General features: G+C 33.8%; 38 protein-coding genes and 1 pseudogene. 24 read left to right on the forward strand and 15 right to left on the reverse strand.

All coding sequences use genetic code 11. From position 1 onward, the window contains the following. The 4 genes from VI621_RS10030 to VI621_RS14830 all read right to left on the reverse strand — a co-directional run. A partial coding sequence (locus VI621_RS10030; protein ID WP_324218249.1) for a glycoside hydrolase family 2 TIM barrel-domain containing protein occupies window positions 1–1,190 on the reverse strand: 1,190 nt, incomplete at its 3' end. 302 nt (window positions 1,191–1,492) lie between these two features. Then, window positions 1,493–4,309, reverse strand: coding sequence for a helix-turn-helix and ligand-binding sensor domain-containing protein (locus VI621_RS10035; RefSeq protein ID WP_324218250.1), 2,817 nt, complete (start codon window positions 4,307–4,309; stop codon window positions 1,493–1,495). A 134-nt stretch (window positions 4,310–4,443) separates the two neighbouring features. Then, window positions 4,444–5,991, reverse strand: coding sequence for a T9SS type A sorting domain-containing protein (locus tag VI621_RS10040; RefSeq protein ID WP_324218251.1), 1,548 nt, complete (start codon window positions 5,989–5,991; stop codon window positions 4,444–4,446). Between the two features lie 2,074 nt (window positions 5,992–8,065). Continuing rightward, window positions 8,066–8,191: an SDR family oxidoreductase gene (locus tag VI621_RS14830; protein WP_414655493.1), complete on the reverse strand. Its 126-nt coding sequence runs from the start codon at window positions 8,189–8,191 to the stop codon at window positions 8,066–8,068. Window positions 8,192–8,560: 369 nt separating this feature from the next. Here VI621_RS14830 and VI621_RS10045 point away from each other — a divergent pair, with 369 nt between their 5' ends. The 3 genes from VI621_RS10045 (at window position 8,561) to VI621_RS10055 (ending at window position 11,984) form a co-directional block, all read left to right on the forward strand. After that, window positions 8,561–8,788 carry a hypothetical protein gene (locus VI621_RS10045; protein ID WP_324218252.1) on the forward strand — a complete coding sequence of 76 codons (228 nt, stop codon included), beginning with the start codon at window positions 8,561–8,563 and terminating at the stop codon, window positions 8,786–8,788. A gap of 8 nt (window positions 8,789–8,796) precedes the next feature. Next, entirely contained in the window at window positions 8,797–9,072 is a 276-nt protein-coding gene (locus tag VI621_RS10050; RefSeq protein ID WP_324218253.1) for a hypothetical protein, read from the forward strand. 542 nt (window positions 9,073–9,614) lie between these two features. Then, window positions 9,615–11,984: a GAF domain-containing protein gene (locus VI621_RS10055; RefSeq protein WP_324218254.1), complete on the forward strand. Its 2,370-nt coding sequence runs from the start codon at window positions 9,615–9,617 to the stop codon at window positions 11,982–11,984. Window positions 11,985–12,145: 161 nt separating this feature from the next. On the opposite strand, the gene VI621_RS10060 is transcribed toward VI621_RS10055, so the two are convergent. From VI621_RS10060 to VI621_RS10070, 3 genes are all read right to left on the reverse strand, one after another. Continuing rightward, window positions 12,146–13,027 (reverse strand): T9SS type A sorting domain-containing protein, encoded by an 882-nt coding sequence (locus VI621_RS10060; protein ID WP_324218255.1) that lies wholly within the window; start codon window positions 13,025–13,027, stop codon window positions 12,146–12,148. A gap of 572 nt (window positions 13,028–13,599) precedes the next feature. Next, window positions 13,600–15,120 carry a tetratricopeptide repeat protein gene (locus tag VI621_RS10065; protein WP_324218256.1) on the reverse strand — a complete coding sequence of 507 codons (1,521 nt, stop codon included), beginning with the start codon at window positions 15,118–15,120 and terminating at the stop codon, window positions 13,600–13,602. A 658-nt stretch (window positions 15,121–15,778) separates the two neighbouring features. Further along, the gene (locus VI621_RS10070; RefSeq protein ID WP_324218257.1) at window positions 15,779–16,963 is read right to left on the reverse strand and encodes a Pycsar system effector family protein; all 1,185 of its coding nucleotides are present in this window, start codon (window positions 16,961–16,963) and stop codon (window positions 15,779–15,781) included. A 25-nt stretch (window positions 16,964–16,988) separates the two neighbouring features. Here VI621_RS10070 and VI621_RS10075 point away from each other — a divergent pair, with 25 nt between their 5' ends. Further along, complete coding sequence (locus tag VI621_RS10075; RefSeq protein ID WP_324218258.1) at window positions 16,989–20,723, forward strand: metallophosphoesterase; 3,735 nt, start codon at window positions 16,989–16,991, stop codon at window positions 20,721–20,723. Here VI621_RS10075 and VI621_RS10080 read toward each other — a convergent pair. Continuing rightward, complete coding sequence (locus tag VI621_RS10080; protein ID WP_324218259.1) at window positions 20,706–21,587, reverse strand: SdiA-regulated domain-containing protein; 882 nt, start codon at window positions 21,585–21,587, stop codon at window positions 20,706–20,708. The genes VI621_RS10075 and VI621_RS10080 overlap by 18 nt on opposite strands. 423 nt (window positions 21,588–22,010) lie before the next feature. On the opposite strand from VI621_RS10080, the gene VI621_RS10085 reads away from it, so the two are divergent. Then, a complete protein-coding gene (locus VI621_RS10085; RefSeq protein WP_324218260.1) occupies window positions 22,011–22,847 on the forward strand; it encodes an SDR family oxidoreductase in 837 nt (278 codons plus the stop codon). A gap of 79 nt (window positions 22,848–22,926) precedes the next feature. After that, entirely contained in the window at window positions 22,927–23,715 is a 789-nt protein-coding gene (locus VI621_RS10090) for a helix-turn-helix domain-containing protein (RefSeq protein WP_414655491.1), read from the forward strand. A 176-nt stretch (window positions 23,716–23,891) separates the two neighbouring features. Here the strand turns inward: VI621_RS10090 and VI621_RS10095 are convergent, their stop codons facing one another. Further along, window positions 23,892–24,704, reverse strand: a complete 813-nt coding sequence (locus tag VI621_RS10095) for an AraC family transcriptional regulator (protein ID WP_324218262.1) — start codon at window positions 24,702–24,704, stop codon at window positions 23,892–23,894. A gap of 30 nt (window positions 24,705–24,734) precedes the next feature. Between VI621_RS10095 and VI621_RS14835 the strand changes: the two are divergent. Further along, a pseudogene (locus tag VI621_RS14835) lies at window positions 24,735–24,869 on the forward strand (hypothetical protein); the annotation flags it as partial. On the opposite strand, the gene VI621_RS10100 reads toward VI621_RS14835, so the two are convergent. Further along, window positions 24,814–25,722 (reverse strand): oxidoreductase, encoded by a 909-nt coding sequence (locus VI621_RS10100; RefSeq protein ID WP_324218263.1) that lies wholly within the window; start codon window positions 25,720–25,722, stop codon window positions 24,814–24,816. The pseudogene VI621_RS14835 and the gene VI621_RS10100 overlap by 56 nt on opposite strands. A 192-nt stretch (window positions 25,723–25,914) precedes the next feature. Continuing rightward, window positions 25,915–26,502 carry a TetR/AcrR family transcriptional regulator gene (locus VI621_RS10105; protein WP_324218264.1) on the reverse strand — a complete coding sequence of 196 codons (588 nt, stop codon included), beginning with the start codon at window positions 26,500–26,502 and terminating at the stop codon, window positions 25,915–25,917. A 494-nt stretch (window positions 26,503–26,996) separates the two neighbouring features. Here VI621_RS10105 and VI621_RS10110 point away from each other — a divergent pair, with 494 nt between their 5' ends. Further along, complete coding sequence (locus tag VI621_RS10110) at window positions 26,997–27,815, forward strand: SDR family NAD(P)-dependent oxidoreductase (RefSeq protein ID WP_324218265.1); 819 nt, start codon at window positions 26,997–26,999, stop codon at window positions 27,813–27,815. A gap of 118 nt (window positions 27,816–27,933) precedes the next feature. Continuing rightward, window positions 27,934–28,113, forward strand: a complete 180-nt coding sequence (locus tag VI621_RS10115) for a DUF2798 domain-containing protein (RefSeq protein WP_324218285.1) — start codon at window positions 27,934–27,936, stop codon at window positions 28,111–28,113. Window positions 28,114–28,158: 45 nt separating this feature from the next. Here the strand turns inward: VI621_RS10115 and VI621_RS10120 are convergent, their stop codons facing one another. Then, on the reverse strand, window positions 28,159–28,620 hold the full coding sequence (locus VI621_RS10120) for a DoxX family protein (RefSeq protein WP_324218266.1): 462 nt from the start codon (window positions 28,618–28,620) through the stop codon (window positions 28,159–28,161). Window positions 28,621–28,982: 362 nt separating this feature from the next. Between VI621_RS10120 and VI621_RS10125 the strand changes: the two genes are divergently transcribed. The 13 genes from VI621_RS10125 (at window position 28,983) to VI621_RS10185 (ending at window position 41,044) form a co-directional block, all read left to right on the forward strand. Further along, a complete protein-coding gene (locus VI621_RS10125; protein WP_324218267.1) occupies window positions 28,983–29,786 on the forward strand; it encodes an SDR family oxidoreductase in 804 nt (267 codons plus the stop codon). 131 nt (window positions 29,787–29,917) lie between these two features. Further along, window positions 29,918–31,123, forward strand: coding sequence for a low temperature requirement protein A (locus tag VI621_RS10130; RefSeq protein ID WP_324218268.1), 1,206 nt, complete (start codon window positions 29,918–29,920; stop codon window positions 31,121–31,123). A 156-nt stretch (window positions 31,124–31,279) separates the two neighbouring features. Then, complete coding sequence (locus VI621_RS10135) at window positions 31,280–32,206, forward strand: AraC family transcriptional regulator (protein ID WP_324218269.1); 927 nt, start codon at window positions 31,280–31,282, stop codon at window positions 32,204–32,206. A 493-nt stretch (window positions 32,207–32,699) separates the two neighbouring features. Beyond that, a complete protein-coding gene (locus VI621_RS10140) occupies window positions 32,700–33,092 on the forward strand; it encodes a heme-binding protein (RefSeq protein ID WP_324218270.1) in 393 nt (130 codons plus the stop codon). A 53-nt stretch (window positions 33,093–33,145) separates the two neighbouring features. Next, window positions 33,146–33,958, forward strand: a complete 813-nt coding sequence (locus tag VI621_RS10145; RefSeq protein ID WP_324218271.1) for an SDR family oxidoreductase — start codon at window positions 33,146–33,148, stop codon at window positions 33,956–33,958. A gap of 223 nt (window positions 33,959–34,181) precedes the next feature. Then, window positions 34,182–34,988: an SDR family NAD(P)-dependent oxidoreductase gene (locus tag VI621_RS10150; protein ID WP_414655492.1), complete on the forward strand. Its 807-nt coding sequence runs from the start codon at window positions 34,182–34,184 to the stop codon at window positions 34,986–34,988. Window positions 34,989–35,254: 266 nt separating this feature from the next. After that, window positions 35,255–35,833, forward strand: coding sequence for a Crp/Fnr family transcriptional regulator (locus tag VI621_RS10155; RefSeq protein ID WP_324218273.1), 579 nt, complete (start codon window positions 35,255–35,257; stop codon window positions 35,831–35,833). Window positions 35,834–35,941: 108 nt separating this feature from the next. After that, a complete protein-coding gene (locus tag VI621_RS10160; protein WP_324218274.1) occupies window positions 35,942–36,799 on the forward strand; it encodes an SDR family oxidoreductase in 858 nt (285 codons plus the stop codon). A gap of 152 nt (window positions 36,800–36,951) precedes the next feature. After that, window positions 36,952–37,422: a VOC family protein gene (locus VI621_RS10165; RefSeq protein WP_324218275.1), complete on the forward strand. Its 471-nt coding sequence runs from the start codon at window positions 36,952–36,954 to the stop codon at window positions 37,420–37,422. Window positions 37,423–37,504: 82 nt separating this feature from the next. Beyond that, the gene (locus tag VI621_RS10170; protein WP_324218276.1) at window positions 37,505–37,783 is read left to right on the forward strand and encodes a helix-turn-helix domain-containing protein; all 279 of its coding nucleotides are present in this window, start codon (window positions 37,505–37,507) and stop codon (window positions 37,781–37,783) included. Window positions 37,784–38,648: 865 nt separating this feature from the next. Beyond that, the gene (locus tag VI621_RS10175) at window positions 38,649–40,061 is read left to right on the forward strand and encodes an aldehyde dehydrogenase family protein (RefSeq protein ID WP_324218277.1); all 1,413 of its coding nucleotides are present in this window, start codon (window positions 38,649–38,651) and stop codon (window positions 40,059–40,061) included. 294 nt (window positions 40,062–40,355) lie between these two features. Continuing rightward, window positions 40,356–40,796, forward strand: a complete 441-nt coding sequence (locus VI621_RS10180; RefSeq protein WP_414655494.1) for a hypothetical protein — start codon at window positions 40,356–40,358, stop codon at window positions 40,794–40,796. A gap of 80 nt (window positions 40,797–40,876) precedes the next feature. Then, complete coding sequence (locus VI621_RS10185) at window positions 40,877–41,044, forward strand: helix-turn-helix domain-containing protein (RefSeq protein ID WP_324218279.1); 168 nt, start codon at window positions 40,877–40,879, stop codon at window positions 41,042–41,044. A gap of 218 nt (window positions 41,045–41,262) precedes the next feature. On the opposite strand, the gene VI621_RS10190 is transcribed toward VI621_RS10185, so the two are convergent. Both VI621_RS10190 and VI621_RS10195 read right to left on the reverse strand, forming a co-directional pair. Then, window positions 41,263–41,682, reverse strand: a complete 420-nt coding sequence (locus VI621_RS10190; protein WP_324218280.1) for an OsmC family protein — start codon at window positions 41,680–41,682, stop codon at window positions 41,263–41,265. Window positions 41,683–41,707: 25 nt separating this feature from the next. Then, entirely contained in the window at window positions 41,708–42,733 is a 1,026-nt protein-coding gene (locus VI621_RS10195; protein WP_324218281.1) for an alpha/beta hydrolase, read from the reverse strand. A gap of 110 nt (window positions 42,734–42,843) precedes the next feature. Here VI621_RS10195 and VI621_RS10200 point away from each other — a divergent pair, with 110 nt between their 5' ends. Further along, window positions 42,844–43,809, forward strand: a complete 966-nt coding sequence (locus VI621_RS10200) for a hydrogen peroxide-inducible genes activator (RefSeq protein ID WP_324218282.1) — start codon at window positions 42,844–42,846, stop codon at window positions 43,807–43,809. A gap of 674 nt (window positions 43,810–44,483) precedes the next feature. On the opposite strand, the gene VI621_RS10205 is transcribed toward VI621_RS10200, so the two are convergent. After that, window positions 44,484–44,729, reverse strand: coding sequence for a hypothetical protein (locus VI621_RS10205; protein ID WP_324218283.1), 246 nt, complete (start codon window positions 44,727–44,729; stop codon window positions 44,484–44,486). A 1,280-nt stretch (window positions 44,730–46,009) separates the two neighbouring features. Here VI621_RS10205 and VI621_RS10210 point away from each other — a divergent pair. Next, window positions 46,010–46,741 (forward strand): hypothetical protein (locus VI621_RS10210; RefSeq protein WP_324218284.1); only part of this gene is annotated, 732 nt, incomplete at its 3' end.

Below are 46,741 nucleotides of genomic sequence, written 5' to 3' on the forward strand. Positions count from 1 at the left end.
GCATAAGGATTTATTTGATGTACTTCTTTTAATACATAATAAGCAGAACGGGGATACAATTCATAGATTCCATTCTCATTGGCTGGCCCTTTGGCACATATCCCAAACCACTCCTCATTCATGTTGTTCTCCCCTTTTTCAAAGTCTTTTGTATATCCGCCGTTAGCCCATGAAGCATTGGTATCATGAATGTCTAAATTAGTGGTCTGACCTGCTTTCCACCAGCCATCGCTGAATTGAAACGTAAATCCTCCAAGCGCGTTCTGGGCTTTTCCTAATCCGGCTGCATTTTGATAGATTTCCTTCCAATTGTTTTGCAGGTAGTAAGCCTGCGACTTTTGGTCTTCCTCGTTAGTAATTGCATTAAAGGCGTCTGCTCCGAATTCTGTAAATAAAACAGGTTTTCCATATTCCTTTTTTACACGCTCGAAAAAGTCACCAAACGATGCGCCTCTGTACACATTAGACCCGAGAATATCGAAGTCCTGACATTCTTTAGATATGATATCCAAAAACAGCAGATCACCGTTACAAATTGCAATTGGGTGAACAGCATCTATTTTTTTCATTGCAACCGCGGCTTCATTAAACAACTTATACATCGAAGAAGCGCGTTTCGTAGATTTTCGATCTTCAATAGGAATGTTCTCTGTCTCAGCTCCGTCCCAAAACAAGCCATAAGCATTTTCGTTACCTAGTAAAAACAACAACAAGCCTTTGGTATCTTTATATTGCGCTGCCATTTGATTAACCTCTTGAAGCAGCAAATCGTGAACTCTGGGGTCAGAGTATTCCGTATTTGGAAACCAAGCACCGTTTAATGTCAAACCATATCTGCCGAAACTGTGGTTTAACATTGTATGTATGCCATAATTTACATAAATGTATTCGATCCATCTTTTTGGAATTCCCGTATATACTCGTATCGTATTTACACCCATGTTTTTGAGCAAAGGCATTTCATTATCCAATGCTTCTTTGATTATGTCATCAGATTGACTCCATAAACTATAAGAGTAATTTTTCCCAATCGGATAATAATCCCAGTTCATCCCGTTTACAACAAAATCTTTTCCATTGACAACAAGTTTTGTCCCTTCATTATTCTTTTCAATTGATACTTTATCGGCCTGCGCATAAATACCCGAAGAAAAGCAACAAAAGATTAGTACTAAAATATTTTTTTTCATACAAACTACTTGATTTAATTGATTGCTAAAATTTTAAAGAGATCGATAGATTAGACTGGCCCTAATTTCTCTGTGAAAAGGTAAATATATCTGATTGAACCATTAAAAGTCCAAAAAGAACCACAACAAAAAATATACAATGCGAAAAAATCGTATAAAATTATAATTATTTGAAAATCAATGTGTTGAAATCGGATTCAGAAAAAAAAGCATTGACCAAAAAACAATTTGTGAAATATAGAACCTTAATGTTGTGGTGTTGTATAGGTATTTCTAAGACAATGGATTCCAGCTTATTGCATTTAAACCGACAAAATATACTCAACCAGGCCTTGTTCATGGGGTAAATCCATTTTCTTACGCAAACGATATCGTTTTATTTCTACACTTCGCACAGAAATATTGAGCAATGGAGCAATTTCCTTCGAGGAAAGGTTCAGTCTCAGGTAGGCGCACAACCGCAAATCATTCGGCGTTAATAATGGATGTGCCTGTTTTATTTTTTTTAAAAAATCTTTATCCGCACTGTCAAATGCTTCCTGGAAAACATTCCAGGTATCGTCTTTTGAAATGTTTTTATTGATTGTGGAGATAACAGATTTAATTCCCCCGCTATCGCTTTCTGAAGTTTTCTTCAGATCTTCTTTGATGAAAGCAAGCAGTTCATTTTTGCTGTTCAAACTCATTGCAGAAGCCACTAACTCTTTGTTAATAAAATCCACATCCTGAGAAAGCTGCTCGTTTTTAATCCGCATCAGTTGTTTTTCATTTTCCAGTTCCTGTATTTCTAATAATAGATTGTTCTCTTCAATCAACTTATTGCTTAGATTCTTATAATATCTTTTATATTTTTTGTGAATGAACCGCGCCAGGATAAACGATAAAATAAAATAGATAATAATAGCCAGGTTGGTTCCATACCAGGGCTTTAAAATTGTAAAGGAATAAGCGGCTGTGTTTTCAGGATTTGAATTGGCAGACTTGGCTCTAACCTTAAATACATAATCTCCGGAAGCTAAGTTTTTGAAATTTATTGATGATTTTGTACTCCAGTCGCTCCATTTGTCCTCAAAACCTTCGAGCATATATTGATATTCCGCATTGAAATATTTATTGTATTCTGGAATGGTAAAACTAAAAGTAATATTGTTCTCTTTAAATTTATAGCTTCCTTTTTCCTGAATCGGATTATTTCTTACTGTCGCATTTAATGCATTTGAAGCGATATTTGTAATCGAAACTTTATAATTCCTTGAGGTTAAATCATTAATATTTATAGTATAATAGCCATCAGTAGTCCCAAAAATATAATTGGAATTAGTCAATTGTGCTATATTTTCGTACCCCAGCATCGAATTGGTCAAGGAAACCGGAATCGGTATCGTATTTTGTTCGAGATGACCGCTTAGTTTACTATGGGAATAATAACTGATATGATTTTTTGAAAACAACCAGATCTTGTTGGTATTGTCTACAATCATTTTGCCCGAGGTATATTCATCTTTCTCAAAAACCGAACTCAATAATCTGTCTTTATTGAATTGTTTTGTCCTATCGTCTAATTTATAAACACCCTCCTTATAGGCGTAGTAAATTGAATTGTTATACCGTACCAGGCAGGAATTTTTCCCTTTTGAAGGCTTGACATAAGTGGTAAAAGAATTTATTTTCAGCAATTTAGCATCAGTCTCTAATCTGAGAACACCTTTATATTCATGGCTTACATAAATTTCAAAGTTATGTGTGATTTCGAAATACTTTGATGAATAATCAAATCCTGAAATCTTGTTTCTGAAGTGCCACTGATTGTTGGTTTTTTCTAAAACTGAAATACCATAATAATTTCCCTGCAGCAATAGATTCTTTTGCCCGGGTACTGTCCCGAATTTCCACGTTCCTGATTTTGAAAAAATGTGTCGAGATTTCCCGTTTTCAATTACAAAAGTGCCCCTGTCATGGCCGCAAAACAAGCTCCCGTCATATCCATACAAAGACCAGACTTGCCCTTTAGTGCCATCTATGAATTGGAACTCCTCATTGCTTTTATAATTTTTAAAAAACAATCCCTGATTTGTTCCGATGTATAATTTCCCCAAATGAAGTATTGAACAATAAACAGTACCCAAAACACCCGAATTATCAACAAAATTTTTAATTGGGGATTGCAAATTGATACAGTTGATACCGTTGTCCAAACCTGCCCAAAGATTTTTATCATGATCCTCGAACAACGACAGTACAGTATTATTGCCCAAACCTTTACTTTGTGAGATATGGTATTTTTTCTTTCCTTCTTTGGTTAATATAAAAATTCCCTCCGAAACGGTGCCGATTGCAAAACTCCCGTCAGAAAGCAATTCACTACTGTAAACGCTGCTCACAGACAATTCAGCATCGGCTTCAGTTGAAAATTTTGACAGTTCTGTTACGATTAATTTATAAAAACCATTGGACTGCGTCGAGATAATCAGTTCGTCTTCTGCTGAAAAAATATTGACAATTCTATTATTTCTCAGATCTGGACTATTGGAAATCAAGCGACTTTTCCCGGCTTCAATTTCGAATAGTCCTCCGCTTCCGGTTTGGTAATAAATAGAATTATTGGTCCTGAAAGACTTAATGATACCATCTTTAGGCGCTATTATTTTAAACGTACCTGATTTCGAATCAAAAATATAGATCCTGTCCAGTGACTGGAAGATAACCCATTGATCATAATTCAGAATATTCCAGAATTGCTCATCCGCAAGGATGCTCTTTTTTATGGACCCGCTCAGGGAATAGTATTGAAGCATCCCGTCCGCTTTTCTTGTCCAATATCCAAATTCCATATAAGAACCAGTATAAATACGGTCATCGATTACTTTTACAGAGCGAAGGATGGTTTCATTTGGTGAAGGATATAAAGTCCAGGCACTGCCGTTGAACTCCAGAAGACCATCATTATTGGCCGAGAATATAAAATGGTTTTTATCCTGAGATAGCATCCAGTTCTGATTTCCCGCAGCATAAACTAAAGGTGAATATTTTACTATCGGCGGTAACTCTTGGGAGAAACTCAATAAAAAATTAAGTAGCAGCGCACAAGTAAAATAACCTTTGAATTTATTTTTCAACATTGAAATGGAGTAAAAAGAAAAATTTTAATAAAAATATTAATAATTTTTGGATTAAATCAAATATTATGTCATAAAAAAGCACGTTTCTTTCAAAACGTGCTTTTCATAAAACAATCTAATTTACATTATAACAACTATTTTTTCAAAACCTTAGTAGTTTCAGTTTTACCTTCACTTGTAGTTTGTACAATATAAAATCCTTTCTGAAGATTCGAAATATCTAAAGTGGCAATATTTGACTCAGGATTTTTGGTGATTACTTCTTGTCCTAATACATTGTAAACCGAAATTTTTTCTATGGTACTGTTAGCTTGAATAGTTAACTCGCTTGCAGCCGGATTTGGATATACCTTCACCTCTGACTTGTTAAAGGTCGTCGTTGCTAAAGGAAGTCCTTTGTACAAATAAATATTGTCAACGTAAACAATACCTAAATTTGATGTGATGATAAATTGAGCCAAATCATTTCTCAAACCAGCAGTCCAGCTCGTCAATGGCATGTCTAATGAAATCCAAGTTCCAGGATTTGGATTAGGTAACGCTGGATTGCTTGCATTGGTTGTAGAGAATTCTATAGCCGAAACTTCTCCTGCGCCACCGCCCCATTGAGAAAATTTCATATTGAAACTTTTATCCAATGTTGGCGTAGCAGTCCAGATATCAATATGGAAACGTTGCATTAAAGTTGCGTCAAGATGGTGACCCGCACCGCTGAAATCTACTCCGATAAAGTTATTAAAAGTAATTTTCTTTGTGGCGTTACCTGCTACTATCACATCCTCTATATCCGAATCATCCCAAGGAGCAGACCAGGAATCAATAGGAATATTGGTGTAAGCATTGCTGAAAAGAGAAAAGACATCTGCAGCATTTCTGTTCGGTGGAGTCGGCGCAGCCTCTAATGGGATAGCTGTTACTACTAAAGTACCTGTTACGCTGCCTGCCAAATAAGGAGGTGATGCAGCCTGATTTGCCGTGATGGTTGAAGTTCCTGCTCCAACTATAGTTACTGTATGACCGGATATTGTAGCTACTGCCAGGTTGCTGCTGGTATATGAAAAGGCACCTGGACTGTCACTTGTAGGGTCTGTTAAATCAAAAGGAAGATCTCCAACATATTTTGCCGGTACTGTAAGTGGACCAATTACAGGTGTACCTGCAGGAGCAGCTGTTTTCCAGAAGTATAAATTATCAAGATAAATTGTTCCTCCGTTTCCGCCGTCAAATTTAAATTGGATTGTGTTGGTTAAGTTACCGGTAATACCTGCTACCGGAATATCCAATGATTGCCATGAACCTGCTACGCTTGCAATAGCATGTGGCACTTCAGGCCCCGAACTTATTACAAATACATTCGGACTTTGATTATTGGTCCAGACATCAACGTGCAAATATTCCATATTGGATATATTTTGTGGTGTTCCAGCCCAGTCTGTTCCTTGATAGTTAAAATTAGCATACTGAAGCACATTGTTTCCGCTAATCGATATTTCGCTTACGACGGTACTCTGGCCCCAGTTCGGGTTGGTATTTACCCCCGGGATATTTGCATAAGATGACCCATAAATAGAGATGACATCTGATGCAACCCGTGCAGGTGGCGTTGGTGCTGCGCTGCCCGGCACCTGGGCAATTCCTAATGACGATATCATCAGAGCAATTAAAAAAGTAATTTTTTTCATGATGGGTTAGTTAGATATTTGAAATCCAAATATACCTCTTTTGTTTGTAAATTGATTTTAAGATATATATACAAAAACTATACAAAATAAATTATACGCAAACGTTTGAAACAAGGCCTGTCAACAGTATTCCTAGTATAAACGACCATATTCCAAAATCTACTGTAATTAATATTTGTTGTGGTAATGTATAGGTAATCTTATCCTTATTAAATTGCTTCAAAATCAAATTATTATTTGCACATAATAATAAATGGTAATCAGAATTAAATAATAGTAATTATTCACAATTCCTTATTCCGGATTCAAACGTTGATACTTCTACGAATATGGAATTATGATTTAGGGCTAATATGAGCAATTTTTGGGCCCTTATAAAAATGGCTGTAATAAGTCGAACCTAAATATTTTTTACATAAACCATGACAGAAGCGGACCACAAATAATGAATTAGCAGATATTCTCTTTTTCGTAAGAAAATAATTAAAGGAATGATAATTAAAAGACTTGACCTAGAATGTAGGGTCATATAATACAAAAGCCGAGCTAATTTTTTAAATAGCCTTTTTGGTGGCATTTGGAATTGGAAACAAATTGTTATTTTTGATGGTATGAGATTATTTTTCACTTCGACTATTTGTTTTTATTATTTTCTAAACAATTAAAGGAATCAATAAAATATTGTAAATCATATAAATATACGGGATCAAATGAGTCTTCAGGCATTTGAGCGAGTTGAACAAAATTTATGTTCTTGTGAGGCGAAATTCCTCAAAGTAGATTTTGCAGTATTATGAAAATTGCTTGTCTTAAGGTCTTTGTATCGCAATACAAGTTGTAATTTTTTAGATAGATTATGATATCAAACTTTTGGATTTCTACATCATGCCCTAATGACAAAAATTTGAGTTCACTTGCTTTTAAACCTATTTTTCCTGATGACCTAAGGCTCCTCTAGATTATTCATTAGTTCTTCAATTTCCTCAGAAGGTTTGATGAAAGCACTGAATTTCCAAGTTCGTAGTTTTGGTGCATTATCAACTAAATCAATGACTTTTCTGAAATTATCAGGATTACCATTAGCCGTTATGATAAATTCGGTATTTTCGGTGGGATTGTTAGGCAGGACAAGTATGAAGCCAATTTTTTTGCTATATTATTTTAAGTTTTTATCTAACCAAAACTGGATTTGATTTTGTTTTTCAGGGGGTTCTTTGCTGCAATTTTTTATCGTTTGTTAATTCGTAAACGTTTTTAGGAGGAGGTTCCTCCTTGTCGGGATGACAAAATTGAGGTATAATGATTTTTGAATTCCCCCGAATTGTATCCCTTTAAAATGAGAAACTATGAATAATTTGATATCCCGCAAATGAAAAAACCCCACTAAATAATTAAATTTAGTGGGGTTTGCTTCGTTTTGTATTTCTACTGGCGGAGAAAGAGGCTCCGCTGACCTTATATTGACATCAGTGTTTTCAAGGCTTCCCAACGTTTACAAATCCGTAGGGTAACTCATAGGGTAACTGTTTTTTGAAGCTTTCAAAGTACTGTTGTAAATGTATTAAAAAAAGGATGGAATAATGAAAAAAAAAGCGGTTGTTTATCCTCCCTGAAATAAGATATTGTATTTTTCTTTATATACATCTGAAAGGGAATAAATTATGCGTCGTTCTAAAATAGGTTAACTAAAAAAATTTACAACTACTTTTTTTGTGAAATAAATAAGAAAATCGTACAAGAGAACCAGCCAAATGAACTTTTTTTACACACAAGAGAGGAAATGCAATTGCTGAACTTAGAATATATTTGTGTTTTTGAATCAATTATAAGTTTAAGTAATTCAGTTGCTATTTACTTGCCAAATAAGGATATTTAAATCGCCATTCCAATGAATCTGACCAATTATTTTCCTTGAAATAGAAACTCTTTACCTCCCATTCTGTGAATATCAACTGTTGCTTCATTCCCCAAATTACTTCATTATTAATTTAAAAATCAGTATTTTGACATTGGCATCCATAAGTTTGAATTTTAAATAATTGATAAAAAACGAATATAAATATTTCATTTTGTTTTATAAGGACATACCACCTGACGCTTCAATTCGTTGACCTGTTATCCATTTTGCATCATCGGTACACAAGAATGCGATTATACCTCCTATATCATCTGCCTGACCAACCAGTGGAATTGCAGTAATTGATTTAAGACATGCCTGTACTTATGGATTATCTCTCGTGTGACCGCCACCAAAATAAGATGCAATTACACCAGTTACAACAATATTGACTCTAATATTGGAGAATTCAGTAACCTAACGCAACAAATGATAAATTTTATCTTTGTTGAATTATGGAAAAGAAGTTCAAGCGAAACAGATCTACGATTACCAAAGAAGTAAAACTTTGAATATTAAAACCTACTGATATCTACAAGGCTGATTTAGTATATTGGTATGCTTTAGAAATCAATAAAAGCAAACGAGTTCAGGACAAAATAAACTCACATCCTAAACTTAAACTTTTAGTATCCAGAAGTTTAAGTTTAGAAACAAGTCCTGAATTAATGGATGGACAAATCAAGGTATTATATCCAAATATCCCCTATAATTTCCATTTCTTACGAATCCATTTATAATTCAAGGCAATCCTATTTAGGTAAAAAACTAATCAAGCTTCTGCCCTATCATCATCACAAAAGACAAGACAAAAGACAAGACAAAAAAACAAGAACCAGAATCAACAACCAAAGTGCATTGACCTCAGAGAAGCAATTGGACATCGGGAAGGAGATTTAATGATTGATATGGGACAAAAAAGTGCCGTCGCAAAAGTGGTAGAACGAAAAACGAGATATACTTTCATTATAAAAATTGACAATCGAATACATAAGAAAAACAATGACTTACGTATTACGGAATGGAAATGGCAAATCATAAATGCCCTCAGAGTATATAGGAATAGACATCTTTTCGCTCATCCTTATTCTTCTTGGGAACGAGGAACTACCGAAAATACCAACGGACTTATCAGACGTTTTTTTCCTAAAGGAACTGATATTTATAACTTAACAAATCAATAATTGAAACAATTATAGAACAACTTAAACAACAGCCCAAAAAAAGGTTTTTTCTTCGTATAATGTAATGTATTGATAACTGTAAGTGTCGTTTTACTCAATAGTATTAGAATATATTACTCTAGAAAAAAAACCAAATAAAATTAAACAACTAACTACTAACTAATAGACTTACAAATTAAAACGTGATAATCCGTATTCATTAGCATTAATAATCTTTGAATATACATGAATTTAGGATTATATATTTTTAAAATTTATACTTAACGTCTATTGTTTTGTATAAATTCCACTATTATTTTGGCTTTTTGGATTTATTGTTCTTCTATTAGTCATTTGAAATGATCTTGCCGAATAGATTTTTTTTCTCGGCTGTTCATTTTATAACTTTAATAGTACATAAATAAAAATTCATCAGATAATAATTGAGAAATAAACATATCAGAATATGCTATATATAGTATCAAAAAATAAATTAAAAGGCGCTTTGCTCAATATTAATTTTGATTTATTCGTAAATTTGTTTATTTAAAAAACAAAAAAGGATGACTCATAATTTTTTTAAAGATAGCCCGTTCAAGACGCTTATTTCATTTCATATACTAATTGAAGCTTTAGAGGAAATTGCTGTTAGTGATGTGGACTATCGATCTAATTATGCCAAAGCTTTACTGAAAGAAATTGAGCCTTTTCCTGAATTTAGAACCGGTATTGAGGACTTAAATTTAATTTTGGAAAATGAAACCTTAGTTAAACATTTGCTCGCCGATTTATTCCCGACAGCTTTAACAAAGAATGAGATTAAAGCGGTTACAATTCCATTTCAGAATTTTTCCTTTAATTATTCTGAAAGATTTAAAAAAATAGTTAATGAAGCTGGTGTATTATTTGACATGGCAATCCGTGATTTTGATTACCATCAATTCTACATTATGAGTTGTACGTTGATTTTGAATGAATTCTATGGTCAAAAAATCGACTTCAATAAGCCTTTATTTTATGACATACCAAACGCAAATGGTATAATGAATCAATATCGCATTTTATACAATGCTGACTTTATTGAAATTATACCAACAGATAGCGCTCCAGAATTAACTCCGGATGATATCGACTTATTGATAGACAATTACGATAATATTGATTTATGGCAAGAGAAATTTCCCGTTGAAAGTTGGATATTAAAAGGTTTTGGTATCGCAATTCTTTTTGATGCCACAACAGAAAGTTCCATTTCTAAATTAAAAAGTAATCTTTTGAAACCTGAAAAGGAACAAGTGATATTACATGAAAATTTTGAAGCTATTTTTCGCTCTATATTTAAAATTGCCGATTTAAAAGTTGGTTTGATTATCTATGATCCTGAAGAAGATAAATTTACAAAAACTACTTTCAACGATAATAGCCTTAGTAGTTATATTCTTTCCATTGAACAAGAAGTTGATTGCAAAAATGCCCTTTTGGGTTGTTCATTTGAAGATTTATTGGAAAACAAAAAGACAATAGCCATTTCCAATGTTGAAAAATTTTCTTTATCATCCGGAAATGAAATACTTGGTAATCATTTATTAAAACAAAACATCCACAGTTGTATTTTTGCTCCGATTGTAAAAAACGATAATCTTTTAGGAGTTGTAGAGCTTGTTTCGGCCAGTCCCAGAGTACTTAACAGCATAAATGCCTGTAAATTAGATTTAATTTTACCTTATTTAATAGATACAACAGAACGTTATACAGCTGATAAAAAAAATCAGTTGGAAGCTATTATCCAAAGAGAATATACAGCCATTCATCCCAGTGTATATTGGAAATTTAGAAAGGAAGCCCTAAAATACTTTGAAACTTTTAGTCAAAACAAAGACTATATCTTTAAGGAAATTGTGTTTAAGGAAGTGTACCCTTTGTACGGGCAAATAGATATTAAAGGTTCATCTGCGCACAGAAATGAAACCGTAAAGGATGATTTAAAAAATCAATTAGAAACTTTAATCCAAATTTTTGAAAATCAAAAATCAAATACCAATCTGGTTTTATTGGAACAAAGAAAATTTGAATTGCAATCCTTGCATAAACAACTTGAATTTCCATTAAAAGCAGATACGGAACAGCAAATTCAACTTTATATTGAAAATGAAATCCATCCAATTTTAAGAAATACAAAAACGGATTCAACCGGAGAAGTATTGGAACAAAAATACTTTGAAAGTCTGGATGAAAAAACCGGGCTTTTTTATCAGGCGAGAAAAAAATTCGATAATGCAATGTCCATTGTAAATAAAAAATTAGCTTCTGTCTTAGACAAAAAACAAGCAGAAGCACAAAATATTTTTCCACACTATTATGAGCGTTTCAAAAGTGATGGAGTAGAACACAATCTTTATATAGGTGCTTCAATTGCGCCAAACAAAGATTTTGACATTATGTATCTTCATAATTTAAGATTATGGCAATTACAAACGTTGTGCGAAATGGAATTAGAACACCATTTACTCAAGTCTTCATTGCCTTATGAGCTCGATGTGACTTCATTGATTTTAGTATTTAGTTCCCAAATTTCTATTCGATTTAGAATGGATGAAAAACGTTTTGATGTAGATGGAACTTACAATGCCCGTTACGAAGTAGTCAAAAAACGTATCGACAAATCCAACATCAAAGGCACCAAAGAAAGAATAACCGAAAAAGAGAAAATTACCATCGTATATTCTCATAATAACGAGGAAACCGAATATTTAAACTACATAAAATTTTTACAATTCAAAAACATATTAGAACCCACTATCGAGCAATTTGAAGTTGAGGAATTGCAAGGCGTTTCGGGTCTGAGAGCCATTAGAGTGAAAGTAATTAATAAAAATATAGAACTTGATTCTAAAAATTATTCCTATCAGGATTTATTGGATGAATTGCATTAAGCCTAACTATTTAAAAGTAATCACAAAACCAAATTTGAGCATAAAATCGATAAGAACCACCAACATTATCGATAAACATGATTTACTTTTCATTGAATAAGGACTAACAAAAAAAATCGGGAGCAGGTCCCGATTTTTTTTTATATTTTCCTTTAGAGTATTTAGTTTTTGATAAACCTTTTAGTGGTATTTACGCTATCCCCTTTTAATTTCAATATATAAAATCCGTTTGATAGAGTACTGACATTGATTTGCTCTGTATTTTGGCCGGAAATCAAATCTTTTTGTGCCAATACTTTTCCTGAAGCGTCTAGAATGCTATAGCCATTATATGCTTTATTGCCAGACAAATCCACTGTAAGGATATCACTTGTAGGATTTGGATAAATAGTGATAGCCTTTTTGCCGGATGTAGGATTTTCTATACCTAAATTACAATTCGTAGTACTGTTTACCACAAGCGGCAGGCTTTCATTGTTGCTGGTGCTATTCGGACAGAAATCAGGTGCAGCAAATACATGATAAGTTCCAGGGCCTGTAACTAAATAATTTGTTGCATTGGCGCCCGGGATAGCAATGCCATCTTTAAACCATTGGATACTGGCATTGTATGGGCTGTTGACCATAATATTGAAACTACCTCCTGAACACAATAAGTAACTTTCATCCATTGGGTCAAATGTCACATCCGCGTTAAGATCATACGTTAGTGTCATGCCAATCCAGGCATAGCTGTCTATCTGAATTTCATTGGATTCATAAGTCACGCCGTTGAGCGTCGCTACTACCTTAAAAAGGGATTGGTCATAATTGTACCAATCATAAGTAAAAGAGGACTGATTAGCCCCACTTATAGCTACATAGGGATCACTAAGAAACCAAAATTTAGAGTACCATTGATAAGTGTCATAAGTCTGGTTAACTACTGAAGCCGTTCCGTTTGTCCATGGACAAAGCATAAGATCACCTTGAATTTGTGGGGTTTGGCCTAGAGATTTTCCCATGGCGCACAAACAAAAGATAAGGAGTAAAATTCTTTTCATAATTACTTTTTTAAAGGTTAAAAATTAAGCATAATCGTTTTTTGATTGGACAAATTTAAAAAAATGAGTACAATCACCATGAATTTAGTAACGACAAATAGTGACATGGCGAAGGATAAAACGTGACATATTGTAATGAAAATAAAAAATGAAGTCTGCCTTTCAGCAAGTTAATGTTTCGACGCCCTTTTTGAATCCAATCGGATAGAAGTTTCTTTTAAATCTCTAGTGATTTCTCTGAAAATCGGCTTCAAATGGAGAATAAGCTGATTGATACAATTACTATACAAAAGTTGTTTTTGCGTTTGTTCCATAATTCTTATGAGTGTCATGCACTGGGTCAGGATACTATTAAATAAAGAGTAATCCAAAATGGCTTAAATGGGGTATTGATAACTGTGCCATTTTTTGCATGAAAATAGGACGAACACGCATAGCATATAAATACACCTGTGGTGAAACAGAATTTTATTTATGATGGATAATTAAATTTATTTGAATTATAAATATAAAGAAACCTGTTTAAAAAAAGTGAAATAATATATAGCTCAAAAAAAGCGATCTTCTTTCAATCAGACAATTGATATATAAGAGCTCAAAGAAAGATGATCAGGCAAATTCATCCGCTTCTCAATTCTTTCCTTCCTTTTTCGACAGGCCTCAAGAGTGATGTTGAGCATCGTAGCGATTTCTTTAGTATTTAAATTCATATACACATAAGAAATATAGCGGATATCGGTTGTAGTAAGTTGTGGATGCTTTGCGGTCAGATTTTTAATAAAGCCTTGATTGACTTCTTCAAAGTGACGGATAAAATCATCCCAGTCATCATCAATTTTTAAATGGGCTTTTAAGGCTTTAACATCATTTATGAGTACCCTGTTTTCAGAAAGTTCAGGTGCTTTAGATAATGATTTTAAAATCTCCTCCAACAATTGGTTCCTTCCGGAGAGATATAATGACTTCGATGAAATTTTTTGGTTTCTTAATTCTATTTCTTTTTTGAGACGCTCCTGCTCTAATAAAGCCGTTTTTTCTTTTTCGATGAGTAAGGAATTACAGGCTGTTTCTTTTTGAAGCTTAAATTCTATAATTTCCTTATCACGTTGGGCAATTAATCTGCTCTGCTTGTTTTTTATAAGATGGTTTCTAAAAACCACCAAAAGGATAATAATACCAAAAATAATACTGGCTAATATCGAGTAGAAAATTTTCCTTTCGTTCTTTATTTTAGATTCTTTTTCGGAAATTTCTTTTTTATAATTCTGAATTTGAAATTTAACTTCGCTGCTTTCAAACAACTTCCCGTTTTTTATTACATTGAGTTTATTATCAGCAGCATTAATGGAATCCTTATATTGAAATGCTAGATTGTACGTCTTCAGCCTGAAATAAATATCGGCTAAAAGCCCGAACAACTCTCTTTTATTCTCTAAATCTGGTTTCTCCGATAAAGTGTTATTGGTCCATTGCAAGGCGGAAACTAGATTATTTTCCTTTAAATAGGTTTTTGCAATAATACTGGAGAGTAAAAGACGATTATCATTATTCTCCTCGTTTTTCAGATTATAAAACAGCTTTTCAGCGCTTAATCTTGCTTTTTGCGGATGCCCCAAAAGTAAATCATTGACGCAAAGTGTAATTTGTGCCGGGATGCTCACTTGTGGGTGCTGGGTATAACGCAGTGATTGATCAAGATAGTTGCGTGCTTCCTGTAATCTGTTTTCTTCATTGGCCAGACTGCCTAAGTTCAGGGAATACAAACCAATTTTTATGGAGTCATTATTTTTTTTGGCAATCCGATAGGCTTTTAAAAAATAATCATTTGCCTTTCTAAATTTCTTTTCCTTACTATATAATATCGCTATATTATTAAGCACAGTCATCTCATGGGCTGTATCCAGATATTTTATGGCAATTTTGTAACTTTCAAGATACTGCTTTAAGGCCTCGCCATAGTCAAGCATCATATAATAGTTGCAGCCAATGTTGTTTTGAGCCAGGAACATTTGTTTGTGCCATCGGTTTTTTTCTGCTAATGTGCGGGCTTCGGTAAGCAGTTCTAATGATTTGACATGATTTTTCTTCCACATGACATCTATTCCAGACCTGATTAGGGAATCACAATACTTAATATCTGCTCCTATGGCAGAATTACAGCAAAATAAGCCTATGAAAATAAAAAGATAAAGTGATTTAATTTGTATTAATTTTGAAATCATGCCCAAATATCGGTATAAATTTTGAAAATAAAAATCCTATTTTATTGTAAAAATGTTTTTTTTACTAAATTTTAATTTTTAAAGTTTTGTGCTGTTTGACTTCATCAATACCTCACTCCTGCCGCTCATCTCGCAACAATAATAAATAATATCAAAATTGAAATAGCAAGCAATTGTTTAATGAAAAGCGTAGAAATAATTATGAAATGTTAAGTAATAATTTAAAGAGCAATCAATCAATTAGTATTTTGATTCATTACTGCATTGTCTTTAATTGTAGAATAATATTAATAACAAAACTTTTTAAAAAAAAGAGTTTTATTTAATATAACAAGTGTCATTTTATAAATAGCTTGAAACTTAAGAAACATTATTTTTTCAGATTAGGATTGTTTTTTATTTATGCCAAAACGCAATTCAAACCAGTTAACGCTCAAAATGGCTATGCGTTATTAAAGTAAAACTAATAACCGATATTATTGAAATTTTTCCAAAAAACTAAACTGTCAGAATGAATTGGTTAATTGAATTAAACGGTCACTAGTTTAAAAGACACTACAAAAGCCATTACCGATATAATAATTCCGAACATAAAAAGAGTATAGGCGATTCGCAATAATCTATATTTTTTCTCCAAAACCAATCCCAAAAAGTACAAATCTTTAATCAAAGAATTATACAAGTATTCCCTGTCTTTCATCATTTCGTTCATAGCCCATTGGTATTCATCCAAAGGCATTTTATAAAAATTGCCAAAGAAAAGTAAATTCACTTTTTTATCTTCAATATCTTGTCGGGTAAAGACGCCTTCTGTAACTTTGGGACGAGTGGAAAGTATAGCAAAAATTATAGTGATTACACTTGATAGCAACAGGATAAAAGTTGGAATCACCAAATGAACATTGTTTGGGCTATCTAATTTTGGCATGATTGTAGAAAGTGCAATCGAAATAATAATGACGTTTACAGAAAGCAAAATATTTGCCTTACTGTCTGCAATACCGCTCAAACGCGTATGATTGGATAATGTGACTCTAAACAAAGTATCAATCCCACGGTCTGGCTTTTCGGTTTTTTCTCTTTTTCTCTTTTCTTTTTCCATTTCTTTAATCCTTTTCGATTCGATTTTATCAATTTTTTTCTGAATCCGCTTTATGTTTTTTTCTTTTAATGGTTTCCAATGTTTAATAGCAAAATCAGTATAGAATCGATGCTTATTTACTAAAAAATCTAAGTTTTCTGCTGCCCACTCTTTATCAGTATATAATTTATGTGTTGTACTTTCCCATTCTCCTCTTAAATCTTCGCAAGTCAAACCATAATCATCACTGAAAAGATGGTAATAATCCGCATCTTTTATTATTTTTTCAAAAATGGTTTGTGGTACATAATCCATTACCGTTGCTTTGATTAAGCTGGAAACTTTATCTATAAACACATCTGGTTTACCCTTTTCCCTTAAGAAATTAGCAGCAATGGCAATACTTGACTCTTCATGATTGGAGCAGCCATTTATATATCCCGTGTCATGAAACCAAGCCGCGATAAGTAAAATCTCTTTGTCGGAAGGATCTATTTTTTCGCTGTCAGAGAGGGTTTCAACAGCGTTCACCACACCATGTGTATGGTTAAAATTATGATAGATATATGAATTAGAAAGTTTATCTTTGAGTAATTTACCAACAAAATCTTCGGCTTGTTCTATAAGATTCATAAACAAATTTTTATATTACTAAATTATGAAATTGTTTCCGGATAATTGTTTTATTACATCAAATAAAGCGGCGTTTATATTTTTTTTGTCGGGACTTATTTTTCAATCGTGTGCGACACATCAGGTACAATTGGGAAAAAACATCAAAAATCCGGTACCATTAAACGTTGCTGATAGCTCAAAAATTGCGCATACTTTCTATTTAATCGGTGATGCAGGAAATGCCGATGAGCAAAAAGCCAAGCAAACACTTGCGCTACTCAACGATCAATTAAAAAAAGCAAACGAGAATACAACGCTGTTATTTCTTGGTGATAATATCTATCCTAAAGGATTACCGGATACCGACACTCCAAAAGAAAGAGCTTTAGCAGAAATCAAACTCACGAATCAGCTGGAACTAGCCAAAGATTTCAAAGGAAAAACTATTTTTTTGCCTGGAAATCATGATTGGTATAGCGGTATTAAAGGACTACAACGTCAAGCCAAATTTGTAACCGACTATCTCAATGATAAAAAATCATTTTTACCAAGAAAAAGCTGTGCCATTGATGATTTGAAAATAAATGACAATCTGACTTTGATCACTGTAGATAGTCAATGGTATTTGGAAGACTGGGATAAAAATCCAACAATCAACGAGGACTGCGACATCAAAACACGGGAAGCTTTTTTTTATGAATTAGAAAATCTTCTGAATAAAAACCAGGATAAAACAGTAATTCTGGCACTTCACCATCCTTTGATGACAAATGGAACACATGGTGGTCAGTTTTCATTAGAAAAACAACTCTTTCCATTGCAACAAAAAATTCCATTACCCGTCTTGGGTTCTTTCATTAATCTAATCCGAAAAACATCTGGAGTAAGTCCACAGGACATTCAAAACAAATACTATACAGGCTTTGTCAAACGCGTTAAAACATTATTGCAAAGTCAGGATAATATTATTGTGGTTTCTGGTCATGACCACAATTTGCAATATATTGAAAAAGACAATATCAAGCAGATTATTAGCGGTGCCGGTTCAAAATCGGAAGCCGCAAAAACCGTATTCCCTAATGACTTTTCTTATGGTGGCAATGGTTTCGCTACGGTTACTATTTATGAAAATGGAGCTGCAAAAGTTTCTTTTTATGGCGAGGAGAACAATAACGCAAAACTGCTTTTTGAGCAATCCATATTAAATGTAGCAAGCATCACTTCGCCACAAGAATTTCCCGCTTCATTTCCTAAAATTACAACAACAGCTATATATTCAGAAAAACAAACCCATAAAAGCGGATTTTATAAATTTCTCTTTGGAAAGCATTATCGAAAATACTACAGTTTGCCAATAGAGGCAGCTACAGCAACTATTGACACACTTTTTGGGGGCTTAAAACCAAAACGCGCCGGAGGCGGACATCAGTCTAAATCATTACAAATCGTCAATAAAGAAGGAAAAGAATATGTAATGCGTGCCTTAAAAAAAAGTGCTTCTCGCTTTCTGCAATCGGTAGCTTTCAAAGATCAGTTTATCTTATACGAATTTGAAGATACGTATGCAGAGGATTTTTTGTTTGATTTTTATACCACTTCGCATCCATATACTCCTTTTGCAGTGGGTAATTTAGCAGATAAAATTGGTGTTTCTCATACAAACCCAGTATTATATTATATACCAAAGCATAAAGCATTAAAAGGGTTTAATGTCGATTTTGGTGATGAACTGTATATGGTGGAAGAACGACCGTCCGATACCCAAAAAGAAATAAAAAGTTTTGGAAAGCCAAATGCTATTCTGGCAACAGATGATGTACTGAAAAATCTTCAAAAAGATCAAAAATATACCATTGATGAAAATGCCTACATCAAAGCCCGACTATTTGACATGCTGATCGGTGATTGGGACAGGCACGAGGATCAGTGGCGTTGGGGTGAATACAATGAGGACAAAAAAATAATTTACAAACCCATTCCGCGCGATAGAGATCAAGCTTTTACAAAATACGACGGGGTATTGATTTCTCTTTTAATGAATATGCCGGCACTGCGTCATTTTCAAACTTTTAAAGGGAAAATTAAAAATGTAAAATGGTTCAATCGGGAACCTTATCCGTTAGATCTTGCTTTTCTTAAAATTGCCAACGAAAAAGAATGGCTAAATCAGGCAAAATACATTCAGGAAAACCTTTCGGAAGCAGATATCGATGCCGCTTTCAGTAATTTACCTATAGAGGTTCAGGACGAAACTTTGGAAAGTATTAAACATAAGTTAAAATTAAGAAAAACCAAACTCCAACTCTATGCTTCTGAATATTACAAAGTGCTGCAAAAAACAGTTTTGATTGTTGGTACTGATAAAAAAGATAAATTTATAATTCACCATAAAGTAAAAAATCAACTCGATATAGAGGTCTATCGATTAAAAAATGAAGGTGACGAATTACTTTATACCAAAACTTATAATGCCAGAAAAACCAAAAATATTTGGATTTATGGATTAGACGATGAGGATGTTTTTGAAGTAAAAGGAAATGAAAAATCGACCATAAATATCAAATTAATCGGCGGGCAAAATCATGATACTTACACAATTGAAAACGGTAAAAAAGTAAAGATTTACGATTTTAGGTCAAAACGAAATTCATATGATTTAGAACGTAAAACTAAAGCAATTTTGACCGATGATTACGATCTGAACCTGTACGATTACAAAAAACCTAAATATAATGTGTTTTCAGGATTGCCGATTTTAGGCTTTAACCCGGATGATGGCATAAAATTGGGAATTATAGCTAACTATACAATAAATAATTTCAAGCAAAATCCCTACACACAAAAACATACAATCAAAGCCAACTATTATTTTGCAACAAATGGTTTTGAATTGATGTATGATGCCTATTATCCCAAATCATTAGGCAAATGGGATTTCGATTTAGAATTCCAATTCACAAGTCCAAATTTTACAATTAATTATTTTGGGTATGGCAATGAGACCGTCAATAATGATGCTGTTTTTGGAATGGATTACAATCGCGTTCGTATTAAGCAACTTAAAGTTGTACCTGCATTTAAAAAAGTGGGGAGATATGGCAGCGAAATCAATTTTCAAACTAGCTTTGAAAATATAGAAGTGGAAGAAACTAGTAATCGATTTATAAATATGCCTACCAATGTAAATTCAACAGTTTTTAAAAATCAACAATTTGCTGGAGTTAAACTTGGGTACAATTTTGAAAATTACGATAATCAATCACTTCCAACAATGGGAATGGGATTTTCAGTAACTGGGAGTTGGAAAATTAACTTACAAGAGACCTCAATAAATTTCCCGACACTGGAAGGAAAACTCAATTTCAACCATAAAATAGATGCCAATGGTAAACTGGTTTTAGCAACTTTAGTAAAAGGTAAGGCTATATTTAACGATGATTTTGAGTTTTACCAGGGTGCAACACTAGGCGGTGATTATGATTTGAGAGGTTTTAGGAACGAACGCTTTTTAGGCAGTAAATCTTTCTTTCAAAGTACTGATTTACGCTGGAATATCGGAAAAATCAGAAAAAGTATTTTGCCAATGACTTACGGTGTTTTGGCCGGATATGATTACGGGAGAATATGGTTAGATGCGGAAAATTCCCGGAAATGGCATCAATCTGTTGGTGGTGGATTATGGCTTAATGGGCTAAACGTGATAACAGCAAAGCTTACTTATTTTAAAAGTGATGATGACAAAGCGAGAATTGCTTTTGGTTTAGGGTTTGGATTTTAGTTTTTCAAGACTCACCTCATACACGTTTCCTCCTGTTTTCTTAATCCTTTCGTCAGCAATAAGTAACGTATCATCATCTTTAAAACAAATGGCTTCTTTTTGGGAAAAATGGTTTAAATCCAATGGTGTTCCGGTGCCGTTTAGAAAATTATCGTCATTAAAATTTTCAAACAACCATATTTTATCATGGCTAAGAAGGACTACTTTAGTAGCATCCGGACTTATGGCAGCACTTGTTATTGCACAGTACTTATAATTATCACAAGTCTTAAATTTACCTATTAATTTTGCCTCATGAAAACCTGATACATTTGGAACTTTATATAAAAATGTAATGCCATCAAATCCTTTGCTCCGGTTTTTGGTAAAGAGATAGAAATTATTTTTAAACTCAAAAAAACCTTCAACATCATAGAACATTGCTGTTTTTTTGGGCGGAAAATCTTTTTGTTCCGGATAAGCAAATGAAATTTTGTATTCAGGTATTGTACTTTCGTTATCTAATGAATTTTTATCGATTTTATAAATACACAAATCCTGACGTACATTGTCATTGTTACCAAAATCACCAATGTATAAATTCCCGTCTTTGTCTTTAGAAATATCTTCCCAATCAATATTTTCAGTGTTTTCGATGGTTATATTTTTTACTATTTCACCATTGGAATTTAATCCATAAATTGAATTTGCATTGCCGCTGTCTTCTAAAGTCCAAAGCAAATTATTTTCTGGGAAATAAGTAATTCCAGATATTTCTTTTAGATCATTTGATAATGCAAAAAAAGGTATAAGCGAGTCAGAATCATTTTTACATGAGACCGTTAAAAAAAATAGGGCTGCAATATTAAAATAGGTTTTCATCATATTTTAAAGGAAAATGTAAAAATAATCTATTATACTAAATAATTGCACTGATATATCAGCGAACTCTTTTTGAATCGGGAAAATACAATCTTTATCCACAACAGAAAAGTTTTTTTGCAACCTAAATTTTTACCCGAGCACTTAAATACGATTTTCCTCATTGTTAGTTCCTATATATAAAGAGAAGGAGCTATCCGAAAAGCAATTGCTTCCAATAAATATTCCAACTACTTAAATTAGAAAAAAAAAATCCTACGATTGTGATGCAATTTTATTAACATTGGCAAATAAATTATAATTTATATAGGTTTAAAAATCAAAAAATTCATACCAATCGGACTTCTCAACAAAGTAATTAGGACTTCTCAGCAAAATGAGTAAGCTACTTAAATCGCAACTTTGTCTCAAAAAATACTCAACATCATGAATAAAACAATTTTAATCACCGGAACATCATCGGGAATTGGTAAAGCAACGGCAAAACTCTTTGCTACAAAAGGTTGGAATGTAATTGCAACAATGCGTTCTCCTGAAAACGAAACAGAACTGACAAAAATGAATCGTGTTTTTGTTACCCAATTAGATGTACTAAACCCTAAAAGCATTCGCTCCGCCATTCAAATCGGAATCGAAAAATTTGGAAAAATAAATGCAATCGTAAACAATGCGGGCTATGGTGAGTTTGGCATATTTGAAGCCATTCGAGAAGACAAAGTACAAACCCAATTTGAAATAAATGTTTTTGGAGTGATGAATACCATCCGAACCATATTGCCTCATTTCAGGGAAAATAAAGGCGGCATGATTATCAATATCAGTTCGGGAGCTGGGCGTTTTACCTTGCCTTTAATCTCTTTATATGCCGCTTCTAAATTTGCTTTAGAAGGTTTTTCGGAAGCATTATCCTTTGAACTAAACGCTTTAAACATTGGTGTAAAAATCATTGAACCTGGAGGAACTACAACCAATTTTACCAAGGTAAGCAGAGAAAAAGCCGTAGATAATAAATCACTCGAAGATTATGATGATTTTCTAGCTGCCACAGGAAAACTATTTGAAAGCATGATCGATATGGGTCTGGCTTCAGCCGAAGATGTGGCTGCTGTTATCTATGAAGCAGCTACTGATGGAAAAGATACATTGAGGTACGCAATAGGAAACGAAGATTTCAACAAACGCATAGCTAATAGAGCGAGTATGCTAGATCAGGAATACATTAATTCGGTTAAAAATAGCTACTTAAAATTTATGAAAAAGTAAAAAATACAGAATCGTTATGACTATATGCATAACGATTCTGTTTAAATTTGCAATACTATTATTAACTTACTTGTAAAATATGGTCTCGAGTAATAATATCCTTTATTCTTGTTATGTGACAAGAAATTTGTCCAACGAGCAGTTCATTCCAGAACATATCTTTTTGTATCAATTATCCGGATCACTTATTATTAATGATGCCAACAAAGAATATATTGTAAAGACTGGGGAATTTTGCCTTGCAAAAAGAAATCGGTTGGCAAAATACATCAAACTGCCACCTGAAAATGGAGAGTATAAAACAATCTCCATCAGCCTGACCCAAAATTTTTTAAGAGATTTCAGCAGGGAATTTGGATACACTGTCAACGATATTACTAACGAAGATGCTGTTATAAAAATAAAAACAGATAGATTGCTAGAAAAGTATGTTCACTCCTTGTCTCCTTATTTCGATTTAGATGGACAAGAAAACGAAGATCTTCTTTTATTAAAAACTAAAGAAGCAGTATTACTTTTACTGAAAACGAATCCCGATTTAAAAAATATATTATTTGACTTCAGCGAACCAGGAAAAGTCGACCTTGAAGCATTTATGAATCGCAACTTTCGGTTCAATATAAGTATAGAACGCTTTGGCTACATGAGCGGACGAAGTCTGACTACCTTTAAACGTGATTTCGAAAAAATATTCCATACCACTCCAGGTCGTTGGTTAGTGAGAAAACGATTGGAAGAAGCCTATTACCTTATAACAAAAAAGAGCATGAAACCTTCGGATGTTTATCTGGAAGTAGGATTTGAAGATCTTTCCCATTTTTCATATGCCTTTAAGAAAGAGTTTGGAGTGGCTCCATCTAAAGCTTAATAATATTTAGACTAAAAATAATAAGAACCTGCAACAAATATTTATGCTGCTATAATACGTTGCTTCTACTTGTTCTAAAAACCAAAAGTAAGTGTGCCAAATTTCCTTTAAGTACTGAAAGTAAAAGCGAGGTAATGTCATAGTATAGTGATCTTCTGCTTATCTATGAGCATATATTAACTGATTTTTGAGGGACTTTCACCAAAAGTTTTCTTAAAAGCATATGAAAAATGGGAAAGATCTTCGAATCCTAAATCATGATAGATTTCTGTTGCCATTTTTCCCTTCTCTTTTATCAGATAATAGGCTTCCTTTAATCTTTTTTGTTGCAACCAACGACGTGGAGTGGTATGGAATATTTTTTCGAAATCACGTTTAAAAGTCGCAAGACTTCTGCCTGTTAAATAGGCAAATCGTTCTAAATGAACGTTGAAATGGTAATTTTTATTCATAAACGCTTCCAAGTTTATTTTGTGTGGCTCATTGAAATCGAAAAGAAAATTTTTCAATTCTGGATTGGTTTCCAGTAGCAGTATTAGCCCTTCCTTTAGTTTTACTTCTAAAAGCTGCTGATTATTCGAAATATTGTTTAGATGATATTCCAGCAAAGAGTTAACATAGGCTTTCAAGAAACGATTTGTTTTCAGATGAAATACAGGGTCAGGGTCTTGCTGGTTTTTTTCATAAGATACCCTGTATTCCATGCTGAAATTTTTTAGTGTTTCTTGATTCAAGTAAATGCTCAACGATTTAAATTCGCCATTTACCGGGGGTTGCTTTTTAAATTTTAGCAATTGATTCCTCTTAATAAAATAAAACGAACCTTCTTCTGCTTCATATTCCTTGTTTGCGTCGTTAAGAATAAGAGAACCCGCAATTTGATAAATCAAAACATGTTCAGGCACGAATTGTTCTCCTTCTCTACTTTTTTGATGGTAACAGGAATATAAAATACCTAAAGATTTTATGTTTTTGTTTTCAGGTTTCATTTGCTATACAGCTAATAAAAATATTTATAGATTTATCCAAGGACCAGTTACTCTACTCTAAATAGAAGAATTAGGAATACATTTAATTTAGAAAATTATTCTTTAAGTTTTATTCCTTTTGACTTAGAAATTTTTTTCCTTCTTCCGATTCAAACATATTTTCAGCATCATCATGGTCAGTTGAAGTACTTACAGGTAGCCATTTTTCAAATTCTGCTTTTCTACTTTCGTCTGCACTACTTAAAATAGCAACAGCTTCACTACCTAATACCAAATGCTCAGGTGGTTCTGGATGATTTACCAACGCGAGCATTACTTCGGCTGCTTTTCTTGGATCTCCTAGAGGAGTAAATGCCCCTGATGTCAAAAATTTTTTGATTCCCCCTACCGTGCTTTCGTAACCCTCAATGTCTTTGGCAAAAGTCATAGATGCGCCAGCCCAATCCGTGCGAAAACTACCAGGCTCTATTGATGTAACCTTGATACCCAAAGAAACAACTTCTTTATTAAGTGCTTCTGAAAAGCCGGCCAAACCAAATTTTGCCGCTTGATATATCGTCAGCCCTGCATTACCAACTCTGCCGCCAACAGAACTGATTTGAAGTATGCGTCCCGAACGTTGTTTACGCATATAAGGTAAAACAGCACGGGTTATTTCAATAGGCGCATATAAGTTGACCGATAATTGACTGCTAACCTGCTCATCCGTAAAAGCTTCTGTAGCACCTATGACACCAAATCCTGCATTATTTACTAATACATCAAGTTTTCCAAAGTATTCTATCGCTTCCTTGACAGATGAATAAATTTGCTTTTTGTTACTCACATCTAAGGAAAGTGTCAAAATTTGATCTGAGAACTTTTCAACCAAATCATTTAACTGTTCTACATTTCGTGCCGTAGCTACTACTTTGTCGCCATTTGCTACAACTGCTTCAACCAAGCTTCTGCCAAGTCCTTTTGAACTGCCTGTAATAAACCATACTTTTGTCATTGCTTTTAAATTTTGTTTCTGCAAAGATCAAGAGTTATTCAAAAGAAAACTTTGCTAAAAAGCTCAATATTGGTTTGTTTTAAAGCACAGTAATTAATCACTTATTGTAGGCAATCAAATTTTGATAGCTAAATTCAAAAATGCTCCATCTAGTCAGCAGCAAATTAATAAGACCAGTACTATTATAAACCTATAGGAGACTAAGACTTAACTAAATTAAACAACTTGATCTGAGATTAGTTTTTTTAAATAGACTGAGATGACTTCTATTTTACTATTGTTCCCCGCCATACGAGAAATCATAATTCCACCCTCAATCATGGCAAACATAATTGTAGCAAATTCAGCAGCAACCCAAGTAGGTTTAAAAATACCTGCATTAATACCCTCTTGAATGATTTCAGCAATGATTTCCTGACTTAGATTAATTACTTTGTTGACCTTTAGTTTAACGGTCTCATTAGTATCATCAGCTTCTGAACCAAAATTAAGTATAGGACATCCTCCTACTACCATTGGTTCCAGAGGGTTGTTAAACAAATTGATATAAGCAAATAATTTATCTTTTGGATTGGTAAACGAATTTATAGCTGTAGCTACTTTTTCCTTTAGTATTTTCATATTATAATCAACTGCAGCACAAGCAAGGATATCTTTATTTTCAAAATGCACGTACAGACTTCCCTTTGAAAGTTTAGTGGATTCCATGAGATCACTCATTGATGTAGCGGCAATTCCTTTCGTATTAAATATTGGCGCAGCCTGTTCAATAATAAATTGCTTAGTTTGTTCTCCCTTAGTCATATCGTTAATCTAAATTCATTACAAAGATATATGACTAAACGGTCATATTAGTATTATTTTTTAAAAATTAACAATTTAAAACTAAATACTTATTCAATACTTAAGCTTATTCCAAAAGAAAAAAATTAAATATCCCTTATAAAAATAGAATCAAACTACAAATAATTCAAGTCGAATTATGAAAGAATCAAAAAAAACTTAATAAAAAAGTTAATCTTATGTTTTTACAAATTACAAAAACAAATATTAATTAAATAATTATAAATCAATTAGTTATATAAATTAGCTTCATTAATTACTTATAGTAGTATAATTAACAATTTTAGAATTTATTAAAAATTTATTCCAAATTATTTTAAAAATGACCAATCGGTCATTATATTTGCAATCTATTTAAGAAAGGAAAATAGCTACCATCAAAAAATAGCAAATGCTTTTTGATAAAAAAAATGACCAAGTGGTCACTAATGTAAATTAAATAATTTAAAAAAATCATGACAAAAACAATTTTAATTACAGGAGCTTCTCGAGGGTTTGGAAAACTTTGGGCAGAAGCATTTTTAAAACGCGGTGATAAAGTAGCCGTAACAGCAAGAAATCTGGATACGCTTTCAGATTTGAAAGCAAAATATGGTGATGCCGTACTTCCAATACAATTAGATGTCAATAATAGGGAAGATTGTTTTACAGCTATCAAATCTGCAAAAGACTATTTTGGACGTATTGACGTCCTTATTAATAATGCCGGTTATGGATTGTTTGGTGCCATTGAAGAAACTACCGAAAAAGAGGCCAGAGATCAAATGGAAACCAATTTCTTTGGGCTTCTTTGGGTAACGCAAGCCGTTTTACCTATCATGAGAGAACAAAAAAGTGGACATATCATACAAGTTTCAAGCTTTTTAGGATTAATGACACTTCCTGTATTAGGGCTTTACAATGCTTCAAAATTTGCAGTTGAAGGATTAAGTGAAACGCTTGCCACTGAAGTGGCTAGTTTTGGGATTAAAGTTACAATGATTGAGCCTAATGGGTTTTCCACCGATTGGGGCGGAGCTTCAGCCATTCAAACGCAAGCTACAGAAACATATGCTCCTCTAAAACAAGCTTTTCAAGATGGTCTGACTCCTGACATGTTTGGAAAACCAGAGGCAACTACAGCTGCGATAATTAAAATTGTGGATTCCGAAAATCCTCCTTTACGATTACTTCTTGGTAAAGTCGCGTTTCCAGCAGTAAAGCATACTTATGAACAACGCTTAAAAAGTTGGGAAGAATGGAAAGAAGTTTCTGATGATGCTCACGGAAATTAATTAAATAAAGACAGCGTATCAGTTTATAAATTAAACTGATACGCCATTATATAAAATCGCTTGATAAAAGAATAATTAGTAATTTATAATGAAACAGAAAATAACATTTGCACTGATTATGGGTGTAATTACAACAGGAATAATATCTTTTAGCTTAATAGCCATAAATTTAGGTTTTTCAGACCGATTTTTTAAAGTATGGTTGAAATCATGGTTACTATCCTATTTAATAGTGGTCCCAGCCATAATAATTATTGGTCCTCTAGTACAAAAGTTAATAGACAGAATATATAAATAAAAGGTAATATACTAGGCAATCTAAAATGCAATAACCCTACAACTACTATTGACCTTGAAGAGCTAACCAATAATCTATGGAATATGCACCGCTGCCTTTTATTGCAATAATTAAAAGCAAAGTCAGTAATAATATAAAGTACTCGATACCCTCTCCCCTCTTTTTACCAGACCAATTCACTGTCCATCCATCCGGTAAATGATTAAAAAGGGCGCCGGTAAAAATGATAAAATTACATATAGCAGCAAATCTTCCCATAAAACCTATTATCAGCATTACACTCCCTATAGATTGCCCTATAATAACCATCCAGGCAAGAAATAGAGGAATTCTTTTTTCTTTAAAGCTATTTAACGAAGCGTTAATGCCAACACCTCCTCCAAAATCATCAAACCAACCTAATAGTTTTTGCATGCCATAAGGAAAGATAATAATTCCTGCTACGACTCTTATGATGGTAAAAACATAATCTGCCTCTGTTTGAAGTATCGTATCAATAGTTTCCATAGGATATAATTATGTTTTTGTTCGCTTTTGTTTTTTAATCTAATAGTAAAATTAAGAATTGTAAATCAAATTAGGACTTTCATTTGAATTAAAAAAACATCGTATTTATTGCTGCCCTCTTTATCATTATTTAAATTTTGCTCCACTTAAAGAGTATCAAAATCCAGCTTATTCATAAAAATATTTTTATCAAGGTTTGATATTCATAAAAACAGGATTTCTATTCCTATAACCTAGGTTTTAGTTTTAAGCCAACTTTGCAATAACAAAATAACAGTACTGCAAAACAACATTTAAAAATAGAAATTAACAAAGAAAATTAAACCATTAAATTAATATTAAAAAACAAAATTATGAAAACTATGAAAACAATTTTAATTACAGGAGCAGGTTCAGGATTTGGAGAAGGTGCAGCAATCGGTTTAGCACAATTGGGACATACAGTAATAGCCGGAGTTCAAATTTATCCTCAGGTAACAGCGCTTCGCGAAAAAGTAAAAGCCCTTGGACTTGAAAAAAACCTTAGAGTGGAAAAACTGGATATCTTGGATCAGTATGACGTGAAAAATGCCCTTACTTGGGATATTGACATTTTCTTTAGTAATGCCGGTATCGGAGAAGCTGGACCTGCATTTGAAATGCCAATGGATTTGGTAGAGAAAAATTTTCAAACCAACGTATTTGCTCCATTAGCCATTTCTCAAAAATTCATCTCTAAATGGATTAAAGGAGGAAAAAAAGGAAAAATAGTATACACTTCTTCAATGGGTGGTTTGTTTACTCCTGCAGGTTTTGGGATATATGTTTCTACTAAACATGCTCTTGAAGCCATAGCCGAAGCCTTGCAACAAGAAGTTAAACCGTACAACATTCAAATCCAAACCATTAATCCTGGTGCTTATCTTACCGGATTTAACGAAACTATGGCCGATGCTCCTTTCCGTTGGATGGATGACGAAGTGAACTTCACTAAAAAAGCCGACTTAAGAGCAACTTTTGACAGCTTACTTGGCACACCGGAAGGAACACTTGATGCCACAGAAATGATCAATGCCATGATTGAAATCGTGCCTAAAGAAGAAGGTAAATTTAGAAATGTAGTGCCTCAATTTGTGGAAGACATGCTAAAAGAGCACCAACTGAATGCTTGGGAAAATAGAATCTAATTATCAAAGCTTCTATTCAATATAATAAGAAAAAGGAAAGTCGGTTAAGCCGGCTTTCCTTAGTACAATACTATTCAAAATGAAGCTTTAAGTGTGTTGTAAAATTCAGTATAAAATATAAATTATGTCCCATGAAAATTAAAAAAGCAACATTATGGTGGGGATCTCCAAACAGTTTTTCTGAACGGGAAGACGAACGAAAAGTTAGCTGGCTGGAATTGTTTTATGATTTAGTTTATGCCGCAACTATCGGCCACCTGACACAATATTTATCAATAAACATGAGCTGGCAGGAGCTTGGATTTACCTTTTTTATATTCGCTTTTATTTATTGGTCATGGACGAATGGGAGTTTGTATCATGATCTACATGGCAATAATGAAATTCGAACACGTTTATTTACATTACTCCAAATCATAGCCATTGCAGCTGTTGCAGTAACCCTTACCGATCTTTTTAAAGAACATCACCAACCATTTGCAATTTCGTTTACGCTAGTACAACTAATTATTACCTATTTATGGTGGAGCACAGGCCACTTTGATCCTTCCCATAAGCCATTGAACAGGTATTATGTGTTGAATTACAGTATCAGTGTCCTGCTTTTTATTACATCTATTGGTTTAGACTACAACACTGCATTAATTTTATGGGCTTTTGCGTTGCTACTCAATTTAAGTACGAGTCTTGTCAGCGCAAATACCATAAAAAAAGAATTAAAAAAACGAGGTGAAATCTTTACCCTATCAGCAACTATGGTGGAACGCTATGGTCTTTTTGCAATTATAGTATTAGGAGAAACCGTTTTTGGGATAATTGATACCATTGCAAATATACCTGTGAAAGGCTTTTATGAGTGGACCGAGTTTACTGTTGGGATCATTATTTCTTTTTTGCTTTGGTGGATATATTTCGGTATGATAGGCAACAAGAAAGTAAAGATTGGATATCGGTATTTTGTCCTGATTGATTACCTTAATCTAATTCTTCTTTTTGCTATTGGGGTTGTTGGAGCCTGCACAAGAGCCATATTATCTCCCGAAAATAGTCCTTCGGATACTATCATTAAATGGATATTTGGTATCGCATTGATAACAATTTTAATCAGTATAATAGCGCTAACCTATATTAGGGAGCATGATACCGAAGAGCTTTCTCATACCTACCCCACTAGCAAATTAGCATTATTAAGTGCAGTATTGGTTTTATTACTCACCTTTTTTAGTAATTTACTTTCGGTGTTGGGTTTTATGTCTTTAATTACCGTGCTACTGCTCCTTCCTGTTTTAGCAGGAACAATAGGTTGGATTAATTTTAAAGTTGGTAAAAAAAAATGACCCGATGAAGCCAAATAAAATTATGAATTTCAAACTTTCTAAGGAATTATTACTAACCTATATCATTGCTATTTCTATATTGTTTGAGTTTTAAAAGTCTTTTTAAAAATTGTATTTTTTACAAATTTATTTTAATTTTACATTAATTTTTGTATTATGAAAGAGACCATAGATACCAAGACAATCAATATGCTGCGAGATATACCCGATTTAGTTCCTGTACTACGTGAGTTTTTTGAAGATTGGCCAATAAAAGTGGTAAATCGTCGCAAATACAACTGCAGTAATTACCTTTCACCAAATAGACGGAATTTCTACAAAATTTTAATGATTACTGGAGGTAAAGGGATATTTACATTAGGTTTAAACACTTATAATATTGAAGAACCGACCCTAATTTTCATACATCCCAATGATATTATTTCATGGAAATCGCTCTCGGACGTGTCCGAAGGATATTTTGTATTGTTTAAAAAGGATTACATCAACAATCATCCTACCTTTAAGTCTACTATGGATAAGCTTGGAGCTTTTAACGACAAATCAAAAAGTGTTATTCAGCTTGACGAGACTTCCGTTTCCAGTTTTAATCTTTTGTGGGAAAAAATGGAAAACGAAGAACTGGAAGGGAATGATTTTAATAATGAATCGATTCAGGCCTATATGCAGCTCATCATGATTGAAAGTTTTCGTGCCGCTAAGTTTCCGCAACCTGATGCTGTAACACCTGAATTTTCACATGTACATAAGTTTTTTAATCTTCTTGAAGATGAAACATCTAATATCAATTTTGAAAAACCTATAAAGCTAAGAACTGCAAAAGAATTTGCAACCTCGCTATCGCTTCATCCTAATTACCTGAACAAACTTCTTAAAAAGTATACTGGTCAAAATGTAAGTACACACATCAGAAATCGCATTCTTGATGAATCTAAAGCTATGCTGTTGCAAACAGTTTGGACATTACAGGAAATAAGTTATTCCGTAGGTTTTTCTGACCAGCCGAATTTTAATTTCTTTTTCAAGAAAAATACAGGTGTTACTCCTTCTGAATTTAGAAAAGCATATAATATTTCAGTGTAAGATTAATAATTTTAAGAAAAGCCGATAAATCCATACGATCTATCGGTTTTTTTGTTTTTTAGCATTTTAAAAAAAATAGCTGAATAATATATTTAGACTATTATTGCAGTATAGAGTATATGGAAATCAGTATCCCAAGATAAAGACTTTATTGAGCCATTTCTTCGGCCTTTAATTTGTATTCCTAAAACATTTTAATAATACTCCGATCCTAAATTTATTTCACTATTATATTAGATTCGTTTAGTTATAAAAATTCGTTGTTTTTGAACTAGAAAATCTGTGAAATAAACATTCTCACTTCCTGTATCCATAGCCTTTAAACTTAAATTAACCTCAAAATAATGAATCCAATATCAAATGTTTGATATTCATAAATCCACGGCTGTTTATCCTAAGTGCTAGGCTGTTCTATTGCTTTAATTTTGACATATAATTAATACTAAAAGTATTGATATTAAAAAAATCATTCATAAATCTTAAAACTAACATTATGGAAATTACAGCCACACAAACTCAGAAAGTGCTGAATCAAGCTACCAGCAAAGCGACAGAAATTAATGTAGCTGCCAACATTGTCATTGTAGACACTGCTGGATATTTAAAAAGTTTTATCCGCATGGACGACGCCTATCTTGGCTCAATAGATATTGCTTTTGGCAAAGCAAAAACAGCCATGCTTTTCCGAATGAATTCAGAGGAAGTAGGCACATTCCTTGATCCTGTTCATAAAGCCTACGGGATGATTAACACCAGCGGCGGTCTGGTAGGATTTAAAGGTGGAGTACCCATAAAATCTAACGATCAGATTATTGGCTACATAGGAGTTTCTGGCGGAAGCCCGGATCAGGACTTCGAAATTGCTGTTGCAGGAAGTCTTATTTAAAAATAAATTATTCAAAAATCACAATCATTAGCAACAATAAAATTTTAAACATCATGGAAACTACGAAAACAATTTTAATTACAGGAGCAGGTTCAGGATTTGGAGAAGGTGCAGCAATCGGTTTAGCACAATTGGGACATACAGTAATAGCTGGGGTTCAAATTTATCCGCAGGTAACAGCGCTTCGCGAAAAAGTAAAAGCGCTTGGACTTGAAAAAAACCTTAGAGTGGAGAAACTGGATATCTTAGATCAATATGACGTGAAAAATGCGCTTACATGGGATATTGACATTTTCTTTAGTAATGCCGGTATCGGAGAAGCTGGACCTGTATTTGAAATGCCAATGGATTTAGTAGAGAAAAATTTTCAAACCAATGTTTTTGCTCCATTAGCCATTTCTCAAAAATTCATCTCTAAATGGATAAAAGCAGGTAAAAAAGGAAAAATTGTATACACTTCTTCAATGGGTGGTTTGTTTACTCCGGCTGGTTTTGGAATCTATGTTTCTACTAAACATGCTCTTGAAGCCATAGCCGAAGCCTTGCAACAAGAAGTTAAACCATACAACATTCAAATCCAAACCATTAATCCTGGCGCTTATCTTACCGGATTTAATGAAACTATGGCCGATGCTCCTTTCCGTTGGATGGACGACGAAGTGAACTTCACTAAAAAAGCCGACTTAAGAGCAACTTTTGACAGCTTACTTGGCACACCAGAAGGAACACTTGATGCCTCAGAAATGATCAATGCCATGATTGAAATCGTTCCTAAAGAAGAAGGTAAATTTAGAAATGTAGTGCCTCAATTTGTGGAAGACATGCTAAAAGAGCACCAACTGAATGCTTGGGAAAATAGAATCTAAATAATACTAAAAACTGGAGTTAAACACTCCAGTTTTTAAATCCCAAAAACAAAAGAGCAAAAAATATTTTCTGATAAGCAATGTTTGAAATTCATAAAAACAGCTCTTCTTTTCCTATAATCCAATAGATGATTTCTACGCAACTTTGTCTTATCAATAACAATTAATATTATATAAAATGAAAACTCAAAAAACATGGTTCATTACCGGAGCTTCAAGAGGCTTGGGACTTAACGTTACCGAAGCAGTATTACAAACAGGCGATAATGTTGTAGCAACCGTTCGTAAAAACCCAGAGGAACTTGCTGCAAAATTTGGAAACAATCCAAATCTTCATGTGGTTACAATGGATACCACTAATGAAGAACAGACAATAGCTGCAGCGGCATCCGCCATAGCAAAATTTGGAAAAATTGATGTATTAGTTAATAATGCAGGTTATGGATTATTATCTGCTGTTGAAGAAGCTACAGCAAAAGAAGTATTTGATAATTTCAATGTAAATGTATTTGGAGTCCTTAATACTACCAGAGCAATTTTACCTTACATGCGCGAGAGACGTTTAGGTCATATTATTAACATCTCCTCTGTAGGTGGATTAAGTGCTTACTTTGGCTGGGGTGTATACGGTTCGACTAAATTTGCTATTGAAGGAATCACAGAAGCACTGGCGCTGGAACTTGCTCCATTAGGAATTCATGCAACAGTAGTGGCGCCAGGATTTTTCAGAACAAATTTTCTAGATGAATCCTCCCTAACAAGAACAGCGAATGTAATTGAGGATTACAGTGAAACGGTAGGTGAAATGAGAAAATTTGCAACAATCGCAAACAATAATCAACCTGGAGATCCTAAAAAATTGGCTGCAGCATTTATAAAATTAGCAGCTTCGGAGAACCCTCCTGTACACCTTCCTTTAGGTTCAGACAGTCTGGAACGTTTTAGAACTAAAACAAAAGACTTTGAACAGGATATCGCTAACTGGCATGATACGATAATAGGAACTGATCATGATGATCGTTCTAAATAATCTTTAAAACCATAGAGAATGAAAGCAATAATCAAATATTGCATTGTGGCAACTTGAGGAAAGTTTATAAGACAATAAACTAGTACTGCAGTGCCAACTCTCGTACCCGGATATGTAGTACTTGTCGAATGAGGAGGCAAACATGTCCGGGTTTCCCTAATAATAATCTATATGCACTTCAAATTGTATTGACGGAAACTTAATCTTATCAAAATCTGTTTTTAGGATCAAAAAAATCTAACTTTGTTTTTATATAAAATACATCGATGTTTAAAGTCTTCGAAGATTACTTAAGCGAAAAAATCAGCCTCAGCCCTCAGGATTTTGAATTGATTCAATCTGTTGCGGTAATTAAAAAGTTACGAAAACACCAATATTTATTGCAAGAGGGCGATATCTGGACCTACAAGGCTTTTGTCTGCCAGGGATTGCTGCGAAGCTTTCGTACAGACGATAAAGGAGTGGATCATATTATTCAATTTTCAATTGAAAACTGGTGGGCGGGAGATATTGAAAGCGGTTCTTTGGGCCATCCTTCCAAAAACAACATTGAAGCACTTGAGCCAACTACCCTGCTGTTGTTTTCAAGTAAGGATTTTGAAATGTTGGAAACCAAAATTCCAGTTTTTAAGGATTTTGTAACGGCCTTAATTTCGCAAAGCTATATTGCTTCCCAAAACCGGGTTCACGATAACATAAGCATGAATTCTGAAGAACGCTATTCCAAATTTCTTAAGACGTATCCTCAAATCGCCAATCGGGTTCCACAGCATATGATTGCTTCTTACCTGGGAATATCCGCCGAAACGCTGAGCAGAATTAGAAAACAAATCCAAAAGAAATAAATTCGTCTTGACATTTGTCAATGATTTTTTCCTTCAAATGTCAATGGAGGGAGCGTCCTGTTATATCGACCTTTGCCCTGTTAAATCAATATTTAAAATTTAATAGAAATGGAAAAGAAAATCTTTATCACAGGAACGAGTTCAGGCTTTGGAAAACTAATGACCAAAACTTTGGCCGCTGAAGGTCATACCTTAATTGCCGGGATGCGGGGCACTCAGGACAAAAACAAGGCCGTTGCGGAAGAATTGTCATTATTGGCGAATGTAGAAGTGGTTGAAATTGATGTGGCTGATGATGTATCGGTCGGCTTGGCCTTTGAAAAAACGCTTGCGAAATATGGGGCGATCGATGTCTTGATTAACAACGCAGGGGTTACAGGTTATGGTTTGTTGGAATCTTATTCGCTGGACAAAATCAGGGAAATGTTTGAAATCAATTTTTATGGGGTTTTGCGCACGTATCAGGCGGTACTGCCGGGTATGCGCATGGAAAAAAGAGGTTTGGTAATCAACATCACTTCGGGTGCGAGTGGCCATACCTTACCGTTTATGATTCCTTATTTTGCTTCAAAATTTGGCGTTGAAAGTATTACCGAGGGCTTGCAGGAGGAATTGAAACAATTTAATATTGAGAATGTGACCATCCAGCCGGGCGTTTATCCAACAGAAATGACCGATGGCAGCAAAGCCGGACTCTCATCAGACAAGCCTGAAATCACCCTGCAGTATGGCGAAAAGGCTGCTCAGGATTTTAATGCTCTTGGCACTGGTTTATACCGTAAGTTGACCGAATTTAAAATGAATCCGCAGACAATTGCAGAAGGTGTACTGGCTTTGATTAATATGCCGGACGGTAGCAGACCCCTTCGTTACCCACTCGATGCTATTGCACAGGGAACTGATCATGAATTCATTAATGCAAGAGCTGAAATAAAATCTCGCTGGCTCGATAAATATATGAGCTAATTATCAATCGCTTTTTGGCAAATTGAATAAAATAAAAATGAACGTGGTTCGTTATGATGCAAAATATAGTGAATTACGTTCCTTTGATTCAAAAAACGAAGAATTCAATTGACGAAATCCTCAATAAATACAAAACAAAAAAATAAATAGAAATGAAAAATAAAACATATGAAAACGGCGGTTTGGCCTCCTTTTCACTTTATAACATTGCCTTTACCGTCTCTAGTATTGAGCAATCCATTAAATGGTATCAGGACGTTTTTGGCTTTAAATTAATTAGCCGAACCACATTTACAATTCCTGCCGGCTCGGCAGAGGTTGCTTTTATTGAGCATGGGGGGCTTCGGCTTGAACTTTTAGAGGTTCCAGATTCGAAGCGAATTGATGCCCTTTTTGCAGAAGCCCCACATCACCTTAATGTTATAGGAAACAAAACAATTGTGTTACAAGTTGAAGATGTCGCGGCGGCAACAAGAGAACTCGAAGAAAAAGGAGTGACATTTGTCTGGCGTGAACAATATTTGGTCGGTGACCAAATGTTGTGTACAATGATTCAGGATGTTGACGGAAATAAAATCAACATTTTTCAGACCAATACCATCATTGAAGATAAAAAAAAATAGAAAGTATTTTGACTCCGGACCAAATAGCGCCGAAACATTTAGAACTTTGGAACGAAAGCGATAATCAAATTCTAAAAAAAGATTGGATGAACTTTATGATGACACCATAACGGTTATGGATCCGGTTTTTAAAATTACAGGAAAAGAAAAACTTATCGATTTTATTATTGACTTACAAAGTAAACATAAGGATTATTTATTTAGTATCGGTGGAAAAGTAAATTATCATAGTGCCTATTATTTGATAAAAGAAAGAGGAGTTAGTCCAAGTGAAGCTTGTATGGATGCAGGATTTAAAAATTACTCCCATTTTTCTGTTTCCTTTAAAAAAACATTTGGAATGTCGCCATCGTTTGCTTGAAAAAGTCTTATCTATAAAAAATTCCCTCTCAGAAATGAAAGGGCATTATAATTTTATTCCTAAGATTAAATTACGTGCTGTGCTTCTTAATAATTCTTATGAGTACTAACTAGAAAAACCAGTCAAATTGACCACCACCTTCAGAGCAAACTGACCACCTAATTTCGGGACAAATTGATCATTAAAAACTACTCACTTTTTCATATTGTTAGCAGCATACATTCGTTAAAAAAACTAAAGATTATGAAAAACAAAATAACAGACATGAATAAAATTAGAAAAGCACTTAAATTCTATTTAAAGGAAAAATTAAGTTGTTCATAAGTAATCATTTATCCCTTTATAGAAATACCGTAAAGAGATACATTTCTTTAGGATTAAGTTTTGAAGTAACTAACAAAAAACAGATGCCGATTTAGAACTTTTGTTCTCACGCACTACTGTGAAATCAATTATTACTAAACTGCATATTCTTTATGTTTTTTTTTCCAAAAATGGAACAGGAACTGAAAAAGTTGGCTCTGCTCTACAACATATGTGGGAGCAATATATTGCCATAAATCCTAATGGCTACAGGAACTCAAAATTTGGCTATCATTATAAAAAACGAGCTAAACGAGTCAGTACAATGATGCACACAAATCACAAAGCTAGTGATGAAATGTATGTGGATTATGCCAGAAAAACGTTCTCTCTTTACTAATGAAAATCCGGCAAAAATAAAAGAAGGACAGTCTCTTGAATAGCCATATTGGGAGTCAGTCAAAATTTGGCCTGCTCAGTCAACAAAAAACGGCCTTCTAAGTCAAGTAATCTGTTGACATTCAGCATGTATTTGTGCTATTAAAAATTTATAAAAGACAATATGAAAATAATAAATCAAATTTACGTAGATGGCGCTTTTATTGAGCCACACGGCAAGGAAACACAAGATCTATATAACCCAGCGACAGGAGAAAAAATTGGAATAGTTCATTTAGGTGATGAAGTAGATACTTATTTGGCAATTGAAGCCGCAAAGAAAGCTTTTTTAACTTTTTCAAAATCAACTCTACAAGAGCGTGGCGAAATTTTAAAGCGTCTTTATGATGCTATCATGGCAAATGAGGATAAACTTAATGAAACGGCTGTAGAAGAATATGCCTCTCCAATATCAGCTACCAAAGGAAGAACGCATTATGCAGCTCAAATATTCCTTGATACTAAACTAGCTATGGAAGGCTTTGAATTTGAAAAACAACTCGAACACGCAACTATTGTAAATGAGCCTTTGGGCGTTGTAGCTGCTATCACTCCCTGGAATGCTAACTATACCCATATCTGCGGTAAGCTTGCACCGGCTATTGCTACAGGTTGTACTATTGTAATCAAACCTAGTGAAATAAGTGCCTTACAAACACAAATTCTTGCACAATGTTTTCATCAAGCAAATGTTCCTAAAGGCGTAATTAATATTGTAAACGGGACTGGTCCTATAGTTGGTACTGTTATGACTGAACATCCCGATATTGCAGTTGTAACTTTTACAGGATCCACTCAAGTAGGAAGATTAATTGGCCAAAAGGCTGCAGAAACCATGAAAAGGGTTACACTTGAACTAGGAGGGAAATCTCCAAATATAATACTCGAAGATGCTAATCTTCAGCAAGCAATTTCATTAGCATTGTCTATAGGTTTCAGTAACAGTGGTCAGGCTTGCCACGCTGGAACAAGAATTATTGTACCTGAAAGCAGGTTAGAAGAAATCAAAACTTTAATTATTGAAGGGGTAAAATCTATTATGATTGGAGATCTATGGAGCGCTGAGTCTTACATTGGCCCGATGGTGAGCAAAAAACAATATGATACGATTCAACGTTACATCAAGTCAGGTTTGGATCAAGGTGCAGAAATCCTTATTGGTGGACTTGGTCATCCTGAAGGACTTGGCGGATTTTATGTTAAACCTACTGTTTTTGTCAATGTAAAACAAGATATGATAATTGCAAAAGAAGAAATTTTTGGTCCAGTACTTTGCATTATAACCTATAAAACAGAAGATGAAGCCATAAAAATTGCAAACGATACCATATATGGCCTTTCAGCTTACATTAGTTCAGAAAATATTGAGAAAGCAAAAAAAATTGCTCGCCAAATTATCTCTGGAAGAGTCCTTATCAACACTGCTGTAAATCGAGAATCTAAATCCCCTTTTGGAGGATTTAAACAATCAGGAATCGGAAGAACTTCATGGACATACGGATTAGAAGAGTATCTAGAACCAAAAGTAATTGCTTAACTATCTCCTTTAAAAATAAACTATAGTCACTTGTAATACTAAATATCCGGATAATAGAAAGATTGTACCAAAAAGATTTTTGGTACTAAAGCTCAAATAAATTTATTTTAAATTAGCAGAATTTAGATGCCCAAGAGCCAAATAATTCTGCTTAAATTTGTAATATCATCAAAGATTTTTTATAAAATGATAGCGCCAAACATACTTTATTCTTGTTATGTAAATCGGAATTTGTCAAATTAACAATTCATCTCTGAACACATTTTTTTATACCAATTCTCAGGCTCGCTGATCATTAATGATGCGAATAAAGAATACTCTGTAAAAACCGGAGAATTTTGTCTGGCAAAAAAAAACTGCTTGGCAAAATACATAAAGTTGCCGCCAGAAAATGGAGAGTATAAAACAATATCAGTACGTCTGGACCAAACTTTTTTAAAAGCTTTTAGTAAAGAGTATGGATATATGGCAGACCAAACAGCTAATAAAAATGCGGTTATCAAGATACAATCAGAACCACTGCTTATAAACTATATAAATTCCCTTTCTGCTTATTTCGATCTTAAAGAAGTTGAAAATGAGCAAATACTACTTTTAAAAACAAAAGAAGCTGTTTTATTACTTTTGAAAACAAATCCCGAGCTAAAAAATATATTATTTGATTTTAGCGAACCAGGGAAAATAGATCTTGAAGCTTTCATGAACCGCAACTTCCAGTTTAATGTACCAATGTAACGTTTTGCGTATATGAGCGGTAGAAGTTTAACCACTTTCAAACGCGATTCTAAAAAGATCTTTAAAACTTCTCCGGGGAGATGGTTACTAGAAAAACGGCTGCAACAGGCATATTATCTCATAGTAAAAAAGGACAAAAACCATCTGACATTTACCTTGAAGTCGGCTTTAAAGATATCTCGCACTTTTCGCGCTCTTTCAGTAAGCAATTTGGCTCGGCTCCTTCAAAGATTCTTTCAAATCTATAAATGAAATAATTTTTTAAATTTTTATTGAATAGTTTGTTTTTTTAATTAATGATTCCATTAATTAAGATTTCATTTAGTACCACATTCCTAATAAATAGATAATAACACAATATCTCTTTTCTTCTAACCTATTCGTTTTTAAAATTAGATTAATTGCAAAAACACCAGCCTATTATTGGCTGGTGTCTCATTTAGAACTAATGATTATACCTAACTAATTATGCATTCAATTGAGCAGAAAGAGTTATAGTTGTATTCAATAATTTTGAAACCGGACAAATCTCTTTGGCTTTTTGAGCCGTTTGTTGGAATTCTTCTTCTGAAATTCCGCCAATTTTTCCATTTAATTCTAAATGAATCAGTGTGATGGTTCCGTCTTCAAAAGTAACTTTAGCTTCTGTATTCAAATCTTCAGGAACATATCCTAATTCGCTTAGCAGAAAACTCAACTGCATGGTAAAACAACCTGAATGAGCCGCAGCTAAAAGTTCTTCGGGATTGGTCCCTACTCCTTCTTCAAAACGGGTTTTAAACGAATATTGAGTATTTTCTAAGGTTGTACTTTGTGAACTGATGGTTCCTTTTCCTTCCATTCCGGTACCCTTCCAGTTTGCTATTGCTTTTCTAGTAAATTTCATGATTTTAAATTTTAATATTTATAAATTAGTTTAACTTTTCTTTTAAGGCCTCAACAGCTTGTTTAATGGCAGCTCTTGGAGCCGGGGTATTTGTAATTGGGTTTAGCATAACAAAGTCATGAATGGTTCCAATGTATCGTGTCGCAGTTACTTTGACACCGGCAGCATTTAATTTTTTTGCATACGTTTCTCCTTCGTCACGCAAAACATCATTTTCAGCTGTGATTACTAAAGCCTCAGGCAAATCTTGCAACTGTGCAATATCAGCTCGTAGTGGCGAAGCAGTAATTAAATTTCGGGTTGCTTTATCAGGAGCATAAGCATTCCAAAACCAAATCATGGCGTTAAGTGTCAAGAAGTGACCATTAGCAAATTGTTGGTACGAAGCAGTTTCAAATCCGGCATCTGTAACAGGATAAAACAATAATTGAAAATCAATTTTTGGTCCTTTTCTTTCTTTTGCCATTAGTGTTACCGCAATTGCCATGTTACCTCCTACACTGTCTCCTCCAACAGCTAATTTAGCTGGGTTTAAACCTATTGAAGCTCCATTTTCTTTGATCCATTTTGTAGCGGCATACGATTCTTCATTCGCAACTGGAAAACGTACTTCTGGAGTTGGCGTATAATTCACAAATACAACCGCAACGTTAGCGCCTACAGCTAATTCTCTTACCAATCGATCGTGTGTAAAAGCATTTCCTAAAATCCAACCCCCTCCGTGAAAATACATCAAGACCGGTAATTTTTCTTTGCTGCCTTTTGGTTTTACAATTCGAATAGAAACTTTTCTAGTATCCTGCGTTATGGTTCTTTCTTCAATATCTACTGGAGCCAATTTGTAATCTCCGGTTTGTGCTCCTATTAATACTTTACGGGCGTCTTCAATTGAAAGTTCATAAATTTGTGGTCCCGCATTACCATGGACTGCTTTCAAAAATTCACGAGTGTTTTTTTCAACACCAAAATTTCCTGATAATGAGGTATCAACTTGACTAACCGCCAGCGTAACATTAAGTAATGTAAGTGCTGATAAAAATAATTTTTTCATCGTTTTACTATTTTAAATTAATTGTTCTAATTTGATAGGACAAAATTATAGCAAGAATATTCATAAATCAAATTAATAATTTTTTACCTTTATAAAAAAATCGTATAATCATGACCATTCAACAATTAAAATATATCATCGCTTTAGATGCTGAACGCCATTTTGCAAGAGCAGCAGATGTATGCATGGTTTCGCAACCGGGGCTGACTATTCAATTAAAAAACCTAGAGGAAGAAATTGGAATAAAAATATTTGACCGTACAAAAGTTCCTTTGACACCTACGCTACTTGGACGTGAAATTATTGCCCGAGCAAAAAAAATAATACGGGAAGTTGATGAAATCAGGGACTTTGTTATTACTGAAAAAAACATCTTGGAAGGTGAAATAAAATTGGGAGTAATATCAACGCTGTCTCCTTATTTGATTCCGCTATTTATTAAAGCCATGAGAAAATCTGCTCCGAAAATGAATTTTATCATCAAAGAAGCTTCTACTGTCCAACTCATGGAAGATTTAGAAACCGGAGCAATTGACATTGCCTTAATGGCAACACCAACAGGAAATCCAAATCTTAAAGAGCATATCGTTTTCAATGAACCTTTTGTGGCCTATTTGCATCCCGACCATCCTTTGGCGAAAGCTGAATTCTATGAAATGTCACACAATGACAAAAAAGAATTATTGCTACTACAAAATGAATATTGTTACAATGCACAACTTTTAGATATCTGTGAAATAAAAGACACCCAGAAAATTAAAGAACAATTCACTTATGATATCAGTTCCATTGAAACACTAAAAAATTTGGTAAGAGCCCAACTTGGACTGGCTATTATTCCTGAATTATCTATTATTAATGAAACGGAAAAAAGTTATTTCAAACCTTTAAAAGACCCAAAACCTGTTCGAGAAATAAGTTTGGTTGTGACAGATACCTTTTCACGTAAGTTATTACTGGAAATCATGAGTAAGTCCATTTGGGATTTCCTGCCGGAATCGATGAAGGAAAATTTCAGCTACCGAAAGATTCAATGGAACGATTCTCCGTATTTTATTAAAGCTACAAAATCATAATTTAAAATGCATTTTATATCATTTTTAAATTAAAAAACAGTATTTTTCTCTTTTAATTCTGTCCTCTTCACTAATTATGATTGCCATATTTTGGTTGTTAACAAGCTAAAGTGTTTGAAAGTATTACCCAAATATCTTTGTTAGCAGTTTTTCTATCTTTAAAAAAAAACACTAGTACTTAAATAAACATTTTTACCTAGAAATTATTATAAAAAAAATTTAAGCTGCACTTCATAAACTAACTCGTTAATTAGAAATTTTCTAAAAAATTGGTCAGTCAAATGACGTGATCCTTTTGAACAATAAGCATTTCTTCAATTTTATTGTTTATTACTTTCTTAATTTCATCAAGTGGATTGTTGCCTTCGTAAATCTCAAAACCTGTTTAAAATCTGTCGGCAAACAATGCGGATAAATCTCTAAGCTATTTTTCTGTTCCTTTTGTCTTTTCTTTCGGTTTCGACAGGTAAAAAAAAGTTATACTTGTGTTTTCGTTGTCAATTAATTTTAGAAACTTATTAAGTTCTAATAAATTCAAAGGGTGTTTTTCTGTTACTGCAACAAATATATTTTTGTGCGAAAAAACCTCTATTTCTTTCGGCATTGCAACAACAATGTTTTTTGCGTTGTCAATTACCTGAAGTGCTACGCTTCCAAGAAGTATTTTTTTTTTTTTAAAACCCCGTTCCTTTCAGACCAACAAAGATTAAATTTTCATAGGGTTCTGCTAATAACTCAGGCAAAGTTAGTTGCAGATTACTTTCCGAAACATAATAAGATACTTTAACATTTGGTGGAATTAGTTCCTCTACGAGTGCCTTTAATTTTTGCAATGCTACGTCATTATCGTGTTCAGCTATGCTTTTACTGCTCTCAAAGTCGGCTAATCGAGGTGTTAAAACTATGGTTTGATGAACCATTAAATTTCCGCTCTATTTGAATATGTAGCAAATCTAGAGTTTGTTTTGTGACTTTCTCTTTTTCGAGTTTCAAAACATTCCTCAATTTATTGGTAAAAATCCATCGTTCATTAAGGATAGATTTTCCGGTGCTTAAAGTGATGGAATCTTGTTTGTTCGAGATCTTAGCAAAGATGGGACTTTCACCATTAATTTTAGTCTTTTCAGATTTGATGTAAAAAATGATTTTTAGCATGATTTTTAGTTTTTTAATTAATTTATAAATAGACCAAAAAACTTCTGCAATACCCTTATTTCTCGGGGAATTCCCGGGGAATATTTCGATTTAGTTACCCTATTTTATTTTAAAAATCGAAGGGTAACTAATAGGGTAACTAATAGGGTAACTAATAGGGTAACTAACTTATGCTACAATATGTGTGTTTTGACATATTCGTAAAAAAAGAAAAACCCTTTAAACAGTGATGTTTAAAGGGTTTTGATTCTTAAAGTTTCTTTTGAAACTTTATCCAGCGGAGAAAGAGGGAGTTGTATCCTCTATCAAAACGCTGATATACAGTATAATAATTTACAAATTGTATTAGGGTAACCGATTTTACCCCCTTTATAATCGTGATGAATTCTATTAAATTGTGATTAGTAAATATACGGAATTATGGAGAAAAATGCAAAGAATTTTTCACTCAACCAGACTAAAAAATGAATAGGTTATTGAACAAGTTATTAGTCAGGTCAAGTTCAAAATTTGAATACCTAAGCATAATATTTAACCAATAATAAGCGGCTCCACTTGTTCATATTTTAAACTGGTGTATTGGCAAAACTCTTCTATGCTTACAAACTCTTTTTCGAGCTTGTTAAGTTCCTTTCTGATGTTTTGTAACAATCTAATGCTTTGACGATAACTCTTTCCGGTAATGCGTTGTATGTCCTTCGGATAGATACACAACCTCTTATTTTCTGTTTTCATACACTATCTATAGCTTTGAGTGGGCTTTGACTTACTTGAAACTCCTGAAATCCAATTTATTGGACTGAATAAAATTAGTAAAAAATTGCTTTTGTACAGAAGCAGCAATTTACTGCTATTTAACAAGGGTATTAATCGTCATTTATGTCGATTTGTGCCATTTGTGTCACTTAGTGACGTATGGGATAGTGTTGGCTTTTTTATTTGGTTTTATTGGCTAAAATTTGTTTTGAAATCAATCGGGAAATGTTGCAACGTGGATATGATTGAGGGTGTTTTTAAATTATTTCAAATTTAAATTTTAAGAATTATGGCAAGACAGAAAGGCATAATTAAATTGAAAGGTACTATCGGGGATATTACTTTTTATAAAACCCAGGACGGGCATCTTGCTCGTGAGAAGGGTGGCATTGACGCCAGCAGAATCAAGAGTGATCCTGCGTTTCAGCGAACACGTGAGAACGGTTCTGAATTTGGAAGAGCCGGTAAGGCCGGTAAGATTTTGAGAACGGCTTTGAGAGCATTGCTTTTAAATTCTGCTGATGGCAGAATGGTGAGCCGACTAACTCAAGCGATGGTGAAAGTGATCCAGGCGGATGTAACAAGTGTGAGAGGATTGCGAAATGTGATTGATGGGGAAGCCGAATTGCTTGCCGGCTTTGAATTCAACATTAGAGGAAAATTGGGGACCAGTTTATTTGCTCCGTTTGTGGGAGCGATTGACCGTGTTACCGGGGAAATCAGTGTGGATCTGGCACCCTTTGTTCCTGCGAACATGATTGCCGCTCCAAGCGGAACTACCCATTTTAAAATCATTTCTGCTGGTGCTGAGGTTGATTTTGAGGCTGAAGTTTTTGTTGCTACCAATTCGGAAACCGCCATTCTGCCCTGGGATGCTACTCCAACGGTTGCTATTAGTCAGACCAATATGGTCACTGCAAACAGTACCAAACCTTTGTTTTTGGCTTTGGGCGTGGAGTTTTACCAAGAGGTAAACGGGCAAATGTACCCATTGAAAAATGGTGCCTACAACCCATTAGCT

The organism is Flavobacterium sp. (genome assembly GCF_035292545.1).
Taxonomy (GTDB): Bacteria; Bacteroidota; Bacteroidia; order Flavobacteriales; family Flavobacteriaceae; genus Flavobacterium.

Coding starts and splice junctions, on each gene's coding strand:
- VI621_RS10135 (WP_324218269.1), top strand. CDS start 31,280: ATGAAAGAGACCATAGATACCAAGACAATCAATATGCTGCGAGATATA.
- VI621_RS10185 (WP_324218279.1), top strand. CDS start 40,877: ATGGTTACTAGAAAAACGGCTGCAACAGGCATATTATCTCATAGTAAA.
- VI621_RS10190 (WP_324218280.1), bottom strand. CDS start 41,682: ATGAAATTTACTAGAAAAGCAATAGCAAACTGGAAGGGTACCGGAATG.
- VI621_RS10090 (WP_414655491.1), top strand. CDS start 22,927: ATGGTCTCGAGTAATAATATCCTTTATTCTTGTTATGTGACAAGAAAT.
- VI621_RS10120 (WP_324218266.1), bottom strand. CDS start 28,620: ATGGAAACTATTGATACGATACTTCAAACAGAGGCAGATTATGTTTTT.
- VI621_RS10155 (WP_324218273.1), top strand. CDS start 35,255: ATGTTTAAAGTCTTCGAAGATTACTTAAGCGAAAAAATCAGCCTCAGC.
- VI621_RS10045 (WP_324218252.1), top strand. CDS start 8,561: ATGGACAAATCAAGGTATTATATCCAAATATCCCCTATAATTTCCATT.
- VI621_RS10115 (WP_324218285.1), top strand. CDS start 27,934: ATGGGTGTAATTACAACAGGAATAATATCTTTTAGCTTAATAGCCATA.
- VI621_RS10075 (WP_324218258.1), top strand. CDS start 16,989: ATGAAATTGTTTCCGGATAATTGTTTTATTACATCAAATAAAGCGGCG.
- VI621_RS10165 (WP_324218275.1), top strand. CDS start 36,952: ATGAAAAATAAAACATATGAAAACGGCGGTTTGGCCTCCTTTTCACTT.
- VI621_RS10125 (WP_324218267.1), top strand. CDS start 28,983: ATGAAAACAATTTTAATTACAGGAGCAGGTTCAGGATTTGGAGAAGGT.
- VI621_RS10040 (WP_324218251.1), bottom strand. CDS start 5,991: ATGAAAAAAATTACTTTTTTAATTGCTCTGATGATATCGTCATTAGGA.
- VI621_RS10070 (WP_324218257.1), bottom strand. CDS start 16,963: ATGAATCTTATAGAACAAGCCGAAGATTTTGTTGGTAAATTACTCAAA.
- VI621_RS10205 (WP_324218283.1), bottom strand. CDS start 44,729: ATGGTTCATCAAACCATAGTTTTAACACCTCGATTAGCCGACTTTGAG.
- VI621_RS10095 (WP_324218262.1), bottom strand. CDS start 24,704: ATGAAACCTGAAAACAAAAACATAAAATCTTTAGGTATTTTATATTCC.
- VI621_RS10195 (WP_324218281.1), bottom strand. CDS start 42,733: ATGAAAAAATTATTTTTATCAGCACTTACATTACTTAATGTTACGCTG.
- VI621_RS10065 (WP_324218256.1), bottom strand. CDS start 15,120: ATGTGGAAGAAAAATCATGTCAAATCATTAGAACTGCTTACCGAAGCC.
- VI621_RS10055 (WP_324218254.1), top strand. CDS start 9,615: ATGACTCATAATTTTTTTAAAGATAGCCCGTTCAAGACGCTTATTTCA.
- VI621_RS10145 (WP_324218271.1), top strand. CDS start 33,146: ATGGAAACTACGAAAACAATTTTAATTACAGGAGCAGGTTCAGGATTT.
- VI621_RS10130 (WP_324218268.1), top strand. CDS start 29,918: ATGAAAATTAAAAAAGCAACATTATGGTGGGGATCTCCAAACAGTTTT.
- VI621_RS10060 (WP_324218255.1), bottom strand. CDS start 13,027: ATGAAAAGAATTTTACTCCTTATCTTTTGTTTGTGCGCCATGGGAAAA.
- VI621_RS10080 (WP_324218259.1), bottom strand. CDS start 21,587: ATGATGAAAACCTATTTTAATATTGCAGCCCTATTTTTTTTAACGGTC.
- VI621_RS10160 (WP_324218274.1), top strand. CDS start 35,942: ATGGAAAAGAAAATCTTTATCACAGGAACGAGTTCAGGCTTTGGAAAA.
- VI621_RS10105 (WP_324218264.1), bottom strand. CDS start 26,502: ATGACTAAGGGAGAACAAACTAAGCAATTTATTATTGAACAGGCTGCG.
- VI621_RS10050 (WP_324218253.1), top strand. CDS start 8,797: ATGGGACAAAAAAGTGCCGTCGCAAAAGTGGTAGAACGAAAAACGAGA.
- VI621_RS10140 (WP_324218270.1), top strand. CDS start 32,700: ATGGAAATTACAGCCACACAAACTCAGAAAGTGCTGAATCAAGCTACC.
- VI621_RS10110 (WP_324218265.1), top strand. CDS start 26,997: ATGACAAAAACAATTTTAATTACAGGAGCTTCTCGAGGGTTTGGAAAA.
- VI621_RS10200 (WP_324218282.1), top strand. CDS start 42,844: ATGACCATTCAACAATTAAAATATATCATCGCTTTAGATGCTGAACGC.
- VI621_RS10035 (WP_324218250.1), bottom strand. CDS start 4,309: ATGTTGAAAAATAAATTCAAAGGTTATTTTACTTGTGCGCTGCTACTT.
- VI621_RS10085 (WP_324218260.1), top strand. CDS start 22,011: ATGAATAAAACAATTTTAATCACCGGAACATCATCGGGAATTGGTAAA.
- VI621_RS10175 (WP_324218277.1), top strand. CDS start 38,649: ATGAAAATAATAAATCAAATTTACGTAGATGGCGCTTTTATTGAGCCA.